Raw genomic sequence first — 57,671 nt, 5'->3', positions numbered from 1 at the left:
CTTATTTTTTGAATATTTCACAGCTCTATTATGAAAATAGCCAAAATACCCCCATCGCGAAAAGCGTTATGATCCCACCGTATTCAACCGAAAAGCTAGAAGGGAGTCATCGGCAAAATGGTAAACTTATTGCGGTGTATATCAATGATCAAGGTAGCCTCGTAAACCATACAATGAGCATCAATTAGGTACCGAGCCGAGTTAGGGTAAACATTTCCTGCTGAGCCAACTTTTGAAAAGCCGCCAAAGGCATTGGAATTTCAGCCAACCACGTAAAACATGTGGTCATGCCAATAAAAATTGCCTATATTCGAAAAATAATGATGAATATGTGAATTTCAGCCATCACGATTTCGACAAGAACACAACTAATGAGAAATATTCCACTTAATACTATTGATCACGTTGCGCGCGATGTTTTAGCACTCGGTACCGACTACCTACCCAATGTGCTATTGGATTCCCACAAGCATCGACGCGCACAGTTTCTATATGGTGCCACTGGGTTAATTGAGGTGAGCACTGAAGATGGTGAATGGGTGATCCCTCCCGATAGCGGCGTGTGGATCCCTCAAAATACCGCTCATGAAACGCGTATGCTAAATGTCAGCACCCGCAGTTTATATATCGAGCCTGCTGCCGCGCCCCGTAACAGTAATAAGTGTGAAGTCCTACGCGTCACACCGCTATTGCGTCAATTGCTCCTTGAAGCGGTTGATGTTCCGCTGGAATATGATCTCACTGGGCGCGATGGCGTGCTGATGCAGTTGATTCTCCATGAAGTGGCTCGGGCGGAACCCTTACCATTTTTCGCACCAATTCCTCGTGATGAAAGCCTCGCGACCTTATGCAAAGCGTTTTTAAAATCACCGCAAATAACCTCACTGCCCCAAGATTGGGCAGCAAAATTACATAAAAGTGAGCGCTCGTTTAGCCGATTTTTTGGGGCGCAAACAGGCTTGTCGTTCTCTGACTGGCGACAACAAGCCTGTTTACTCAATGCAATTAGCCGGATCTCAGCGGGTAAGTCGATCACGGAAGTGGCATTCGATCTGGGCTATAGCAATGTAGGATCCTTCTCGACTATGTTCAAAAAATGGTTAGGACAATCTCCCTCAAGCTTTATTCAACGTATTGAGCAATAGCGCTAATCCAGTGTGGCGATTAGCCACGCGGATCCTTGATAATCACCAGCTTGCGCATTTTCTCCCCGCAGGTGGCTACTAATTTCAAACTCTTTCATACTGTGAATTTCGGCTTTGATTTCTTTACCAGATTGCCCTGTTTCAAGATCGGTGATCACCAATTCGCTGTAGATCGTATCGTTATCCCCATTCGTCATAGGTAAACGCTTTTGTGGATCGTCATCTTGTGTGTAATCCAAACGTAAACGCACTTTTGTGGAGGATTGAAAGAGACAATGGTAAGTGACTTGGCCGCTAGCACGGTTGTCATATTGCAGGCTATTTAATTGCCCATGGCGTAAATTCAATACACTTTTTTCTCCACTGCTGGTACTGGTAGAACACTTTGCACCAATATTAATTTGTGATGCAGCTAGTCGTAGGGGAACTGAAGATTCATTGAGTGACCAACTATCATAAGGCGGTGCCACTTTTGGGTTCGTAAATGCCCGTACATAGCCTGCTAAGGGCATTTCACTAATCACTAGCTGCCCATCAATAATCTGCTCTTTAATATAAAACGTCATCGTGATAGGAAAATGGTTATCAAACCTTGGAACATCAAATACAGTCTCCTCACTCGCCATTGAACAAACTCCAGAGCTGCGGTTGGTCCATTCCATCATGTCAGCTTCTACTGTCATGACTAAGTTGGCATTTAGCCGATAAGCTTTGAGTCCTCCGAGAGAAAACCCCGTTTCAGGCACATACATAAATAGCCGATGAAAAGCATTTGAAGGCAAAATTTGTGTACTGGTACTTCCCCAACGTCGCCCAATACACTTAACCAAACCTTTAGGTTCAGCACGGTTGCTATCGATGACAAAGGGTTCACCAACTTGGTAGTAGTTTTGACCATCAGAGCCGACGTCAGGGTGATCCGCCAGTGTACTGTTGTTATTCACCCGTATGGTATAACCGCCATTGGGATCAATGATTTGTGCGGCATAATCCGCTTTCGCCATCATTGACAATATAAGCCCACCAACCAAACAACATGCCCATGCTATGAGCCTAATCTTCAACATATTGGTTTTCCCACTAGTTATAAGTGACTGAAATCATCATTGCAGATGTGAATCTCCCTGCAGGGAGCTGGTTTAATGGTCGTGTATTCACCAACTGTGCTTGTAGGTCAATCCGGTGTTCGGTCGTACTTATGGGCTGAGGGGTGAGCGCCTGTAATTGATTTAATTCTAAAGGAATCGCTTGCCCATCAGTGACATCAAGAAAATGGATCCCCAGCCCTTTCGCACTGGTTGACAAAATATGTCTACCGAGAAACTCCTCTGTTCCGTAGCCTTTCGGGTTGAGTAACACTGACAGCGTTTTTCTCCCTGAGCATCCACTGATATACACGGGAAAATCTTTGGTTAACAAAACCTCAGGAGCGCCATTGATTTCAACCACACCAAAATTAATTTGCAGCGGAGAGCTGCCATCTTCACTACGAACATGACAAGCCGGATCCACCATCGTCGCAGCGACATTCACTAAAACATCCCCATAAACTATTGGTGAAATGAGTAACAGCAAACCACACCAATAGTTTTTTACTTTATTGATTTGTTTCACTATTCATACTCCACGGAAAAAGTAACCCAACCAGAAAAATTCCCTGCATTGACGTAACCAAATGGGGGCTTACGCGCCACAACGCCAAATAATAGAGACTGCTCATCTTTCACCACTGATACATGCCCCACATCAATGGGTTCATCCCAAATAATCGGTTTACCTTCGCCGTCCACTAGACCGAGCACCACATCGCTATCACCTTGAGTAATAAGGTAACTATGCCCATCAATATCCACTAACTGCGTTCCATGCCACGTCATTTTGATTAACTTCCCCATGTCTGATTGCTGGCAATGGTCAATTTCAATGGAGAACGGTGTTATTTCGCTCACATCTCCTTGATTGAGAGACTGCATGCGTAACGCCTCAAGCTGAATCTCTTTTTTCACTGAACCCGCACTGACTTTGCAAGACAAATGAACCAATTCACCGCTAAACTCCACATCCAAAAACTGGGCATATCCTCGTCCAGAAAGGCTCCAAAAAAGCGGCGCAAGTAACCACCAAAATAGTGTTAGCTTATTCATAGCTCACCTCCAATCTCAGTAAATGAGCTGGATCGATGGTATTCGGTAGCTGCACTGTATTATTCCCATTCACCAAGTTAACAGAGGAATGAACCACTCTTTTCCCTGTCGCCGCATCCACCACTAACAACATTGCGGGTGTTTTTGCTCCACTGTCGCTTTCACTGAATGCTAAGCCAGCACCGCATTGAGTCAATACGGGCTTCTCCTTTACTGCTAAGCTGCATGGCGCATTAAATAACGTGGCATTAACCAAAAACCACCCCATGTGGGGGGATTCATAATGTGATTCAGTGGGTGGCACACTGCCTAAAAATTTATCGCCTAGCGCCCCCGTCGTCATTGCCATGGTGATAATTGCGCATCCTAGCCGGATCATTTTCATCCGATTTTCCCCCCTCAATGTCTTCGTAAAATTACTGTTCTCCAGAGACGGTGCAGGTGTCTCCTTTGCAACGAAATGCCAATGTTGGCTTACCACCATAGTCATTGATGTAGGTCAGATACGGTGTTGTGAGTGAATGCGTGGTGATATCAAAAGTGGATTTTGGTGCCACCATGACGACTTCGAATGAGCTCTCTTCCGACTGTTTTTTACTATTACCAATGCCAATCACCGTTAAATTAAAGGGGGTGGTGTTATTCAAACGGTAGCCTTTCGCCGTTTTCAGTAAAGTGATGTTATGAGCCCATTTCGTCTGGGACATTTCTAGAATTTTTTCAGGGCGATAGAACAATTTCACCCGTGACTGGAGCGCAATTTGCAGAGTATTTTCTTCGGTAGATTTTGGTGGGACTTCCCGCAGATTAAAATAGAAAACCGATTCTCTATCATCAGGTAGCTGGCTCAATAAAGGTGTTTTACTCAAGCGTACCAAACTGTGGCTATTGGCTTCCACACGTTGTAATGGTGGAGTCGCAAGAATAGCGCCTTGGGTGAGTTTCTTGCCTTGTAAATCTTCAATCCAACTTTGCGCTAAATACGCCTCCTCAGGGTTATCATTGGAAATACGCACATTAATCGATTTTTCATTTCCCGGGAAAACAATGCGCGTTCGATCCAGTGTCACTGCACCGTAGGAAGCCTGTGACATAATCATTAGCAAGCTTATCAATGCAGCATAAATTGATTTAAAATTAAACATAATCAACCTCATAAGATAGGTACGATGAAATATTCCGTTATTTTTCACATGGCAATAACAGCATTGACGACGTGGTGTTTAACGAGTCAGGCAAAGTTAACTGGCACTGTTTTTGGCTGTGCCAATAGACCCATAAAGGCTCTTGTCTTATGACGCCAGCCAGCCACGTCACGCCATCCTCCCCCACAATTCCTAGCTCTTGATTTGCCTCATTACGTACACTGGCACCAAAAGGTGGCTTTTTGCCATTTTGTAACGTAATCACTGAGAACAATTTTTCGCCTTTCATAACAGGGAAGCTGCGATAGCCAATAGCACCTTTCGTCAATGTGATATCGCTGGTTGCATTCAATGCTTCAATGTCATCGGGTAATTTGCTGGTGTTGATGGAAGCCGTAGATTTACGGTAACTATTCATATTTGGGAGCACCGCTAAGCCAAAACGGTTCGTTTTCGTCACCCCTTGATTCAGAGGAACACCACTTATGTCCGAGGTTTCGACCATAAGACGTGTATCTCCATGCGCAGAACGGTGTAACGCAATTCCTTTACCCGTTACCGTTATCCCACTCTTAATGGAGGCGCCAACACTACGATATTGATGCGGTACATAGCTGCCATTAACCGAGACGTTGGCATCTGAGAGGTCACGAGAATAAAAACCACTAAAACTCGTTTGGCTATCCATATCTTGACCATGGTTATATCCCATCGTCAGGCTATAGTTATCCCGCTCCCCATAACCGCTATACCCCACATTATGGTTATATTGGTTCTGTTTATTTGAGCGAGAATACAGCTCGGAGAACGTGAGGCTATGCCCACTGTATAGCGGGATGGTCAAATACAGGTTAATCGCATCATCTTCATAGCCATTACTTCGCTCGGTTCGCGTCGCAGAAAGTGCAATATTGCCGTTGTATTGAGAAAGAGATGGAAAACTGAGGCTGGTATTGGCATATAAACCATATTGAGTTTGAGGATCATCCTGCCAATAAGTGCTGTACTGATAATTTAATGACAGATTAAAATCATCAAAATATTTATTTAAATAAACTTGGTAGTTTTCCTTGGTTGCGCGAGGTGTCTGCCCCGTTCGATCCTCATCCATATACTGCATTAACGTGCGATATTCTTTGTCTGCAAAACGATAACCTGCAAAGGTAATATCTGTTCGTAAATCATCGAATGACTTTGCATAATTAAAACGATAAGAGCGCCCCTGTAAGTGCCCCTTGTCATCATCAGAATAATCAGCAAAGGATTGCGTAATATCTACAGCAACAGCCCCGAAAGAAAACAGATCTCGACCAATCCCTAATGCCGCGCTTTGATAATACGCATTAAGCTGAGTACCACCATAAAGCGACCACGCATTTGATACACCGTATGACAATTCACCACTAATGACGGGATCTCCCGTTAAATGTCGATTGTCATAACGTGTTTTCCCCACCGCAGCTTTATAATTTATCCGTCCAGGGCGCGTTAAATAAGGTAATGAAGCCGTACTAAGGCTAAATTTGTTCTCTTCCCCATTTTCTTCACGCACCGTCACATCTAACACACCACGGATCCCACTATCTAAGGTTTGAATACGAAATGGACCCGGTGGTACTGAAGTTTCTGAAATAATTCGGTCCTGACTACGCACAATAACAATGGCATTCGTTTTTGCGACTCCGATAATTTCAGGCGCATACCCCACCAGTTTTGGCGGCAACATGCGATCATCACTTTCAACAGCAATCCCCGTATACTGCCAAGAATCAAATACATCCGAATAAAAATTGTTCTCCCCTAAGGTGAGCAGTGCCGCGGAGTCCTTCAATGAACGAAATGCATATAACCGACTGAAATCAAAATTATGTTTCTCTTGCGAATAGACTCCACCATGCTGTTCTTGATAAGTCCCGCTAAAGTCTCCACGTAAACGCCAAGCACCAATATTGATCCCAGATGTCCCATTGCCAGATAAATAAATACGCTTATCCCCTTCGGTTTCTTTTGTTGCAGACACATTCGCGCTGTAATCCACAAACGCACCATTGATCCCTTCTTCCCAATACTTAGGCGGGATCCAATAAGGATCTCGATACTCCATCCACATCTGCGGGATCGTCATTTTCAGAGACATTGTGGGTAAATCGACTTTAGTTTGAACGCCTGAAAGTGCAGAAAAATTCAAACATTGGTCATCGCGAAACAGTGTGACTTTTTCCTCTGCTGATTTTTTGAGTCCCATTAATCCCAGCAACTGAGGTGCAAGACACACCTGTTGAGATAACGTTTTCTGTGTATTTTTCTCATCAAAAACAGCGATATCTCGAGGTTCCCCTAAGCGTTGACCATTCACAAAGACGGTCAAGATATAGTCACCTGGTGGAACATATCCAGCGACCGAGAATTGGCTCATATCAATGTTACTAATATCTTCAGCATCTAATACATCTGTATTAAATTCAGCAGCATGCGCATTTCTGATCCCCATACTTAACGCTAATAAAATCGCCAGTCTTAGTTTGCTATGTTTGAACATCATGCCCTATACCACCCCAAATGCGACGAGTGTGCCCCTCTCGAAAGGAATTTCGAGATTATGTTTATTTGCAATTTATTGATAATCGATGAAAAAGCGGATTAATCCTTGATAGTTACCCGCTTGGATCGGTTCTCCTGTCAGCTCCAAACGTAAAAAGTACTGTAAAAAGAGCGTTTTCTCTGATTTATCATGCAGTAACACATTGTCTGACAACGAATAATATTGACCCGGCACCAATGCATTTAAACGATTATCCAGTACCGAAACCCCAAGACCTCGTGAAGCTCCTTGCAAGACAAACCCATTAATGTGTTCCGCGGTTTGTCCCATAAAGCGAATAGACCACGTTTTAACATCAAGCGAAGAATAAAGACTTCCACAATCTCTTAACTCAAGAATGAAAGGTTGGTTATGCTGTTCACGTTGCAATTTAGTCCCGAGCATCGTGATAGCTAGCGGCGAGAAATCAATCGTTTGGAACCTATTTTGCATCACAACCGAACACGGTGTCGCAATCACAATACCTTTGAGAGTTGCGCTTCCATTAAGCTCAATTTTTTTCTTGCTTTCAGCCCCTGAAATGACTGGGTATACCAGAATACTGACCATTATCAATTGTGCTAATTAGCGAGTGACCCATCGATAAACAATCACAGTTTCCTCCCTCAACTCAGTCGTAATACCGCCAGCGAATGCCAGCGGTAGACTCAGATGTTTACTGGTAAGTAATGCGGAAGTTAGTTACGGCACTAAATTTACCTTCAGCGACATCTTTATTCGTATCAATGGCTTTAGCTAATGCTTTGAACGTTAAAGTGTTATCACCCTTCTTATTGATAATACGGGAAAAAATATCTTTGGCTTTACCAAACTCAAAACCATCAATACCAATCCCCACGTTATTTGCATTGCCAGCAGACGTTGAGAGCAAGGTATTACCCGCATCCGCGTAATTTTGCCCTGTAAAAACCAGCTCCATACTTTTCACTACCGCAGGTGTTCCTGCGGCATCTTTGGTGTAATCTGAAAAATCACATCCCGTTAATTCAATATTAAAATCCACCTCCGCATTGCGACCATTCTCTAAGCCTCGACGAGAAAGCTGTCCAAAATCAATGGTTTGCTTCAAAGAAGACTGAGCAATATTGCAGGGCGAAGTCACAACTGTACCGATAAAATTCACCGTACCGGTATTCTCCGCCATAACACCAAAAGAAGTCGCCGATGCTGCCAGCAGCGTCATGGTTGCTAACTGATTAAGTTTCATAGAATGACTTTCCTTTCGTTTAAAGATGAGAGAAATACAAAACACCATTAAATAATTAATGGAGATAACAACATGTTAAATATCATTATTGGGTATTAAAGCTCATGTAATGCCCTGAACTTCAATTTATCGTAATATGAATATTTTGATTTTTTATCTTGAAATAAAAAATTATCTTGTAGTTTTATTTCTGCTACTTCATCTGAATAATTGGCTATAACTTTAAAAAAAAGTCAGACCAATCTTTGCCTAATTTATTTAATATGGCATCAAGAGTTTCAATGCTCACACTCGTAATACCACGTTCATATCGGGATATTTGTTGTTGACTAATATGGAGCATCCTACCTAATTCCTCACCAGTCAGTGAACAATTAAGCCTAGCCTCCCTAATAAATGAACCAACCTCTTCACGTAGTCGATATTTGTTTTTCATAATATTAAAACCAAATTTAAATAGCTTTAATTTTATTTACTCAAAGGTAGCCATATCATTGAGTAAATAGTTAAATAAAAAATGGATATATCCAAAGTGCAGGAAATTAATTTATTAAAATATAGATACAAGAAATAAATCTGTAAATACGTTTATATCGATCGAAATTATATTATTTAATAGTTAATATCTATCAAATTAAGTTTATTGATCACCTTTAACCTAGGTAAAATTAAATACACTAATATTTATCAAATAGTTACATAATTACATATGTATTATATAATTATGTAACTATTTAAATACCCAATAATTAAACATACTAAAACCTGTAAAAAAACATCAATTACCTTTAATAAAAAGAAACTATTTTCATTTTTGAAAATGACACTGAAAAAACGCCAAAAAAAGAACTTTCGTTTTAATTAAAAATATCAAAATTAAAAATACAATATTTAATTAAAAATAAAAAACAACCTAAAATTACACATTATATGTGTTACATAAATTCAACCCATAAGATTTAAAATATAATTTAAAAAAGAGCACTAAAAGGAAATCGAAACCTATCAATCAATAATAAAAACCTATTTTATCCATATCATGCTAAAACTATACAAATGATGCATTTTTCATTTTTAAATATTAACTGAAATAAATTAATCCGCTAGGATAATGAAAAAAGGAGCCAATAATGCAAACTCAATTTTACAGCTACCAACCACAACAAGGTCATGGTCTTCCCCACGATCCTATTCCCTCATTGATCGCTCCTCGCCCTATAGGTTGGATTTCCACATGTGATAAGCAAGGTAGAACGAATCTTGCACCTTATAGTTTTTTCAATATCTTTAATTATTCTCCGCCTATTTTGGTCTTTTCCAGTGTTGGAAAAAAAGATTCTGTCACTAACGCAATCGAAACGGGAGAGTTTGTTTATAATCTTGCGACCCTCGAATTAGCTCAGCAGATCAACCTAAGCAGCGCCATGCTACCTCATGGAGAAAGTGAATTTGACCTCACGCAGCTTTCTACTTTGCCATCCACATTGGTGACTCCTCCACGTATTGCCCAAACACCCGTCTCTCTAGAATGTGTTGTCACCGAATATCAGCAATTAAAACGAGCAGATGGTAGCTTACTGGATACATGGATGGTCATGGGGGAAGTGGTCATGGTGCATATTGATAAAGCGACCTTGGAGCAAGGCCTGTATAACAGCGCACGCCAAAAACCGCTGATGCGTGCAGGAGGACCCGCTGATTATTATTGGATTGAAGAACAACAAAAGCTCGAAATGTATCGCCCTAAATAATCAATAGAGGCTAAGACCAGCACATATTACGCTGGTCTTAAAACCCATTATTTGGGTACGCAGGTATACACCCAAGCAGGTGGGAAATTTCGATATACCCGCTCTTTTGTAAATGAAAAATAACGAGAAAATAACCGCTCGCAACCTTGGGTATACTGAAATAGCACCAGCCTACCGTGATTCTTGAGCAAGCTTTGGCGTACCTTTTTCAAGATTCGCATACTGGTTTTTTTATGTAGAGACAAGAAAGGGAGCCCTGAAATAATCAGATCATAATCGCCACGTAAATATTCAGCTGAGCAAGGTTTAACTGTTACTCTAGGATCTTCAATTTGATTTAAAATAGCAATAAAATCACGATTAATTTCATAGAGCTCCAAACTCGATTTCTCAGGAATTTCATTTGCAATGTAACGCGTCATTACACCATTACCCGCACCGATCTCTGCAATTTTTATGCAATTTCTCCAATCTATATTGCTAACTATTGCATAGCATAACCAGCGAGATGATGGCATCACTGTTCCCATCGAGGCGGGTGATGCAATAAAATTTTTAATATAGAGTTGGTAATGATTTTTTTGAGAAAAAAACGATGCAATCATGCTTCCTCCTGAACTCGGAATACCTTTTCTATTTTCCTAAGTTGCCGTTCCACACTCGCTGCAAAATTTCGCATTTAGGCTGACGATACTGCGGCATTGTCGGCAGATTATTCCTTCCGCGTTTTGGCGGTCACCGTATTGATAACCCTCCCCCAGTTTCGCACCATACCCGTGCTTATCTTGGTAATTGTGTTTATCACGGTAATTGTGCTTATCACCGTTATTGTGCTTAGAATCTCTACCATGCCTTGAATTATTTTGATATTGGCCACCGTGTTTAGCGCCGCTGCGATGTTTACTGAGATTAAATAACCAGCTGAAAATTGACATAAAAGATATCCTTTACAGTTATTCTTCACACGAGTATAAACCTTAGAGCTAACTTCAAACACAACAGCAAAACTCAATAATTACAATAAAAAACCATTGATTACGTAAACTGAATTTCGCTGTTCTATACCAACAAAAATAGACTCAGCAGCCATGATTGAGCTTTACGATTTTAGCAATGATGTGCCATAGGAATTATCAATCACGCATAACCACTTGCCTTCAATCAGTTTAAAAACGTAGGTGGCTTCTCGCGCCGTATTAAATTCGGTGCCATCCTGCATTTGTGCACTTAAAAGAGTCTCAGCGAGCACTAAGGCGCAGTCTTCACCAAAAATGACTTTCACCGCACCTTGGGAAACTTGCAGAGTATGATTAAAAAATTCTGCAATAGCAGAAAAGGCTTTCTGGAGGTCCTCTTTTCCATGGACATGTAAGCCATCTTTCACCACTAATGCGCCATTTTCAGAATAGAAATTCATTAAATAACTGAAATTTTCTTCTGTGATTGCACGATCTGCGCTGGCAATTAAGGCTTCAAGATCTTGGGTATGTTTTTGAGTATTATCGAGAAGATTCATTGATAGTTCCTTGTGGAGAGTTAACCAGACAAGGACAAAAAACCCGCCTTATCTGGCGGGTTGAGGATGTCACAGACTCCCACCAGTTAAGTGATGGTCATCATAATCATTAAATGAGCGGCATGCTGCGACATAGTTTTTTCCTCAATAGAATTAGAAAATACATTATCAGTAATAAAATATATTTCAATGATGATGTAAAAACGGCTTAAGTATCTTAAGCCGTTAGGGTCAACATTTCATGAATCAGTGTTTTGAACTTTTATGGTGATTTAATGTTTCTTCTTTTAAATCAAGTTCATCACGTAAGCGATGATACACTCGTTCGTTGATGTTTTTTCCTTTACGCATTTGGTATAAGGCTTCACGCTTCGCCTTAAGAGCGGAATTAGACATCGAGCGTTCCATTTCGATCATACGGTGTAAGTCAAAGACATCCGATTCAGTTTCATCGGAGTTATCTAAACGACGACCATAGATTTCGAGCAACTGAGCCCCGACTTCGGTACGCATCGCAATCTCATCCACATCTTCGGAAGGGTGATTCATTAACTCACGAATATGTGCCATTGCCGCTTCGTTTAGCGCCAAGCGGGCACGAATTTCGTCGTTATCGTAGGGTAAATCTTGGACTAACCCTTTGGTTAAAATAGGTAAAGCAATACTCGCAATTAACAGGGAACATAAAATGACCCCCATCGCGAGAAAGATTGCCACATCACGGTTAGGGAATAACGAACCATCTGGCATCAACAGTGGTAAGGTCAAAATACCCGCTAATGTAATTGCACCGCGCACACCCGCTGTTGCCATCACCGCCATCATACGAATACGCACTTCATCCGCTTGTTTTCCACGACGTCGATGATGAAACACCGTCAATGTCATTGATATCCATACCCAAGCAAAACGCAATGCACCTAATGCAATGGTAATCACTGCCACATACACAAATAGCATCCACGGGTGGCTAGCACCTGCTGCTTCAGCGACCTGTGGCATATTCGTCCACATTCCCGGTAACTGCTCACCCAGTAGGATAAAGATCATGCCGTTAAGGCCCGTTTGCACTGTATCCCAAACTGCCTTACTTTGCATGCGTGTTGCGGCTTGCATACGCCCAGCAATTTTTTCATAGTGCATCGCAATACCTGCAACGACCGCGGCAAGTATCCCAGAAACATGCAAATGCTCAGCAAGTAAATAGGCTGTAAATGGCATTAATAAGCTAATCATGATTTGGATGGCAGGTTCTTCACCAGTACGCTTAACCAAGAATTGGTTTAACCAACCTATAGCCCATGCCACTAATAAACCAATCGCAATACCGCCAAATGCCACCAGTACAAATTGCCCTGCGGCAGAAGTCAGAGAAAACTCACCTGTCAGTGCCGCGACAACCGCAAAGCTAAAGCATACTAAGCCTGTTGCATCGTTGAGTAAGGACTCCCCTTCTAAAATGTGCGCCATACGCGAAGGTAATGGTGAATTCACTGTCATTGCGGATACAGATACAGGGTCAGTCGGCGAAAGAATCGCCGCCAGCGCAAATGCAACCGCCAGAGAAATCGTTGGAATCAACCAATGAATAAAGAAGCCCATTCCAATCACTGTGACAACAACCAGACCGATCGCCAGAGATATAATTGGTTTAATTTCTTGAAATAACGCCTCTTTTGGAATGCGCCAGCCATCAAGAAACAGTAATGGAGGAATAAATAAAAATAGAAACAGATGAGGTTCAAATTCCACTGTAAACCCATAAAACGATAAGGCAGCACCTAACGCGATTTGGATAATAGGTAATGGAATAATGTCTTTAAGTAATCGTGAAACGAACACGCTCACGACGACTGCAAGTAAAAAAACGAGTACAAGTGTCACTACCGACATTGAGTGCTCCATAATGGTTTATCTTAGTTATCTGATTTGCAGTAAATAGATAAATCAAATCAATGTAAAGTGACAATTTATGCTCTAGAAAAAAAATAAAATAAATCAAAAACTACGATAGCAATCATTGTGTTACAGAATATTACTTAATTTCCAACACATTACATTTATGATGAATATGTTAGTGTTTTATCAGGGTTTAATAATTATTCGTCCTATAAAATTCTCATACTCATCAAAAACAGATGAATCCTAGTATTTCGATGGAGTTTATCTATTTGATTTCTGGGCTATGTCTATCAATTAATTCTTGTAAAACTTGTTTGAGCATTTTGCTTTTACGAGCGCCTAATGGTGCTAAAACCTGCCTTTCATGCTCTTCTGCGGCAACCAATAATCCTTCCACTAACTCCACTCCACTCGAAGTCACACTGACTAATGTCACGCGTCGGTCACTCCCTGAATGATTATTATGGCGGATTACATGCCCTTGTTGCTCCAATCGCTGTAAAACCCGCGTAATAGTCGGTTGCTTGCTGACTGTTTTTTGCGATAACTCGGTGATCCCCATCGAACCATTATTCGCCAATGTCGAAAGCACTCGCCATTCCAACACGGATAACCCGTTAGCTTCCACAACCGCATGAAATTCAGAAGAAACCAACATCCATGCCTGCCCCAGCAGAGCGGGCAGGTAATTATCAACGAAGACTTTCGATTTAGGCATCAATTCCTCTTTTTTAGCTTCTGGTTTTATCACGTTAGAAGCTAGCAGAGTAGCAGAAGGAAACCGAACTCTTAACATAATTTAACTAAAATCTGCCACTAAGCAGTGAGCCAAAGCCATCAACTCGAGTATCTAATCCCAATTTTTTTAGCATCATATATGTCGTTGCCACGGATGATGACAAGACAGGCAAGCCCACTCTATTTTCTATCAATTGAATTGAAGGCAGTGAAGGCATCTGTACACAAGCCGATGCAACAATGACGTCCACATTGGTATTCAGTTTTTTGGTAATTTCAACAGGGGCTAATGGATTTTGTCTACCAACTTCAAGGTTATCAGGTATTTCTAGAGAGATACTGTCTACCACCTCAATACCTTCATGTTCGATGTAATCGATAACCAGCTGTGTTAATGGTTTCATGTATGGGGTCAGAATTGACACTTTTTTGGCACCCATTGCATGTAAACCATCAACTAAAGCCCCTGCACTTGTCACGACCGGCGCTGGATGCCCGTTATCTATCGTGCATTGATGAAGACGTTTTTGCGAAATGCGGTGATAGCCTTTACCCATGCTCATAATGGCAACTAAGCAGGCATACCCCAATACATCTACATCAGCATCGGACAACTCAATAGCACAGCGATCACTGTCAGAATCCATTTTAGCTAATTCGTCTTTGGTCACTTTTTGCATACGCATACGGCTAGAGTGAAATGTAAAGCGTTCGGCAAACATGGCTTCACGGGCACGTAAAATAGCCGGAATTTCAGTTTCCATGGTGGTATTAGACGAAGGCACAATCTGCCCAATACGAAATGTACGCGCTAAGCTCATAGTCCTTTCTCCAAAGAAGAGTCATCCGATTCAGCAAATTGATTAAGTTCATCAATATCTTGCCCACTATGATGGAAACGGGCAGCCGTTAAAGGACGTCGATTAACCTGTAAATCAAAGATATCAAAGCGATTATAATGCCCAGTAATATCATGCATCTGACGAGGTTGAATGCAGCGATTCAAATCAATTTCACCATAAACAATACCTTCTTTATCAATCAAAGGTTCCCCAATAACGCGCCCATCGGGACCGATAATGCCGGAAAATGCACTATTTGGGCGAGCCAGTAATTCACGAGACTCAGGATGGGATGTTGCCATGGCGTCAACGATTTCTTCAGAGACCGTTGAACAAGAAATGATAGTAAATACCTTACCTTCAAAGCAGTGCGCTGAAGCTCGTAAGCGAATGGCATCAGCCATGTCGTAATCTTTCGGTGCAACTGGCAGAGCAATATAGCTGGCAATGTGTACCAGCTCACCCTGAGCTAATAATGAGAAACGCGCCAATGTATTGGTATTTTCCCCACATGCCAGTGCGCCTAGAGGACCAATGCTCGTTTGGTGCACTTTTAGAGAAGATGCATCACCGTTCGCCCACGTCAGCTTTTCCGCCCATGTCGGCACTAATTTACGGTGCCGCCCTAAAATTTTGCCTTCATCAGAAATAGTCACCAGCGTGTTATACAGCGTCGCTATGCCGTTCGGATTACGCTCATTCACCCCAACAACAACGTTGATATGGTGACGAGCCGCCGCCTGCGCAATTTTTTTAATTTCGGGTCCCGGTACTTCAATCGCTGACTTACACAGTTTTTCAAACCATGGGCTGCCATCAATCGGATTCATCACCCAGCTCCAATACGGGTAGCCAGAAACAAACACTTCAGGGAATGCGACTAATTTAGCGCCATTATCAGCCGCCTCTTCAATAAGCCGACACACTTTGTCCACAGTGGCATCAGTATCAAGAAATACAGGGGCGGCCTGCACTGCCGCCGCCTTAAATTGAGGTAGATTCAACATGTAGTTATCCCCATTAAGTTATACTGCAACCACTGGATGACGTAACTCACCGATTTTTTCTACGTAAGCTTCAATCACATCGCCTGGCCACACCCACTCTTGAGGAGAACGTCCGGCTCCCACCCCTTCAGGCGTTCCTGTCGCGATAATATCCCCGGGTTCTAACGTAATGCCCTTGCTGATGTCTGCAATCAATGCATTCACGTTAAACAACATATGACGCGTATTGGAGTCTTGCTTAGTCACACCATTGACTTTCAGACTCAGATTCAATGAATGTGGATCAGGAATTTCATCCGCAGTGACGATACAAGGACCAAATGGCGCATAGGTGTCTTGTCCTTTCGAGTAAATCCATTGACCAGCTCGACGGCAATCACGAGCACTCATGTCGATCATCAAGCTATAACCGAACACATAATCCAGTGCATCTTCTTGCGCTACGCCTTTAGCTCGAGTTCCCATAATGACCGCCAATTCGACCTCCCAGTCTAACTGCTGAGTAATTTGGGCATTATGTTCAATGGCATCACCCGGTCCAATCACGGTTGTCGGCGGCTTAGAAAAAATCACAGGTTCTTTTGGTAATTCTTTAGATGTATCCAACGTACGGCTAGACTCTGCAACGTGCTCAACATAGTTCAAGCCAATACCAAAAATGTTTTTTCTTGGGCGCGGAATTGGCGCTAATATTTTCACATTTTGTACAGGCCACGCCGTTCCTGCAGGGAATTGCCCTTGATAACCATTTAATAACGCCGTTCCCACACGCACGCCTTGAGGACCTAAATCAATAAATTCCAGCATGTTATCAGGAAGATATTGACCATTTTCCTCTGCCAATCTCGCTAAATCCACAACTTGCTCATCCACAATCGCGCCTAAGCGAGCTGCTGCGGTAACATCTGAACGGTAAGTAATAAGACGCATAATTTTTCTCCTTGAGTCAGGTCTCAAGACCTCACTGAAATCTTCACGTAATAGTTAGAATCGATAATTAGATCAAATAGTTAACCAATCACTTTTTGGTGACCGTCATTTTCCACCAAAGCCTCTTCATAATAGAGACCAAGGGAGTGCATCACTGGCAAGTCGCTAAAACAGAACAGACAAGCATCTTCACTTTGGGATGTATTAATATGTTCGTGGAACATCCATGACGGTACACAGAAAATGTCGCGCTCTTGCCAATCAAAACGCTGCCCGTTAATAATCGAGTAACCTGACCCTTTCGCCACTTGGTAAATAAAGCTACCCGTATGACGATGAGCTTTACCAACAAAGCCAGGACGTAATAACTGCATGCTTGCCCCAATGGTTGGCATGACAGGACCGCCAGTTAATGGGTTGGTGTAATTCATTAAGACATCATCAAACGGTGATCCTTCCGTCACTTTTGCGGCTCGCTGTAACGCTTCGTAAGTGGGCCCCCACTGGTATTTAAACAATGGCGAATAAGGCTTATCCCATCCCACATGGTGCGGACGTAATGCCGTTGCCCCCCACATCCCAACGGGATAATCAACTGGGCGGGTTTGTGCTTGATGTAAATCTGGGTGAACTTTGTAAAAACCAGCCTCCATGGCATTGACGAGTGGAATATCTAATCCGTCCTGCCAAATACACGGCAGCCCACCTTCTTCAACACCATGCTCATGCCAAGTACCATTTGGCGTCAGCACAAAGTCATTGGCTTCTAAAATCATTTTTTGCCCTTCCACGATGGTGTAAGCTCCACGCCCTTCCATAATGAAACGCAAGGCAGATGATGAATGCGCATGAGCGGAAGCCGCTTCTCCGGGATGCATCACCTGTAAACCTGAATACAACCATCCCACCGCAGCAGCAACATCTTGGCGACCTGGGTTATTTAAATAAATCACGCGACGACCCGCCTTTTCTGGCGTCACTAAATCCACTGAACGTAAAACATGCTCGCGTAAATCTTGGTAACGCCATAGCACTGGCACTGACTGAGATTTTGGCTGCCATGGCTCAATTTTATTGGCAACAGTCCAGAGCGCACCTGTTTTTAATTCATCTAACTGCTTGTAATACGCCAACAATTCCGGTGTATCTGCTACATCTGCGCGTCCTGCGATATTCTCTCTGTATTGTTCATGGGACTGAGTAGTCATGGTTTTTCCCCCTTTCGCATTGACGCCATTAGCGGTTTTTCGATTGTTGGACTAATTGTTGGCGACCATATTCATAAGGTGCTGGCCAAGTTACGCTGTTCCATCCAAAGCGCGCACATTCATGTAATAACCACGCAGGATCAGAAAGCAGCGGGCGAGATAATGCACAGAGATCGGCTCGCCCTGATGCGATAATGCTATTAACTTGATCTGCATCGGTGATTGCCCCAACGGCAATCACCGGAACCGATCCTTCATTACGAATTCGATCCGCCATTGGCGTTTGATACATACGCCCATAAACAGGCTGCTGAAGAGGGGAAACCTCACCGGATGAGCAATCGATAATATCGGCTCCAGCTTGATGCAGAGCCTGTCCAATCAGCACTGCTTCATCAACTGTCGTTCCGCCTTCCACCCAATCTGTCGCAGATATTCGCACCGAGAGCGGTTTGTCTTCAGGCCACACTTTCCTCACCGCGCTAACCACTGCTAGCGGGAAACGTAGACGGTTTTCTAATGACCCACCAAATGTATCAGTGCGCTGGTTAGTCAGTGGAGAGATAAAGCTCGATAACAGATAACCATGCCCAGCTTGCAGTTCTAGCCAGTCAAAACCCGCTTGATCTGCACGTTTTGTTGCCGCCACAAATTGGTCAATAATGCTTGCCATCTGAGCTTCGGTCAGCGCAGATGGTGTCTGTGATAGAGACGGTAAATAAGGTAATGGGGAAGCTGAAACTAACGGCCAGTTGCCTTGTTTCAATGGATGGTTTTCTTGTTCCCAACCGCGCTGCGTAGAGCCTCGACGTCCAGCATGCCCCAATTGCATCCCAATTTTCGCATCTGTTTTCTGGTGTACAAATTGCGTCACATTTTTCCATGCCGCCACTTGCGCATCATTCCAAATACCTGGGCAGCCCGTCGTCACTCGCGCTTCTGGAGAAATGGCGGTCATTTCCGTCATAATTAAGCTGGCACCACCTAACGCACGGCTACCGATATGCACGAGGTGAAAGTCACCTACCAGCCCATCTGTTGCGCAATACAACAGTGTTGGAGAAGCAATAACACGGTTCTTCAACTCGACATTACGCAAACGAAATGGCGTCAACATCGGGGCAATTTTCTGACTAGCGAGATGGCTTGGTAAACCTGATTTCTCTGCAAACCAATTTTCATAGTGGGTTAACCAGTGATCATCACGCACACGCAAATTTTCATGGGAAATGCGCTGAGAACGGGTTAATAGAGAGTAAGCAAACTGTTCAGGGTCGAGATTTTCGTAACGTTGAACATTCTCAAACCACTCGGTCGAGTTACGTGCTGCATTTTGGATTTTCAGCACTTCAACACTACGTACTTTTTGATAGTGCTCTAATCCTTTGCGCAAATCACCTTGGGTGGCTTTCAAGCTTTCACATAATTCGATGGCATCTTCCAAAGCCAGCTTGGTGCCCGACCCAATAGAAAAATGCGCGGTGTGCGCTGCATCACCCATCAGAACCACGGGAACATCTTTACCGCTTGTTGGATGTGTCCAATGTACCCAGTTATCACAAATAACTCTCGGGAAGCGGATCCAAATCGCCGCACCGCGTAAGTGAGCAGCATTCGCAATCAACTTTTCACCATCTAACCATGGCGCAAACAGTTTTTCACAGTAAGCTATTCCATCTTCTTGAGACATTTGGTCGATGCCTGCTTTAAGCCATGTCTCTTCCGTCGTTTCAACAATAAATGTAGATAAGCCTTCTTGGAATTGATACGCATGAACTTGGAACCAACCGTGCTCATTTTCAGCAAATATGAAGGTAAATGCGTCGAAAATCTTTTTCGTGCCTAACCAAACAAAGCGGCAACGACGTTGATCGATATCCGGTTTAAAGACGTTTTCATAGCGAGTACGGACTGCGCTGTTGATCCCATCAGATGCAATCACCAGATCTGCATCATATTGGCGTGCGATTTCCTGATCATCGACAACTTGAGTTTCAAAAACCAATTCGACACCGACTTCAAGGCAACGATCTTGCAAAATATTCAGTAATTTCTTACGTCCTATACCGATGAAACCATGACCGCCGCTACGGTTACAGCTACCTTTGAAATGAATGTCGATATCATCCCAATGGCTAAATTCGGCGCTGATGGTCTCTGCGGATACAGGGTCAGCTTTGCGCAAATTACTTAATGTGGCATCAGAAAATACGACACCCCAGCCAAAGGTGTCATAAGGACGGTTACGTTCAACCACCACCACCCGATTTTGTGGATTTTGCAGTTTCATCAGCAACCCGAAATAAAGCCCTGCGGGACCGCCGCCGATACAAACGATATTCATGGAATTTCTCCTTTAATTACGTTGTGCCATTACACCGGTTGCTGCTGGGTTAAGGCGCTATACAGTGCTTCAGGGATAGGAATTGCCTGATGCGTGATAAGTGATGTCGTGACATAAGTTTGTGTCACTTCCATGCGCAACTCGCCATCAAGACTGATGCAACGTTGGTGTAAAGTCAGAGACTTACCGCCAATGCGATTAACGTGCAGCTCAAGCTGAACATCATCCCCCATCCGACTAATTGCTTTGAAATCTGCTTCTAAATGCACCGAGGGTAAACCAAAGCGTTGCTCAAGGATGTACCCTGCGAATCCTTCAGGAATCAACTCATCAAACCAACGTTCAATGAGATTGTTAAACATCACAAAATATTGCGGATAAAATACAATTCCTGCGGGATCGCACTCTGAAAAGTGGATCCGATGGTGTCGAGAAAAGGTCAGTAAACTCATGATGCGGTCCTTATTCCATCGCCAAACGCTGACGGCATTTTTTCAATTCATTACCGTGTTCATCTGCCAAAGCCGCTTCACGCAGTTCACGTAAATTAATGGGGGCTAACTGGCTACCATGACGCTCAACGATTTCCATCAATATTTGGAAATTGCGCAAACCACGGGCATGAGTATCGCTATATCCCTTCACCACTCTCTGGCATTGCGCAATCTCAGTGGCTAGCGCAGGGTTGCTTTTCGCCGCTTGCGTCACCGCATCTAACCATTTTTCAATACGGTTATTTTCAAGTTGATAACGCAATGTTGAGCGCCGCCCTCTTCGCCACGCGGCGAGTGCATATAACTGTAAAAAGCCCCAAAGCGAACTGGTAGTGATCGTGCGTCCCTTTTGCGTTAATTTGCGAACGGCTTTGTGAATCCAATGTGGTTTCATTAGCCAGTTTCCTAAACTTTTGGGAAGCGTTTCGCAAATCTCTTCAATTCTTGGATGCATAAATTCATTGATATCGAGCAATTGGTTATCTTTTGCTTGGACTTCACTACGGACTCGCGCAAAACGGCTATCACGAATTTTTAAGTCAGCCACACGGATGGTGTCCTCATAAGACATCCACAGTGCTAAATGGCGAACTAAAGCACGTTGTAAGCGCGGATCATCGCCGCCTTTTTGCGCAAATAACGCTTGAAGTTGATTGAGGTACGACTCTGCATAAGCAGGATCTTGGTAATCAATCAAGCGACGAACGCCTTCAATGGCAAGGTAATGAACATGGTCAGGGAATTGGCTCTCAACACGCGCAAGGAGAACGGCAACATGTTTATTTTTTGGTGTTTTTTCAATCAATTGCGAAGCTTCCGCTTGATACGTTTCTTCTGGTTGCGCCGCTTTTTCAGCACCCAACGTAAACGCACGCAAACTGGGTTTCACCCCAACACCACCACGAACAATGGTTTCTTCAAACTGTTCACGGCTAAATGGCAAAACCCCCGAACCAAACAACGCACCAAACAGAACGGCACTGATGACACTGCCACTCTCTTGCGCAGCTTGTGCCATATCAAAATGAATAAATTGACGGGCAGCTTGTCCTGCATGACGAATCAACGCTTGGCTATCTACGCGCCCATCCCCCATAGCCGACTTTTCTGCAATCGAATACACCCGATGAGTCGAGCTTATCAACGTAGTACGTTCCGAAGTCACAAAACCACGCTGTACGGCACGTCCTGCCTCCATTAGCTCGGAAGCTAAAACCACATCCACATCTCCCGGCATTGGCATTAGGGCTAATACTGGTGAAGGGGTGTCTGGGTTGTCAGCCCCAGGGAATAATTCAACATAATAAATTGTTGCCCCCGTCCGCTGAGCCACACCCGGTACTGACGTGGTTTGCGCAAAATACCCATTCTCTTCGCCAAGATTAACAATCCAATCGGCGAGAACGCCGCCGCCTTCCCCACCCATTGCAAGGATGGCTATTTTGATAGGCTGTAAGGTCATTAAAGGTTGTGTCATATGCCCCCCTAAAAACTCAGTTGTTCACGGCGGCGTGCATCACGACGCTGCAAAAAGCCAATAAACCAGCCGCGAACACGGTGGCGCAATTTGTCCCAACCATTTGGATTAGTGATAATTTGTGCTTTAAAGAAGGAAGGACACAGCACGGCGGCATGGGAGACTTCACCGCACAGCCCACAGCCTACGCAACTATCCATCACTGTCGCAACTGGGTCTGTCCGTAAAGGATCTGGGTTAGGTTTGATTGATAACGATGGACAACCCGATAAACGAATACAGGAGTGGTCTCCTGTGCAAGTGTCTGAATCAACACCAAAACGCTCACGGATAACTCGCTTGCCTGCTGAAACGTCTTCACGAACTTTTTTCTTTTCACGACGCTGTTTGTTCAACATACATTCGCTTTGGGCAATCAATACTTTAGGACCACTTTCTGTCGTCGTCAGAGCTTCACGTAATGTATTTGTCATGGCTTTTAGGTCATAGGTACGGGTGATGGTTTTCACCCAGTTCACCCCAACACCTTTAACGGCTTTTTCAATCTCATGGCCAGTGCTACGTGTTGGATTCAAAGCGGTTGACGATAAAATATCTTGTCCACCCGTTGCCGAGGTATAGCTGTTATCAACTACGATAGTGAGATTATCACTGCGGTTAAACACGCTATTGGCAATTCCACTCGTTAAGCCGTTATGCCAAAAACCACCATCTCCCATTACCGAAATAGCGCGCTTACTGGCTTTCGCGTTCAACGCCGCAGCACCCGCACCACCAAGCCCGTAACCCATGGTGGTATTGCCAAGATTAAATGGCGGTAAAATCGAGAATAAATGACAGCCAATATCGGCACTCACATGGTGCTCACCCAACTCACGCTCAACCAACTTCATTGCAGTAAAAATTGGGCGTTCTGGACAGCCGGTACAAAATCCTGGCGGGCGCGCATGTACAGTGTCATTTAGGGTAGGCTCTGCCGCATTAACGTAATCCGGCAAGTCATCATCCGCTTTCACTGCCGTGACATTAATGGCTGGGATGCGGATCTGCTTAGCAGCCGCTTTCACTTGAGGTTCGATTTTGCCGTAACGTTCGAAGAATGAACGCAGTCCTGCCAATACAGTTGCCGTATTGTATTCACCTGCCATCGGCAACATGTCTTTACCGTGAAGTGCTATCTCAATATTGCGTTGGCGTAAAATATTCGCCACATTTTGCTCAACGAAGTTCGGCTGCCCTTCTTCCAATACCAAAATCGCTTTTTTGTTGCGACAAAAACGTTCAAATTCATCATCAATTAAGGGGTATGCCACATTCATGACATACAGTGGAATTTTGCTATTACCGAAGACATCGGCTAAGCCAATTTGGTTTAATGCACGAATCAAGGTGTTGTAGCAACCGCCCTGTAAAGCAATTCCCACATCCTCTGAATCTTCCGCAAAAAATTCATTCAGTTCACGCTGTTGAATAAATTTGATAGCCGCGGGCCAACGCGCTTCTATTTTTTCTTTTTCATGTAAAAAACTTGCCGGCGGTAAAACGATACGGCTGACATCACGGGTTGGGTTCTCTAATGCGTCTTTTACCGTGAATTTCGGATGTTGGTTATCTGAACAGGTAAATTGTCCATGAACATGGCAAGAACGAATACGCATTTGCAGCATAACTGGCGTATTACTAGCTTCGGAGAGATCAAAACCATCTTTGACTGCCTGTACAATGGAAGGCAAGTTAGGACGTGGGTCAAGTAGCCACATTTGGGATTTCATCGCAAAGGCGTGGCTACGCTCTTGCATAATTGAAGAGCCTTCGCCGTAATCCTCACCCACAATGATCAACGCCCCACCCAATACACCACCAGAGGCTAAATTGGCTAATGCATCAGACGCCACGTTGGTTCCCACTGTCGCTTTAAATGTCACGGCACCGCGTAAAGGGTAGTTCACCGATGCCGCAAGCGTTGCGGCTGCGGTTGCTTCGCTGGCACTGTTTTCAAAACGGATACCATATTCCGATAAAATATCCTGTGCATCCGCCAGTACATCCATCAGGTGGGAAATCGGTGCACCTTGATAGCCTGCGACATAAGAAACTCCCGATTCCAGTAATGCTTTTGTTACCGCAAGGATCCCTTCACCGCTGAAAACTTCACCTTCACCCTGCCGTAATTTTTGAACTTCTTGGACAAACGAACGCTCAGCCATTTTAACCTCACCAGTCAACGTCGGCACGTTATTATCTTTTTTGTGTTTCCTTCTTGTATCTCATTTGTTAATAAACGGTCAATCCATGATTAATCATGCATATTAGATTCTTGCAGAGAGTGGATAAGAGGTGCATAGAGCGGACAAAATCATTGTAAAACAATGAAAAAATGCTGATAAATAGGCTCAAAGGTAAATATTTCAGTCTAGTAAACTATTGGCTAATTACTTTCACTAATCAATCATTAACTCCAATTAACCCTTACTCATAGAAAGGAATTAGAGTATTCATCTAATTAAAAGCAACATGGCAATATAGATAACTTTTTGATTAACTGGTAGGCAGCAAAATATAAATAACTATATGAATAATCATATATTTAAAACTAAGAATTAATAAAAATAACTTTATTTTTTAGTTTGTTACCGAAATCACAATCAGCACATTCTTTGCACTTTTTTGCAGTATTTGGATAGTTTTTGCACAAATTTGGCTAGGTAAGCAAATTCCTTTATGCTATGTTTGAAGCACAATTGGTTAAAAATTGTTTAATATAATGTTAACAAAATCGATTCCTGTAATGGGTCGAGAGTCGTCAAAAAATAACAATAAGATATCTAAATATCCCAATAAAGACCCTCAAAGGACCCACTAGCCAGTGACTTCTATCTGCTAGGAAGCCAATCAGGGTTACAGTGTTTACTTTGGAGGCACCTCCTTATGTTGAGCAACTCATGGCCTTACGCACCTGCACCTCAAATAGAGAATCAACTCTGTTCTTCTGAACGATTGTTGTTCAGTTCAGCCGATCCTGAAGAGATCAAATCCATGGTGGGGCGCGTCATGAAACCTCATCAATTTCAATTACTTAATCAACATCAGCGCCTTGATGCTCGCATGCATTACATCCCAATGGGCGACATTTCCCTTAGTCGGCTACGTTATGGTGCTGATGTGGCTATCACGCCAGGACAACTCGAAGATTTTTTTCTGGTGCAGATGCCGCTATCAGGCAGTGCCATCATTGAAAGTGGCGGAAAAACCGTAGAATCGACACCACTGATGGCCTCATTATTGAGTCCTGAAGAGTCTACGGTGATGCGTTGGAACAGTGATAATGACCAATTTATGCTACGCATCTCCCGTTCTTTATTAGAACGTACTTTGGTCGGGCAGCTTGGACACACTTTAGATAAACCATTAGTTTTTGAATTAGGGTTTGCTTGGCAATCATGTATTGCATGGCGTACGTTGATGAACTATCTGATTGAATGCGCAACACGTACGCCAGATTTGCTGCAACATAAGCTTATTACCACTCAAGTAGAACAATTGGTTTCTGTCACACTCTTATCCACACACCAGCATAATTATTTGGAAGATTCCGGTATGCGCCGTGCCACTATTCGTCCGCGCCATGTGCGCCGCGTTCAAGAGTATCTTGAAGCACACGCCCACGAACCCATTACGGTAGAACAACTGGCTCACATTGCCGGAGTCAGTTTACGCAGCCTATATGCCGGTTTTAAAGAGTTTTTGGACATTAGCCCGATGCAGTATTTACGTGATTTACGTATGGAACGCGTGCGAGCTGAATTGATGTCAGGGGAAGCCACCAGCGTCACGGGTGTCGCCTTACGTTGGGGATTTGCTCATATGGGACGTTTTAGCGCCGAATATAAACAACGCTATGGTGAAAGCCCAAGCCAAAGTATGAAAAAAGCGTAACGCGTAACTTAAAGCAGTCCTTGATTAAAATGACCGTATAGCGAAAAAGCCATGCGGTTATTTTTTTCATCGATAATGCTCTCAACCATCACTTGGAAATGAGTCGTCAATAGGGATATCAGCAGCCTTTCGGCTGCCAATATTAATAAGGCAGGATTAAAACGGAATGGACGCTTTGAGATAAATTTGGGAACCTTCAGGGCGATTTTTCACCGAGAAATCTTTCTCCCATTTTGCCGTAAATAACCAGCCTTGTGGGTTAGCATAGCGGATTGACGGACCTACTGCGAAAGCTTGAGCCTTACCTTGTGCGGAGTTTGGACCGCTGTCATTCGTGGTTTGCATAAACCCATATCCACCAATACCCGCAACCCAACCATTGCCAAAGCCCCAACCGACCGCATAATCGGCGTGGAATGCCTGACCTGAACGCGTGTCCGTATCATTATTGCGGAAGTTAAAGTCATACATCATTTTTAAATCCGCATTAACGCCCACTGGGGGAATATAGCTGATTGCCCAAACTGGCTGTAATACCCAGTAATTCTTCCCTAAGCTTGAGGGGTCAGTTTTACTGTATTTTCCGGTTGGGGCATAAGCATCCAAGCCCAGCACATAATGTAAATCTGCTGAAGGATGGAAGCCTAATGCGGGACCAAAAGTGATATCCCCCAATCCACGGCTAGTTTCCTTATTCCCCGCCGCTTTTGCAGTCACATCAAGCAGTGGAAGAATGGTATGGAATGCCAAATCACCACCGAACACTTTTTGATCGGTAACCCAGATAAAACGCGGTGCGAGCACATTCACATTGACACTAAAGCCAGGAATAGGAATTTTATCGCCTTTATCATCACGAACACTGTCATAATGCGCATTACCGCCATATACCAACACATGCACACCTTGCGGTGGCAATGCGCCAGACATAAAGTTTTCGAGCCCATCAGGGTAGATCCCAAGACCACCCCCCTCGGTTGCAACGGCACCGAACGACAATGCCCCCAAGCATGAACCGACGATTAGCTTATTGACCATTTCTTTATTCATCATTTACCTGCCGCTATAGTTGTTTTTATGGTGGTGATTTTTATATTTGCTGTGTTTATCTTGCCTACGATTTGGTAAAGCCCATTACCGCTTTTTCTTCGCTGCTAATTGCTCAGCAACTAAATACCCAGAGCCCCCGCCAAGACCAGGACCCGGATGTGTTGATGCCCCAATGTGGAACAGATTTTTGACTGCCGTTTGATGTGCCTTAGTTTTTCCTGAAGCGGCAAACGGTCGTAGCCAAAAGAATTGATCTGGAGAACAAGTTCCTGAATAAGGATCTCCCCCCACCAAATTGCAGTTGTAGTTTTCCAGATCTGCCGGAGAAATTGCTTTACGACCAATGATCAGGTTAGTCACTCCTGGCATCACCATTTCCAAACGCTGTTGAATACGATCGGCTACAGCTTCACGCACCGTTTCATTCCAGCAACCATCTTCAGGTACCGTGATTTCGCCCGCCGCGTCCCCTTTCAAATGGCGAGGTAATTCCTGCATTTGGATCCATAAGATCCAGCCACCATCAGGTGCTCGACTTGGATCTAACGCTGTTGGCTGACCAATACCAAAGGTGGGTCTATCTGGTAAATATCCGTTATTCGCCTGCGTGACAGACAAACACACTTGCTCCATACTTTCTGTAAAATGCACCAATGGCACATGGCGTAACTCTGGATTACACCACGGTGGCGGCGCACTGAGCGCAAAGTGAATTTGCATGCCCCCGCGACCATAACGGTATCCCTTAGCATGTTGCTTCACTTGAGGGGAAACCTCATCAAGTAGGCTGCCATACAGCTGAGTTGGTGTCACATTACACACCACACTTTCACTCGCGGGGATAAACTGCCCATCGACCCGAACACCTATCACACGGCTCGCTTTACCACTGCCTTTCGTGATGATTTTTTCCACATGAGCATGGGTACGCAGCTCACCGCCATGTTGCTCAATGACTTTGGTAAATGCTTCAACAATCCGATAACTTCCCCCTTTCACGACCGGCATTCCCCCCGCCACTACCGCCGCAAAAGTCAGCTTTCCTATCAGCGCTGAGCTGGCTTCATCAGGCCCTAGCCCTGTATGCAGCACCCACGGTGCCATCAGTGCTCGGCTAAAGTCATGCTGCAATTCCCGCTCAGACCAGCGCCGAAAACTCTCCACGCCAGACTTGGCAAAATCCAGTAGACCGTCAACGCCACGTTTACGCCATTCCGAAAACAGCAGTTTGAACATGCCGCCGCTGTAGGGGTTCTGCCCCAACAAACCAAAGGTCAGAGCGGCATCTTCACTGAACAATTTTTCTGCCATTTGGCGAAATGCAAAGCCATCACCGGGTGCGATTTCATCCAGCTGTTTGGCGGCAGCACCAATATCTCGTTTTAATGCCACCGATTTACCATCGGGTTGCACCAAACCAGTGGAATAATCGCACTGAGCAAATTCCAAGCCATGCTGTTGCAGTAAAGGAGCGAGTTCTTGATAACCGGGACTGCCCACAAACAGGGAATACCAGCAAGAAAGTAGGTCGTGAGTGTATCCGTCAAATAGCGCTTCAGTACGAATACAACCACCAAGGCGGTCGTTGCGTTCTAATACCAATACGGATTTTCCGCGCACCGCCAATAACGCCGCGCACATCAGTGAGTTCATCCCACTGCCGACCACAATCACTTGAGGATTTGATAAGGTCGCCATACCTCACCCCACCAGCGCAAGCACACGCAGTGGGCTACCTGAACCACCCTCAATTTTCAGTGGTGCCGCCACAATGACCACGCCAGTTGCGGGTAATTGATCGAGGTTTTTTAAGCATTGCAGACCATACTTATTATTGCCATGCATTAAGGTATGGCAGGGATAGGGCACTGGCCAGCTATAAGATTGCCCAGCATCGGTATTGATAGTTTCAACCCCAAATCCTTTCACATCACGTTGATGAATAAGCCATTCTACGGCTTCCTGAGAGGGACCAGGGGTATGAGCGCCATCTTCTCGCATATTCACATACGCTTCTGGGTTATCCGATTTTTTTGACCAATCTGTACGCAGTAAGACCCACGCTGCTTTTGGGATTTTGCCGTATTTTTCTTCCCACTTTTGTAGGAAATCCACGGTTAAGATCCAATCTGGGTTTTTCGCTACTTCTTTGCTGGCATCAACCACCACCGCAGGGGCAATAAAGTGGTGAAGTGGGATAGTATCAACAGTATTTTTCGGCTGATCTTTACCACTTATCCAATGGATAGGTGCATCAAAGTGGGTTCCGGTGTGTTCACCACAGCTAAAATTGTTCCAATACCACGCGGGACCATTTTCATCATAACGGGAGATTTGTTCCATTTTAAATGACCAGACTTGCCCAAATTCTGCGGGTAGCTGTAGTGCAGGAAATGAAGGCGATAAGGTTTGCGTCAGGTCGATAATCTGAATATTGCCTTTTTGTAACTCGCTGGCGAATGACATCAAAGTTTGCTGTTCCATACTATCTCCTGCGCCTATTGCGCTTCATGTAAGGCAGTAAATGTGCCACTGTGGAAAACTAACGGCTTACCGGTTTCGCTACCAATGCGACGCACATGCCCCACCATCAGTAAATGATCCCCAATATGATCTTGTTTGTGGTTTTCACACACCAACGTCACGATCGCCCCATGTAAGGCAGGGATCCCTTCAGGTGTCATATGTACCGCTACATCTTCAAACTTGTTTTCAACACGCGGATTGGCAAAACGCATAGCTAGCTCTTGGTGATCTTTTCCCAAGATGTTGATCGTGAAATGCTGACAATCACGAAACACCGCAAGATTAGGGGAATGATTCACTAGGCTCCACAACACTAAAGGAGGATCCAATGAGAGTGATGCAAATGAGTTGATCGTCAGACCAACATCACGTCCATCAGGCGTTCGCGTGGTGACAACTGCGACCCCTGTGGGGTAGCAGCCTAGTAAATTGCGTAAGGTTTTCGATTCAAACTCGGTATGACCCCATTCGCTCTCGCACATAAGTGTGTCCTCTGCAATCATCGACATACTGATCTCTCCTACGAAGCGCGAACTTCTTCTTGCATCAACGATTGAATATACGTATCGCAGGCATGGGCATCGTGCCACCACGGAGCAAGTACCGGTGGGTAGTTAAAAGCATTCGCGACAGTATGAGCAAGGGTTGGCAACTGCTGAGCAGCGCCTAATACATTCAGGACATGTGGCTCTGGTGGCGCTAACAAGGCGTTAGTCCATTCCACGACATGGCGACCATATTTCCAAAACTGTTCAAAAGTGTCATTCATCCACTCAGCGGTATATGGCTTATCACCACGCGCTAAAATAGCGTCATAGTAAACTTTGCTGGCTTTTGTGGCATTGTTAGAACCTTGCCCGGTCAGTGGGTCATTCGTGACTAATGCATCACCTAAACCAAAGACAATTTTCCCTGACGGCAGGGTGAGTACGGGTTTACGGACCGTTGGAGCAAAGCGCCCAGCCAGAATGCCATTTTCATCGGTCAACTCGATATGACGGCAGCGTTCAGCTTCCCAAGGTAAGTAGGTATCGATGATTTTTTTGCTATAAGCCAGATGCTCTTGCGGCGTGCGGGCTTCTCCCCATTGGTCCATCGGTCCACCAGGTACACCTTCAAATACCATAATGTGGCAATCACCGCTGTTAGTTAACGATGGGAACACAAAGTACTCCCCCACTCCTGGGATCAGGTTGAAGGAAACTTGTGAAAATTCAGGGGTTGGTAGCATTCCGTGAACATAAGTCAGTGCTAATGCACGTTGTGGTTTGTCATACGGCGAGCGGGATGCATCGCGTTCTAACAGCTTCACAATTTCGCCTTTTCCTCCTGCGAGGATCACTAAATCATGAGTTTCTGCTAAGCGTTCAAGTTCAGCGACACCCACATCTTCAATCAGTAAGTTACCGCCACGAGCAGCAAACAACTCCAGCCAATAGGGCATTTTGATACGCTGATCAACCGCTTGAGCGTAATTATCTAAGCGAGAACGCCAAGTAATAGCTTTCTCTCCCGCTTTTTCTGGGTGTGGCACAGTAAAGCCGATTCCTTCAACGGGTGGGCATTTGTCTTCCCAGAAATTAATGCCAAGATCGCGTTCAAATTGCAGCGAAATATCAAACATACATTGGCTAGACATAACTCTGCCATTTTTCACATCATCTGGGGTACGGTTGGTGGCAACCGTCACATCATAACCTTTGTCTAGCAGCCCTAATGCCAATGGCATACCCGCCTGACCACCACCTACGATTGCGATACGACGCATAGTGAATTCCTCGATAAAATTAAAATAAGGGTGTCTTATTCAGCAAGACGGGGAATGGCGGGTTTCGCCTGTTCAGGTCCCATGGCAGAGTATCCACCATCGACCGAGTAATCTGAGCCAGTCACAAAACTCGCCAGATCAGAAAGTAGGAATGCCACGACCTGAGCCACTTCTTCTGGGTCGCCAACACGTTGTAAAAGATGATAATCCGCAGCGACGCGGTCGGTTTTTTGACGATCGCCGCCAGTCAGTTCATCCATGACCCGTGACCATGTCCAACCAGGGGAAACAGAGTTGACGCGAATACCGTCGGGAGCATAGTCCATTGCTTGACTGCGCGTGACTTCAAGTATGGCAGCTTTGGATGCGGGATAGAGCCAACGACCTGTTTGCGCGACCGAAGAGGAAATACTGGTAAAATTAACAATTGCCCCTTTGTCTGCTTTCGCTAAATAAGGTTTGGCAAATTGCGCTGCCATCACCGCACTCACGACATTGATATTGAGTGCCGTGAGCCAATCTTGGCGAGAAGACGCTTGACCGTCATCCAAATAGGTTGCGGCCAGATTAACCAAAAAATCGAGTTGACCGTACTTTTGCGCAACACGGTCAATACCGTGTTTTAGTTGTTGGTCATCGGTGATATCGATAGGTAGAAAGTCAATATTGGGCTCCGATTGCGCCACACTTTCTCCATTGGTTTTATCAATATCAAAAATGGTCACTTTCACCCCATAAGAACATAAGATTTTCGCCACCGTTGCGCCGATTTTTGTTGCACCACCTGTCACAATGGCAATTTTGTTGTTCAGACCTTTCATCGCTGTGCCCTCTTTGCTCTCATTCGCTCACCATAGGTTCACAAAAGAATATGTTCACAAAATAATGCGTTCACAAAAAATTAACATGACGCATCATTACGCAAAAAAGGCAAAACGCTGTAGCCTATATGCGCAAAGATTATCCGCACAGCGCGGCTATTTGATTAATAACTTAATGATTATATTGAATAAATAGCCACATTTTGCAGTGACTATCCAGATAGTGAAAAGTGTGATTTATGGGCGTTCTAGAATTTGAGCACCCGGACCCTGATTCCCTAAAATATCTTCAGGGTTGCGCAATGGGCAGTCACGCAGTGATAAACAACCGCAACCTATACAATGGTCTAATTCATTACGTAATCGAGTTAACTGCTTGATTCGTCTGTCTAAAGAACTTTTCCACTCTGTGGACATGCTCTTCCATTCTTCTGCAGTCAACGTGCTATTGGCAGGAAATTTACCTAGCGCATCTTGGATCTCTTTTAACGGAATTCCTGTGCTTTGAGCCACTTTAATGATGGCAATATAGCGTAAAACGACAGGTGGAAAACGTCGTTGGTTTCCTTGGGTTCGAGCGCTTTGAATTAACCCTTTTGCTTCATAAAAATGCACGGTTGATACGGGTACACCCGCGCGCTTTGCCACTTCTCCCACGGTAAGTGCTCGTGAAAAATCCCCCTTTTCCGCCGCAATTTCCCGCGTTTTTATCGTCTTCATGGTTTTGCCCACCATTTTTGCCCACCCCCTATTGACCTCAACTTAACTTAAGGTTTTATAGTGCCAGCCTCTTTAATTGTCAATTTAAGATGCCAATGATAATGAATAAAAAAACGCTAACTTTGCTATGCACTGTACTTATCACCGCAGGTGGGGGAACAGTGATTTACTCGACATACGCCAATTCAAACGATAAACCACAAGCGGCTTATCAGTATTCTCCTATAAAAGTCGCTTTGGCGCCGGTGACGCTCGCTAATGCCCCCCGAACCTTCTACGGCGTGGGAGAATTAGAAGCCGGCAGCCAAGTATTGGTGGCTGCTGAGACCAGTGGACGCATTACTAAAATCGGTTTTGAATCCGGACAGCCAGTGAAAAAAGGGCAACTGCTAGTCCAACTCAATGATGCCGTAGAAAGAGCCGATTTGGCTCGCTATCAAGCGCAATATCGTAATGCAGCTCGTTTATATGAGAGAACGCGGACTTTATCTGCTCAACATTTGGTGGCTGAAGCTCAAGTAGATAGTACGCGTGCTGAGCGAGATATGGCGCAAGGGTTAATTCAACAAACCCAAGCCTTAATTGCACAAAAAGCCATTCATGCCCCCTTTGATGGCATCATCGGTATCCGGCAAGTTCATGAGGGTCAATACCTTAGCCCTGGGGAAACCATTGCTAGCCTGGTGGATACGCAAACTTTGAAGCTAAATTTCTCATTAGATGAACAAGCCTCCCCTGAATTGCATCAAGGGCAAGTGGTGGATCTTGCTGTTGATGCTTACCCAAACACACCGTTTCCCGCGAAGATAACCGCCATTGATCCGCTGATAGGTAAATCCCGTACGATTGCATTGCAAGCCACATTGGATAACAGCAATGGCAAACTCAAAGCCGGTATGTACGCTAATGTCACGGTAGTTCGCCAAGCCAATAATGCGGTACTGACTGTCCCTGAAACTGCGGTCACTTATACCGCTTATGGGGATACGGTGTTTATCGCTGAAGGTTCAGCTGATGCCATGACCGTTAAACGTGTTTCTGTAAAAACAGGACAGCGTTTTGATGGCAATATCGAAATTGAGCACGGGCTCATGGAAGGTGACCAAGTCGTGAGGTCGGGGCAATTACGCCTGAATAATGGCTCAGCGATTATTCCTGTGGCACAAGATACATTATCTGAAACGCCTCAAGGCTCATAAGGACAGCATCATGAAATTCACGGATTTGTTTGTTCGCCGCCCTGTTTTAGCCTTAGTGGTGAGTGCCTTGATTGTACTTATTGGGCTCTTCGCACTGAGCAAGTTACCCATTCGCCAATACCCACAGCTAGAAAGTTCGACGATCACCATTACAACTCAGTACCCCGGTGCATCGGCAAAACTCATGCAGGGATTTGTTACCCAGCCCATTGCACAAGCCGTCTCTTCCGTAGAGGGGGTCGATTACTTATCATCATCATCCGTTCAAGGCAGTAGCCTCGTTACCGTACGTATGGAGCTTAATCGCGATTCCACTCAAGCGCTCACCCAAGTGATGGCAAAGGTGAATCAAGTTCGTTATAAGTTACCCAAAGAAGCTTATGACCCCGTTATTGAACTCTCTTCTGGGGAATCTACCGCTGTAGCTTATATTGGTTTTTCCAGTACCGAACTCGCTATCCCTGCTCTGACAGATTATCTTTCCCGCGTGGTGGAACCCATGTATTCGGCGATTGATGGGGTGGCAAAAGTGCAAGTATTTGGCGGGCAGCAGCTCGCAATGCGCCTATGGCTAGACGCGGATAAACTCGCCGGTCGAGGTATTTCTGCGGCTGAAGTTGCGCAAGCCGTACGCCAAAATAACTACCAAGCGGCGCCCGGAAAGGTCAAAGGAGAATTTGTTATCTCCAACGTGTATGTGAACACCGATTTGACCAATGTGGATGAATTTCGAGACTTAGTGATCCGCAATGATGGCAACGGGCTTGTGCGCTTAAAAGATGTGGGCACCATTGAGCTTGGGGCCGCCTCCACGGAAACCAGCGGATTAATGAATGGCGAGCCCGCTATTTATTTAGGTTTATTTGCCACCCCAACGGGTAACCCGCTAGTCATTGTGGATGGCATGAATAAACTCATGCCTGATATCACGAAAACACTGCCGCCAGATGTGAAGGTGGAAATGGCCTTCGAGACGTCACGGTTTATTAAGGCCTCTATCAACCAAGTGGTCAGTACCTTAGTTGAAGCCCTGCTAATCGTTATTGCGGTGATTTACCTGTGTCTTGGGTCTATTCGCAGTGTCATTATCCCTATCCTAGCAATTCCGCTGTCCATGCTGGGTGCCGCAGCATTAATGATGGCGTTCGGTTTTAGTATTAACCTGCTTACCCTGCTAGCGATGGTGTTGGCGATTGGGTTGGTGGTGGACGATGCCATTGTGGTCGTGGAAAACGTCCATCGGCATATTGAAGAGGGGAAATCCCCCGTTCTCGCGGCCTTAATTGGTGCCCGTGAGGTGGCAGGTCCTGTTATCGCCATGACCATTACACTCGCAGCGGTCTATGCGCCTATTGGTTTGATGTCAGGGTTAACTGGTGCGCTATTTAAAGAATTCGCACTCACCTTAGCCGGTGCCGTGATTGTTTCAGGTATCGTGGCATTAACGCTTTCTCCTGTAATGAGCTCATTTATGCTGAATTCAAAACAGAATGAAGGACGTATGGCGAGAATGGCAGAAACCTTCTTCGAAACGCTTGCCCATTATTACACTGCCATTTTGAATTTCTCGTTGAAAAATCGTTGGATGACAGGAATCTTAGCGTTAGGTGTCGTGGTCAGCTTGCCAATGCTGTATCACGCCGCGCCGCGAGAGCTCGCCCCTGTTGAAGACCAATCGAGTGTATTAACCGCGATTAAGTCCCCACAGCATGCCAACCTTGAATATGTGGAGCGATTCTCACGTAAGTTACATGATGTCTTTACGGCGCTTCCCGAAACGGAAAGTACGTGGATTATCAACGGTACTGATGGCCCGTCCGCCAGCTTTGGGGGAACTAACCTCACTAGCTGGGAACAGCGTGAGCGCCCTGCTTCAGCCATTCAATCTGATTTACAAGGACGAGTTGGTGATGTGGAGGGTAACAGTATCTTTGTTTTTCAATTACCTGCACTACCCGGCTCAACAGGCGGATTGCCAATCCAAATGGTGTTAAAAAGCCCGCAGGATTATCCGGTACTGTATCGTACGATGGAAGAAATTAAACAATGCGCTCGTGAAAGCGGCCTGTTTATGGTGGTAGATAGCGATCTCGACTACAACAATCCTGTCGTTGAGGTGCGTATTAACCGCTCAAAAGCCAATAGCCTTGGCATTCGCATGCAGGATATTGGTGAATCTCTCACACTGCTCGTCGGCGAGAACTATATCAACCGCTTTGGCATGGATGGTCGCTCCTATGACGTGATCCCGCAGAGCTTACGTAGCCAAAGACTCACACCTGAAGCTTTGTCTCACCATTATGTGAAATCCGAGGATGGCAGCATGATCCCGCTGTCAACCGTCGTGGATATTTCTACGCAAGTTGAACCAAATAAGCTGACCCAATTCAACCAACAGAATGCCGCTATTTTTCAAGCTATCCCCGCTCCCGGAGTAACATTGGGGCAGGCGGTAGCGTATTTAGATGAGATGGCCAGCGAACTACCTGCCGGTTTTAGCCATGATTGGCAATCTGATTCACGTCAATATAAACAAGAAGGAAACACCCTCGCCTTTGCCTTTATGGCGGCGCTGATTATTATCTATTTAGTGCTCGCCGCGCAGTATGAAAGCCTTGTCGATCCTTTGATTATCTTAATTACTGTTCCACTTTCAATCTGTGGCGCCTTGATCCCACTCGCCCTCGGCTATGCCACCCTCAATATTTATACCCAAATTGGGTTAGTCACCTTAATTGGGTTGATCAGTAAACATGGGATCTTAATGGTGGAGTTTGCCAACGAGCTCCAAGCCAATGAAGGCTTAGATAAGCGACACGCCATTTTAAAAGCTGCACAAATTCGTTTACGCCCTATTTTAATGACAACGGCAGCGATGGTTATTGGTTTAGTACCTCTGCTGTTTGCCACAGGAGCAGGTGCAAATAGTCGATTTGGTCTGGGTTTAGTGATTGTCACAGGCATGCTGGTTGGCACGCTATTTACCCTGTTTGTGCTACCGACCATCTATTCCGTACTCGCTCGAAATCACAATGCGACGACATTAACCCCAAGACGTTATGAGCTTGCTGAAGCTAACCGCCTAATTAAACATTCTGAGGAGACGGCGCCATGAATTACTCATCGTTAAACCATCTTTCACTGGTGCCTACACGCAAGGAAAAACGGGCAGCTCATGACAATAAATCAACTGATTTTTCTGCCAACCCGATGAGTAATAGCATCGCGATGATGATGATTTATCATCCTTATCCATTAAGTACCTCACATTCGGACGTCACAGATCCACAGCGTAAATAACCTCTAGATTTAAATAATAAAAAAGAGCCGCATGCATTCGCTTTGCGGCTCTTCTTCAACAGACTATCAGTCGATTTTTATTTACTGACCTTCATAGAAAGCCATCACCAACTTACCTTCTTTAATGATGATAGGCGTCCCCGGTAACGCATCGATGACCTCATTTTGAGAGGCATCTACTACGACCGCAACATTACGGTTATTTTGGCTCGCCAGTAAGCTTGGCAACTGTTCTAAACGATAAAAGCGGTTTTCAGCATCCGGATAATTCAGCCCATAACCTAACTCACCAGTTTGATATAACATCGTAATATCATCGCGTTTCAGTACCCAAGCTAATGCGGTACCCAATCCCACATTATTGGTTAATAACACCGCACGATTTTGCAGTTGATCTTGGTATTTTGCCAACACGCCTTGCGGCGTATTATTGCTCTCGATGTATTTAGGGATCACATGCCCAATACTGAGGCTTAACACTAAAGTACATGCCGCCGCCCACGACCAATACTTACGGTTGAATGACACGATCCCCATTGCTGCCCAGAAAAGGAATGCACCTGCGGCAATCCACATTTTATAGCTTTCATCCCCTTGATATAAATTCATTTTAGGGAAGTAAGGTGATGCAATAAATGCCCCTGCCGCCACGACACCCAGTGTTATGTTTATCAGCGCATTCAGGCGAATGGTAGCCACTTTATTCTGGGTTAAAACCTGCTGCAAATAGGATGCCATCAAAATCGCGATAGGTGCGATGCACGGCAAAATATACGTGAGTAACTTCCCTTTGGTGATACTAAAAAATAGGAAAGGCAGCACCGCCCACAACAAGAAATAAAGGTTCATACCTTTAGCTCGAATAGCATAGGCAATCGACGAAACTAAGTAGCCTAACCACGGAAGAACCGCCGCCACTAAAATGGGTACATAGAACCAAAATGGGGATTTATTTTGTGCGTTATCTGCCATAAAGCGCTGAATATGCTCAACCCAGAAAAAATAACTCCAAAAATCGGGTTCAAGGCTAGCAATCGTTAATGCCCACGGCAGACAAACTAAAATAGCAACAAAAATAGAGACCAGCGCATACAAACAGATTTCTTTTAATTTTTTAAAATAAATCGCGCTGACTGAGCAGACTAACACTGGCAAGACCAAAACTAAAAAGCCTTTGGTCATTACCCCTAACCCACATGAAACACCTATCAGAATATATGCATACAATTTGTGGGTGCGTTGTGTCGTGGTTATCCCCCATTGGAAAAAGAAGATAATCATCGTAATAAAAGCGGTAACAATTGGGTCCAAAATATTATAAGTCCCAATCGTTAAAATCATAAACATCGAGAGGTAGATAAGTACCGCATTAAAGGCAAGGTCTTTATTCTTCCATGCCATCTTAGCGCTCAAATAAACAAATAGTCCGCTAATTAAGGTGCTAAAAACGACACCTAAGCGAACAGAAACATTGTTTTCGCCAAATAGCATCTGGAAGAAAGAACCCACCCAATAGCCGAAAATAGGTTTTTCAAAATAACGGATGCCTAACAGTTCAGGTACGCTCCAATGGCTACTCAGTATCAGTTCTCGACTGATTTCGGCATAACGTAATTCATCAGGTTGCCATAACATGCGCCCATTCAGTGGCAGAAAATAGGTTATGAGTACAAAACCGAATAATAGGCACCACTTTAAGTAGGCTTTTTTATTATTTGCCATCATCATTTAATCTCAACCATTCTTGTCATAAATATTTAATAATTATTATTTGTGCTACTGCATCAAACGCTTTTTATTAATCAAAACAGAGTACTATTATCTTCGAATTGACTAAACCCAGTATAAACCAATAAACATTTTCGTATTCCATTTAACATATTAGCTAAACAATCAATAAATGAATCGTGCATTTAAATGTTAAGATAAAAATGAGCTGCTTGTTCAGACTCGATTAAAAAACAATAGTTCAGCAATTACCATTTATTTTTAACAGAATGATAAATAAATTAAAAAAGGCTTTTTTTACAAATAGTTTTTTATGCTACAAAGGCAGTAACAGCGTGATAATTAATAACGTCAGTAACAGCAAAGACAGTTATTGCATTATATATTTAACAATAACCGCCTTTATTTATGGGGAGTGTTTTAATTGCTTACTTAGCCGCATCCAGCGCTTGAGTTAAGTCCGCAAGGATATCATCAATATGCTCGATTCCTATTGATAAGCGGATCATATCTCGTGATACACCTGCGCGCGCTAGCTCGGCATCATTTAATTGGCGATGCGTTGTGGAGGCAGGATGACACGCTAACGATTTAGCATCACCAATATTGACTAAGCGAACAATCAGGTTCAGAGCATCAATGAAACGTGCCCCAGCTTCCTGTCCCCCCTTGATCCCGAAAGACATAATACTGGCAGGCTTACCTTGCATGTATTTTTGCGCAAGTGCATGTTCCGGATTACTTGGTAACCCCGCATATTTTACCCATGCTACTTGCGGATGATTTTCTAAATATTGTGCGACTTTCAGCGCATTTTCAGTGTGGCGCTCCATTCTTAAGGCTAAGGTTTCCAGACCTTGAAGAATTAAAAAGGCATTAAAGGGTGATAATGCTGCACCCGTTCCACGCAACGGAGCTACACGGCAACGGGCAATAAAGGCAGCAGCCCCAAAATGTTCGGTATAACTCACGCCGTGATAAGCAATATCCGGCTCAACTAATAGAGAGAAGCGCTCAGCATGATCAGCCCACGGAAATTTTCCAGAATCAATCACCATGCCGCCAATTGAAGTACCGTGACCGCCGATATATTTTGTCAGCGAGTGAACCACAATGTCAGCACCATATTCGAACGGACGACATAAATATGGCGTTGCAACCGTGTTATCAACAATAAGTGGAACACCGTGGCGATGAGCAACATCGGCTAGTGCGGCGAGATCTACAATGAAACCAGCAGGGTTTGAGATAGATTCGCAGAAAACAGCCTTGGTTTTATCATCAATTAAAGCTTCCAGCGCCGCTAAATCATCATGTTCTGCAAAACGAGTTTCAATACCTAGGCGAGGTAAAGTATGTGCGAGTAAGTTATACGTTCCGCCGTACAATTTTGCGACAGAAACAATGTTATCGCCAACTTGGGCGACAGTTTGGATGGCATAAGTGATAGCAGCCATTCCCGAGGCAACTGCCAGTCCTGCAATGCCACCTTCAAGAGCAGCAACGCGCTTTTCTAGCACATCGTTGGTCGGGTTCATAATGCGGGTATAGATATTACCTGCAACTTTTAAGTCGAACAGATCCGCGCCGTGTTGTGTATCGTCAAATGCATAAGAGGTGGTTTGATAAATAGGCACCGCGACAGACTTGGTTGTAGGGTCTGGAGAATAGCCTGCGTGGATTGATAATGTTTCTAATTTCATTGCGTTATCCTTGTTATACCCGCACTGCCAATTGAATGGGTTCTTGTTTTTATTTCACGGTAATCCTTTCCAATATCCCCCAAGTAGATCCCTCACACAACCATCTAGACTTGAAATAATTTCATCTATAGTTATTCACAAAATAAATAAGCCCACTTTAGAAACAAAAAAACCCATATTGCCAAAGCAATATGGACCTGACCATTTCCAAACCCATCAAGTTTGGAAATGGTCCTTTAGGGTTGTAAAATTAACTAGGAAAATTAATTTATTGATTTTCGCCTGATAACACAAAGAGGGAAAAACCACGCTTTTATCCCTCTTTGTTGGCAACCTTCCCCATATTGCCAAAGCAATATGGGTCTCGGTACAACTGAATTTAATTACGCGAACGCGCCATAAATCACAGAGGTAATTGATGCTAAACCGCATAGCAGCGTAAAGATTTGCGCTGGCTTAGAGGTACTGAACGGTTTCATTGCAGGAATGATACGCATCGCCACAACTGGTAGGATGAACAGGATTGCCGCAATCATTGGAGCACCCATGGTTTCAATCATACCTAAGATACTTGGGTTGATAATCGCGACGATCCACGTGGTGATCACGATGAACAGTAAAGAGATTAATTCAATTTTCTTCACAGAAACTGAAGAGCGTGATTTGACTAACCCAACCAGACCTTCGTGCGCACCTAAGAAGTGACCAAAATAGCTAGAAACGATAGCGGCGAATGCCACGATAGGACCTAAGTAAGACAAAATTGGAGATGGGTTAATGTTGGCAATGTGAGATAACACGCTGATGTTTTCTTTCTTCGCAATTTCTAATTCAGCTGGGCTCAATGACAGCACAACAGAGAATACGAAAAACATCACGAAGCCTGTCAGCATAAATGCTGCCCCGCCCGTGATCATGTCTGTTTTAATCACCGCTTTGTCACCAAACTGTTGGCGCTGATCTTTCGCAAACTGGCTGATAATTGGGCTGTGGTTAAAAGAAAACACGATGATAGGAATCGCCATCCATACCACGATAGGCATTGCGCTCCAGTCTGGCGCTACTTCTAGCATCGATGTGTTCCACTCAGGGATCAGGTACAGTGATAATGCTAATAAAATGAAGACTAATGGGTAAACCATCATGGAGGTTAATTTCAGCATTAAATCACGACCAAAAATAACACCGGCGGTCATTGCTGCAATTAACACACCTGACAACAACCAACGTGGTAATGGGTCCATACCAATTTGGTTAATTAAAAATGAGTCGACTGTGTTTGTAATACCGACACCGTAAATTAATACGATAGGATAAATGGCAAAGAAATAAGCAAACGTGATGATGTTGGCACCCGTTTTACCAAAATGTTCTTCCACTGTATCCGTAATATCCGCGTCAGGTTTCTTTGCCGATAATACAAAGCGTGCTAACCCTTTATGTGCCAACCAAATCATTGGCGTAGCAATTAATGCAAGAACAACTAGAGGCCAAAACCCCCCCGCTCCCGCTTTAATTGGCAGAAAAAGGACACCCGCACCAACCGCGGTACCGAAAAGGGATAATACCCAAGTGAAGTCTTTGTAAGTCCATTTACTGGCAGGTTTGTCTATTGTGTTTACTGCTGTTTTTATTGTGCTCATAGCGCCACTTAATTTTGATAAAAGGGATAAAAAAAGATGGGCGAATTCTGCATTAAATGCGTAGGAGCAACTAGCTTATTTTGATTAATCTTTCTGGCTTTTTGGTGTAGATCTCATAACTGAGTTTTAAAAAATGACAATTTGTTAATAATCGCAAATAAATTTTATCGTTTGATTGAAAACACCCAAACAATACCCACCAAAATATCGTGTTTTTTTCTTTTCAACATACGTTTTATCGAAATAAATATCGATAATAATATGGCCAGAATAATTTCTAGCCATATTATTTGATAATGCCCCTATTTTATTACAAATAAACCGGCACTAGGATCTCAGTGGCAATCACAACAACAATAAGCCCAACTAACACAGGAACTGACGTTCTTTTCACCACTTCAAATGGTGAGATTTTTGCCATCCCCGATACCGCAACCACCACACCAGAAACAGGAGACAATGTACGACCTAAGTTAGACGCCTGTAACATTGGAATCACTAAGTAAGCTGGGTTAACCCCCATTTGTTTCGCTAAGTGCGGGATCAATTCAACGAATGCGTAGAATGGCGCATTCCCTGAACCTGTTGTCATCGCCGCTAACATCGTGATAACCACCAGCGCAATCATCATGACAATGGCGCCAGAGCCAAAAGATTGAGCTAAATCGATCAATCCTTTAATAAAGCCGATAGTGCTTAAGCCTTGCGCGAAGACACCCGCGGCAACCAACAGCATCACAACGGTAGCAAATGCATCCGCCATCCCTCTATAGCAAACTTCTAAGCCGCCATAGACATGTTTTGCACTAAAACTGCGAATGAATTCAATGACTGCCGCCATAATAATACAGCCAACAATAATCGTGACGATATGCAGCTCTGGAGCCCATTTACCATCAAACACCAAAACACCAATGATTGGGGTGAATGGTAAGATGGCGTAGAAACCTGGAGCATGAGTTTTAATTTCGTTCACATCCAACATTTCTGTTTTAACATGTTCTTTTCTATCAAGAAAACGCTGCCAGAAAAAGTGAGCTACCGACATCGCAATAATCGCTGCGATGGAGATAGGTAGTGTGGTTTTGAAGGCAAAATCAATCAGTGGCATTTCAGCGGCTTTTGCCGCGAGGATAACGTCCCCTGAAGTTGGAGCCAAAATAATTGCTGCAGGTGACGCACAAATAGCCGCCGCTGCACCGCGGCTGATCCCGACATTCACCATGACTGGGAATAGGGTCGCCATTAATAACACCCCTAAGCCCGTTGCAGAAGATACCGCCAGTGACATCAAACACGCCACAATATAAGCGGCAACCATCAGTAAGTAAGGCGAGTTGATCATTTTTAATGGCTTAGAGGCAATTTTAACCACTACGTCATTTGCGCCAATGTGCGTCATATAAGAAGCAAACCCACATAGCACCATGATCATCATACCGAGGTCACCACCTCGGCTCATTAATAAGAATTTAATGTATTCCAGAATATCAGTAACACGCCATCCCGTTGCTTTCACTGATTCTGGTAAAATGCTTTTACCCATCAAAGCGGTAATAATCAGGAGTAAAATACCCCCTGTCATTAATACCCCTGTTGCTGAGTAGCCCTTTATTATATAGCGCCCGACTCCAACGGCGACTATTACGCCTATTAAGAGCTCAATCATGTGTTTCTCCTGCCTGTCTCATTTTGTAATTATTGGTGGTACTCTGCCTAAAAAAAAAGCGAAATACACTGATAATGATCATATTGGGCAATATTTTTAATCTAGAAATAGATAAAAAAACAAGTTAAAAAAATAATATTTTTTTATTCTAAGAAAGAAATGAAACTCAGAAGCCTTTATTATTTAAACTAAAGTCAAATAATAGAAATCCAAGTTATATTACAGGGGGTTATTATCAAGAGAATAACAATCTAAACAGAATGGGATTAACTGCAAAAATTAACGCGAAAATAGCTCAAAAATCATGTCACCAAAAAAACCACGATATTGTAGATAACGAATTTGCTTACTTTTCTCTTTGAAATCCGTTGGAATGTCATCCCCAAATTTTTTACAACGAACGTCTGCGGCTTTTTCGAACCAATCCACATCAAGCTCAGAAAGATGGTGTTCGACCAACGATTCAGTAAATCCTTTTTGGCGCATTTCTTGTTTAATACGCAAAGGTCCGTACCCTTTGCGCGCATACCCTTGCAATAACAATGACACAACACGGTTATCATCCAGAAAATGCTGTTCGCTGAGTTTGTCTACCACCCCTTCAATCAATTGCTCATCAATAATACCGTCATTTTTTTCATACATACGGCGTTTCATGCGAGCAAATAATTCCGCTTTACCATAATCGCGTCGAGAAAGTAGAAATAGGGCGTATTGGTACAGTTCAGGTTGGGTCATTATCACACTTAGCTCATAAAAAAGGGCACTAAATTCAGTGCCCAATCCGCATTAATGAACTTGGGCACCACTAAGAAGTTTGTAGATTGTATCAGGAGTATAGCTGCCGTCCTGATAATATAGGGTCCAATCCGTGATATCTTCGCGAGTCAGAGGGTAAACACCCCCTTCTTCCATGGTTTTTACGTAAAACGGCTGGTTAATTAAACGACCTTCAAATTGGTCGCCTTTCCATGTCAGTGGCTCAAACCACATATGCTCGTGACCTTCATCACCCTCTTCATCTTGGTAACTAATGCCACATTTGACTAAGAAGCGCCATTCTGACTCTTCCTCTTCTTCCGATTTTCCGAGCAGCTTCGCAAACAAACCTTTTTTCGGTACAACCGGCTTTGGACCATAATTATCTAGCATGTGCGTGAAATATTCCCAACGTAGTCTCGCCTTGCTAGACATATCCGCGGTCTCTTCATCAGTGCGCATAAACATCATCGCGCGCTGATCTTCATACCCTTCAAAGAAACTTTCCAAGGTTGGATTTTCTTGGGTTACGCGGAATAACATCACCGAAGGGTGTTGATGAGATTCGTCACGATCGTGCCAATCCCCCATAAAACGCTCAGAGTTGGCATCTCCGAATTCAAAATTCATCTCTTCCAGTGGTTTTAAATTATCAATCGGTGTGGATTCCCCCACATGTCGCAGCCCCTCTTCAAAAGGTACCGCCACGAGATATTCATAACCCGTTTGCGTTTGCCCAATAAAGATTGGCTCATTAAAGTCGATTTTTCCGTTGGTAATACTGTTATTGACAAAGCTCCAGAATAACTCAGGGATCCCGTAATAGGACGCAATAGGGTGCGGAATAATGATTTCAGCTTCTGATAAACCACAACGTGCTAAACCATGTGTATGGAACCAATATTTGGTTGGTGCTGAATCTTCTGAGTTTTCATCATGATCATAAATTGCGTGTACCACATATAAAGAATCAATACTCGGCATCAAATCATCAACTAATTGAAAATTAAGCCATTCGCGAGTAAAAACTTTACCTGCAGCGGAGATATCCAAGCCCAATAATAAATCCGGTACTAAAATTTGGATAATTTTCAGTTGTTGGAGGTAGTTCACTAAGGGCTTTTCTTGGAATAAGCATTCAACCACCACCGCCTGTGGTGCAGAACTCGCTTGCGCATACAGCTCTTGGCTAATAGGGTCTGTCGCAAAATAAGGGTTAATGGTGTATTCCGGATCACTTTCGACTAAAGAGATATAAAAGCGTAAATCCTCTTCTCCACGTTTACAGGTAAAGAAAAAGCCGCCGCCATCTTCATCAGGAAGATAATCAATTTCACCGTCAGTAAAATAAGTTTGTTCTTCAAGACGCTGTTCAATTTGTAGGGAGGTTAACTCTGACGCAGGAATAGCCACCATCATCGAGGCTTCTTTTTCTCCATTGCCAGCAGCAATATCAAGGTATTGTTGTTTATTGTTCACTATTTTTTCCCTGTTATTTATTATCTCACCGGAGGATATCAGCTTATATTATGTAAGAATATTGTGATTATTCTTAACCCAATCAGATAGGTATTTAATTTCTTATATTTGAACTAAACACACCAATCATCATTATTTGATGCCACGTAATTCCACTTTTCATCCTGTATTCACTGAGGCACAATGAGAATCAACATAGCCAACATCGTTGGTCCCTTTCTTATATAGGTTTTGAAACTAGAGGTTTTAAGCATGGCTGATTTATCTGAGAAACAAAAAGAATATATTGATGACCTCGCAATGAAGCGCGTTTTTGATATGAACAATGATGATGTTTTAATTAATGCGCTGGAACAAAAAATTCACAGCATGGAAGCGCATTTAAAAGAATACTTCCACGAACGTGTTCAATTCCATCAGAAAAACAGCAAATAATACCTTTCTTTCATGGTGCTGAAGTACACTCAATTTCGGCACCATCACTAGCGCCTCAGTCACATTTACCCACTATTTCAATCACACCTAGCGTATTGATAATCTCCATTTTTGGCAGCAAAATATCATAAAAAAAGCACCATGAGCCATATGATCAATTGCCATATATGCTAAACTTTTGTCGATAACTTTAAATCAATTAACTTAAGATAATTTTTTATTTTCTTCATTCTATTCTACTAATCATTGAGTCCATTATGACACGCATTCAATACAGCGTAGCGCTGCTTTTTTCATCTTGTCTGGCAATTCCTGCCAGTTTTGCCGATAGTGACACACCACTATTTTCATTAAGTATGAGTGAATCCGGTGTCCCTAAAAATAATAGCGAAGGTGGTATTACTCGTTCGTCAACAACTGAGTCCCGCATTTTACCATTTTGGGGAGATGAGGCACGCGCTCGTGGTTATGATTTGCCACAACCTTTTGGTGCTAGCTATGGGTATATGAATCTGCGCCAAGATGTCGTCGTGGACAAAATTGGTTTCAAATCTGATTCAATAATAAAGTTTGGAAAGCTTGTCGAGTTTGATATCAATAAAGATTTAGATATCAAAACAGGGCACACCCGCAGTAAAAGCGAATCCCAAATGTTGAAATTAGACGCCTGGGTATTGCCATTTATGAATGTCTACGGTGTTTACGGGAAAACCAAAGGTACTTCCAAGACTAATTTAACCAATATTGATGCAAACGTAAAAATACTGGGTAAATACCAAAAAATGCATATTGGTAGCAACCTGCCTTTTGAGCTCAAATATGACGGGAAGTCTTATGGTGGTGGTGTCACTTTTGCTGGGGCTTATAACCAATTTTTCTCAACATTAGATCTTAACTACACCAGAACCAATTTAGATATTATTGACGGTGATATAAAAGCATTAGTCATTACTCCTCGCATTGGTTATGAATTTGTTTTTGAGCCGCTCATTTCTGGTCAAGGTAATACTAAAGTGCAAATCTGGACGGGTGCCATGTACCAAGATATTACCCAACGCTTTAAGGGTAATATTAGTAATTTGGACTTACCACCAGAGCTACAAGGTATGATGGCTTTAGCGCCTGCCGATACTAAATTCGATGTTGAACAGCACCTCGCGCATAAATGGAACAATACCGTCGGGGCTCGCGTTGAGTTAACCCGTAACTTTAACGTTCTGACCGAAGTGGGCTTTAACAACCGTAATAGCTTCTTTATTTCAGGCGAGTTCCGTTTTTAATGTTGCCACAGAAACACGGGTATAGGCTGACACTGCTCAGCCTTCTTGTTGCGTTCTCCTCACAAGCTCAAATACTGCCTGAACGGGAACAAATTGATGGCTGGCTCAGTGAGCTTGGGGGAGAAAATAGCTTTGATGAGTCTAAAACCATCGATTGGGGCGTTTTACCCGGTCCCTTTTATACTCCTGAAATGGGATTAGGCGTCGGCACAGCCTTGGTTGGACTTTATCGTCTCGATAAACAAGATACTGAAACTCAGCCCTCCTCTATCGGTTTAAGTGGTTTTGCCTCATCCACCGGCGCATTTGGTTTGAACTTCACCAACTATAACTTTGTGGATCACGACCAGTGGCGACTATTTTTGTCTGGTACCATCAACAATGTTCCAACTTATTACTGGGGCAAAGGTTACGCGGCGGGTAAAAATGACGGTAATAAAGAAAAATATCACTCTCAAGAGTTTAAAATCACCCCAAGAGCTTTATATAAGCTAACTGATGCTACCTATGTCGGGTTGGGTTGGAATTTTTCGTCAATCAATGCCAGTGATCCGGACGAAGGCGCGAAAACCTATTTTTCACAATCTGTAGGGGGACGCTCGGTGATTAGTTCAGGGGTCAGCGCTTATTACAGCTACGATACCCGTGATTTTTTACCCAATGCGCACCATGGGCAAACACTCGAAGTCATCTATACCTATTTTTCACCGAACCTTGGCAGTGATACCCGTTTTCAAGCCACTCAATTACAGTATGCCTATTACCATGAGCTCACAGAGAAAACTGTCGTCGCTATGGATAACTATGCCCGTTTTACGACTGGTGATGTTCCATGGAACCAGCTTTCTTTATTAGGTAACAGTAATCGTATGCGGGGCTACTATGAAGGTCGCTATCGGGACAATAATATTTTTACCAGCCAAGTAGAGTTACGCCATAAATTGGACTGGCGGCATGGGATTGTGGGTTGGTTAGGTACGGGAACGATGAGCGATTCCCCTTCTGAATTAGGTTCAGGTCACTGGTTACCAAGCGCAGGTGTAGGTTATCGTTTTGAATTTAAACCACGAATGAATGTTCGGCTGGATTTTGGTGTCGGTCGTAACAGTACTGGGGTCTATTTCCAAGTCGGTGAGTCTTTCTAATGATTAAGCTGCTAATCACTTCATCTATATTATTGATGCTCGTCGCGTGTCAAACTCGCGAAGAGCTGAACTTGCCTGCCGCTCGTATTAATCTAGAGACAGTTTCCCATGAGGAAGCCGAGCAAGCTTGGCCAGTACTACAAAACTTAGACGCGCCTCAAGGACTGCGAGCCTGTTGCGCATTTGGTTATGATCTGCAAGCTGAAGTGGCTGGCATTCCTGTTCCTTTCTATACCATTGATAATGTGGTTGAAGCCGATAATCTGGGTCAACATCATTATAATGATAGCTATTTTTCTGCCGCCGCTGATTTATTAGGGATCAGTAAAGAAAAAGTGGGATTGATTTATACCACTGAAGGTGGATTTATTGATATTGCCCATGTCAGAGATACCGCCGATTATACGCTCTATCTCTTTAGCCAAATTTACCCAAAGCTGGGGGAGGAATGGACGCTAACGCTGAATCATGAGCTCGCGAGCCGGCAGATTCATTTCTCAGCCTTTACACCACCCGCCTCACCCACTGAACGCTACACGTTAAGTACTTACTTAGCCGCAAAGCTTGCTTTCCAGTTAGCGGCTTGGCATGAGATTGCACAATGGTATGGGTATCAGTCAGTCCCCGGATTTTCCGAAGGCATCTCTGCGTTTTCACCTGAAGACTTATATTCAAACCTAGTAGGAGCAAGGCTGGCAAGCTCACTGATTTTACAAGGTCGTGCTGAATCGCTTGCGATATTCTCACAATCCTTAGAATCTCTCATTCCTATCGCCTTGAAGCAACTCGGCGCTCAAGAGCGATCTCAAACTCGCCATGCATTCGATAAAGTCGATGGACTTTGGTGGAATAGTGCAAAGCGCGTTCCAGATAAGTTTTTAGTGCTCACTCGTAATTATGATGTCACGGACAGCCGATATCCCTTTTTACCCACTCAAGCGATACCAAGCTTAGGGTTAAAACTCAGCTTACCATCAGAATATGCAGGATTTGTATTATCAGATCTCGCGCAATTTCGCTTAGCGCCAACGACGAACATGGCTCAACTCCCTGTTCCTGAAACTTATTGGACTGTAAGTGATTTTGAGGCGCTTGCCGAGAAAGCCAAAATAGAAGATCAAAAACAACAAACGTTATTATTGAGTGAATAAAAAACAGGTAAAGCATTCTTCTTGATAGGGAGACCAATAGCCAAAAAAGGGGGCTTTTTTTGACTATTTTAGACTCTTAACTTTCATTTTGATATTGTCTTTTTAATACTCAACACTGCTCATAAAATGCGAAACAGGGCTTTTTGGTTAAAATTTAAACCACTGAATGATTAATTTTTAACCATAATAACCCTACTATACACCTGCCAATTGCTTGAATTATAATCAAATTTGACTTAAATTAGATAGTTCCTTTTTGAAATAAAAAACAAAAATTGATAAATACAGCATTGAAAATATAAATAAAGTAAATATATGAACCCTAAAATCATTGAGTTGCAATAAATCAACACTTAATGACAAATCAATACAGAAATTTTGCTAATGCGAGTCGGATAAAGGTAGCTCGTGAAAAATTATTCTGCTACCATTCGCTCGATTTTTGTTCAGAGAAACATAGGAGAAGCAAATGCCCTCTCGAACGATGAGGACAAACGCCGTCTTCGCTTTCTTATTTTTACTTTTATTTTCGGGCCTCAGTTTTGGCTCTACCAGTACCAGTACGATGCTTAAAAAAGACTTCACTCTGAAGTCGGCACAAAACTCAAATCAAGCAGAAACACCTCTGCCTGATATGCGTAAATACCCGTCTGGTACTCCACGTAAGAAAGCGTTTTTGAAAACGATTGTCCCTGTGATTGAAAAAGTCAATCAACAGATTATGGAAGAGCGTAACTGGCTACTTTCCGTGCGCGCAAACACCAAATGGAGCGCCCAAGAGCTACGTCGCCTAACCCAGATCTGCGATAGTTATGGCATCAGTTGCAGCAACCCAAAACGTATTAATTGGGATAAGCTGTTAAGCCGTGTAGACATCATGCCAACGCATTTAGTTGCGACACAAGCGGCAACAGAGTCCGGTTGGGGTACTTCTCAACTTGCTCTAAAAAACGGAAATTTATTTGGTATGCGCTGTGGTAGCGGCTGCCAAGTTAACAAAGGAAAGATCAAAGGCTACTCAACGTATGCTTCTGTTGAAGCAACAGTGACAGCCTATATGAAGAACATGAATACCCATAACGCGTATGAGTCTTTACGTCACTCGCGTGCAAAACAGCGTCAATCACAAGATGAATTAGACTCCATCAAACTGATTAACGATATGAAAGGGTACTCAGAGTTAGGTTCATCATATAACCGCTATTTGAAAGAGATGTACGCGAGCAACGAAGAACTGATTACACAAGCTCAACAAAGAGCAGCGACTCGCAGTTAATTTTTAGTATCTACACACCGGGTACACGATATAAAAATCCACTTTTTCGAAAGTGGATTTTTTTTGCATTTATTCCCATCCGCTCGAAATATGACAACCCACCCCTCCGCGGCTATACTTCTTAGACTTTGAGTCTTACATAACTCATTTTTCCCTATCCCCGATTTACTCTAAATAATTTGGATTTTAGGTAGGCGGCAAGAGAAGATATCCCTAGGAGCATACATAAGTATGTGACTAGGGTAGCTGAGCGTAGCCAACACCCCTAAAATTCGAAGTATGACGAGTAAATTGAAATATGATGAAATTCCGATTGCATAGGGAAAAAGAATAAATATTATGGTCACCCATAACAAATAACACTTGAGTCTAATATGAATTTCTTCTCATTTGAGTTTCTTGGCTCTTTCTTAGTTTTCTTTCTTATTTATTGGGGCTGCCAACCCAGCTCAAAATTACAGAATGGGTTGCTCATTACAGCAAGTTATTTCTTCGTCTATTCTTTTAGTCCTGATTTTGCTTATATTCTGTTCGGCTACACTCTATTTATTTATCTCCTCACCAACTGGGCAACGGTATGGTTATCTAACCGATGGATTTATACGTTATTAGCCGCTGGGATCATTGGGTGCTTCACCGCATTTAAGTACTATTCCTTCTTCCAAGAAACTATCCAGCAAACATTGGATAAATTTGGATTCAGTGTGGGGCTTCCTATATTGGAACTCCTTGCACCTTTAGGGCTCTCGTTCTATGCCTTCCATTCCGTCAGTTATACTGTCTCGGTCTGTCGCAAGGAAATTGAAAAAGCGGACTTTTTTGACGTCGTATTATATTTGGCTTTTTTCCCAAGTATTGTGGCAGGTCCAATTAACCGCGCGAAAAACTTTTTACCGCAAATCCAAGCAGAAAGCCGTGTAATTCTCGATTCACGACGCGCCCTATTGCTCATTAGCTTGGCACTGGTAAAACTGTTTCTCTTCAGCTCTTACCTTGCTGAAAACTATGTTAATCCCGTGTTTGATGCACCTGCTGGCTACAGTGCAGGCGAAATTTTAATTGCCACCTATGCTTATGCGTGGAATATCTATTTTAACTTCTCCGGTTATACCAACTTAGTCACGGGGATTGCGCTACTTTTAGGATTTAGAGTTCCTGTAAACTTTAATGCGCCGTATTTAGCCACTAACTTACAAGACTTTTGGAAACGCTGGCATATCAGCTTATCCACTTTCATCATGGACTATATCTACATTCCATTAGGTGGCAGTAGAAAAGGTTTTGTCCGCAAGAATATCAACGTTCTCACCGCGATGCTGATATCAGGTCTATGGCATGGCGCCGCGATGACGTTTGTGATTTGGGGCGCAATTCATGGTCTCGGTACGGTGATTTTCAATATCAAAACCGAGCTGATGAAAAAAATGGGTAGAACCCACTTAATTCCGAATGCGCATATTTCTAAATTACTTGCACGTATTCTGACTTTCCATTTTGTCTGCTTTGCTTGGATTTTCTTCCGTAGCTCTTCGTTTGATGATGCACTGGTGATGCTCAATCAATTTATTGAACCTGGGTTTATTGCATCGATTAGCGCTAACCTCGGCTTGTTGATTGCATTCTGGCTCTTGTTCCTTGCTTATCCTTATTTTGTTCAAGGCTATCAATACATCGCCAAGAAATATCAGGATATCGCTTGGTACTACTACCCTATTCCATTAGCCATTGTATTAACGATTATGTTTATGCTTTCACCTTCGGGAATGCCAGGATTTATCTATGCTAACTTCTGAGTTTAAAAAGAACCTGAAAAAAACCGGGCAAGTGCTGTTAATCGTCATCATTACCGGATTATTACTGATTTGGTTAAACCAAAGCTCCTTAGAACGATTCTGGCAACAAAAATATCACCAAGATACGCCATGGGCGAAAATAAGCGGAAACCCTGTGTGGGATTACGGAAGCGCGTTACATGATGGCGTCCAAGAAGCGGGCTCAACGTTTGTCTATCATGCTTCGGGGCAAAAAGCGGCGGAGGATAAACTCGCCGCTCAACGGGCTAACAATCAAGAAAAACGCGTATTTCCACAAGATTTCCGTGTCGGGCTACACTTTATCAATGGGTATATTTACCCTGCTGAAAGTTTGTCGGTCACTTTCCCTGAGTTATTAAAGCGCCCGCAAGCCCGCTCAAAAATGCAGGGGCGTACCTTTGCGGGTGTGACGATTGCAGAACCGGAAGGACCAGTTGTTCAAAAACAGGTCGCGAATATCGCCGCAGGGGATCAGGTTCTGTTTGCAGGGGACTCCATGATGCAAGGCGTCGCTCCCCATGTTAAAAACATGCTGTTGAAAAAGTATAATATTGAGAGTATTAACTTAAGTAAGCAGAGCACTGGGCTTGCATACCCTAAGTTTTTTAACTGGCCAGATACCATTGCCAAAGCACTGAATGATAACCCTAATATCAAAGTATTAGTGGTGTTTTTAGGTCCAAATGATCCGTGGGATATGCCACCACAATCCGGCTATAAGTATGTGAAATTTAAGAGTGAAGAATGGGAACAAACCTATCGCTCGCGTATCAGTGAAATTCTTACCACCGCGCGCCAACATCATGTGGATGTGATTTGGGTGGGTCCACCGAATATGCGCAAGAATACCCTTTCTGACGGTATGAAATTCCTACGTGGTCTCTACCAAACCGAAGTGGCAAAGTATGGCGAGATGTACATCTCTGCCAATGACGTCTTTAAATATAAAAATGACGACTATTCCGACTATATTGGTGATGGTAGCAATGCTATAAAATTGCGCAGTGGTGATGGGATCCATTTCAGTGGTAAAGGGCAACAAATGATTGCCGAAAGCGTATTTTCACTGATCCATTTCGAAGAGGAAGACAAGGAGCCTCATGAAGCTGAACAACCAGAATCAGGTCAAGAGCAAGCTACTCACAGCTAGTGTTATAACACTGCTGTCATTCAGCTTAGTCTCTTGTCAGACACCGGATACTAAACGCGGTAAAACATCGCAACCCAACTGGTCTGCACCGACAGAGCAAGGGCAGTTGGTCAATAACAGTGAACCCAATTTAAGTCAGTTCGCCACTAAGTTGCGTCAAGGCAACCAACAAGTCCATATCCTCCAGATAGGGGACTCTCATACGGCTGCCGATTTTTTTACTGGTGAGCTGAGAAACTTATTCCAAAAACGTTATGGCGATGCAGGACCAGGGTTTGTACCGCCAATTTCGGTACCAGGTCAACGCACTGCTACGATTAATCGCATGAGCGATAAATCCGACTGGTCTCTCTCCAGTAGCCGCAAAGATGAGCGTATTGATTACCCATTAGGTGGATTGATCGCCGAGCCACAAAGCGGGAAAAGCAGTGTATTACTGAAACCGTTACAACCCGTCCAAAATGGTTACCGCTTACAAGCGTTATACCAAAGTTCAACGGGTAGCCAGATGCAAGTTTCACCATCATCTTCTCCAACGGTTGCACTCCCAGCAACGGGAAATAGCTGGCAATTCTCTGCCCCTGTGGATACTCAATTGCCGTCAACCGTCTCTGTGGGGTCAACAAGTCGTCTAAAAGTGGGTGGCTGGTTAGTCCGTTCAAATAAACCTGGTGTCATGTTATCTGCAATCGGTTTGAACGGGGCAACGATCAATATGTTGGATAAATGGCAGCCTCAATGGAGCGCGACGTTAGCTCAGATGTCACCGGATATGGTTATTTTAGCTTTTGGGACCAACGAAGCCTTTAATGACACATTGAACCTCGCGGCATATGAGCAAAATCTGCGAGATAAAATTCAGCAAATTCGTCAGCAATCCCCTAATGCTGTCATTATGTTAGTGGGACCAAGCGATTCCATTAAATTCAGTAACGCTGCTGGGTGTCATGCTCAAATGCCCGTCAATTTGATGGATGTGATCCGTATTCAAAAGAATATTGCCGCTCAAGAGCACACCTTATTTTGGGATTGGCAAGCGAATATGGGAGGGCCCTGCTCTATCCGTGCTTGGGCATCTCAAGGCTTAGCTCGCCCAGACAATGTTCACTTCTCTGCGGATGGTTATAAGAAAAGCGCTCAAGCCCTGTATAGCCAATTTAATCAAATGCTGAAATAAGTGTATCGCGATGAGGGGCATTTTTCCCTCATCGCGAGTCTCGTTAATTTCCCTATCCGCTTTTAATGAAAAATCGTATTTCTAAATATATTTATCATCATTTTTGATATTCTATAATACTGACTTTAAAATATAAAAAATAACGCCAATAATTAACACGCCTTTCTCTCAAAAAAAATCTTTAATAACATACCATTAGCTTTCTTCAATACAAAAAGCAAATCACCGTTTGTAAAAATAAAAATTTACGACCATCAGTTAAATATACAAAAAAAATTCCAATTAAGATGTCTCTATCAATAAAAACGTTTATTTTAAATACTCCCGAAATAGATCCCCCTATTTAAAATAAGTTACTATGACCCTTACTCTTTAGGCTTGACTTATGTCGATTGTTTTTTGCGAAGAAACATTAATTAATTACATCAAAGCAGCACCCAGTGAAATAAAAAATCATTTTTACCTCCCTAATGCGATTTTATTAAAAGTAAAGCAAGGTGGTATCTGTTTGCGGATTGAGAATGGGGAGTGGTGTAACCTATTGACCAACAACATCTGTTTTTTGCCTAAAGGTAAGGTCATTGAATTCATCAAAAAAGCCGCCTCTGAAAAGATAGCGCTCGATATTATGCCTGTATCCGCTGAAATGCTAAATTATTTTTATAAACAAAATAGCGCATTATTTATAGAAAAGAAAAAAACACATTATCACAGCCAAGTTTGTACTACTGATATTTCGAATACCCCAATATTAGGGGAAGTTTTTTATTCAGCAATCCAAGAGATTCGCCATTTAGAAATGAATACAGATACAAAAATAAAGAATGTAGACAATAAAATGGCGATTCATTTGAATTTTGTTTTGTCCTTTTTCTTACTTGAAAATACGTTTTATCCTACCTTACAAACTTCCATGAATGTTTTAACTAAAGACAAAGTTTATGATTATATTTATCACAACTCAGGAAAACAAAATTGTACTTTAGAGCTCATCGCTAAACAGCTACACATGAGCACATCAACATTAAAACGTCGTTTAGCAAGTGAAGACACTAATTTCTCAACCATCAGCCTAACATCGCGGATGAATAAAGCGATGATGCTGTCAAAAGTCGACAATATGCCAATGCCTCGTATTGCACAAGAAGTAGGTTATGACGATATTCCGCATTTTATTCAAGCCTTTAAGAATTTCTATCAACAAAGTCAACCTCTCAATGTAACGATAAGTTGATTTTGCCCTTAATACACCCTCCATTGTTTTACGTGTATAAAGTTGTCCATCATTTTAGCTTGTTGGTGGACAATTTTTTTCCTACATACACACTATTATCAATAATGCCTAATCATTAAATTAGGCATTATCCTGAGGGTAAACTGGTAATTAAAAATAATTGTCTTGCTCTTCAGGCATACTCACCATATCTAATGGGATAGCATCCATTACATGGTCCTTTGACGGAGGCTGATTGACTCCGGAGGGGGTTTTC

51 protein-coding genes (1 of these 51 running past the window's edge) are annotated in these 57,671 nt (G+C 43.4%); 16 read left to right on the top strand and 35 right to left on the bottom strand.

The genetic code is table 11. From position 1 onward, the window contains the following. Both PR795_RS15685 and PR795_RS15680 read left to right on the top strand, forming a co-directional pair. On the top strand, positions 1–188 hold the 3' end of the coding sequence (locus PR795_RS15685) for a fimbrial biogenesis chaperone (protein ID WP_272516936.1). The gene continues 514 nt to the left of window position 1, outside the view; 188 of the gene's 702 nt are visible here — the last part of the coding sequence; the start codon falls outside the window, past its left edge; the stop codon is at positions 186–188. 183 nt (positions 189–371) lie between these two features. Then, positions 372–1,145, top strand: a complete 774-nt coding sequence (locus PR795_RS15680) for an AraC family transcriptional regulator (RefSeq protein WP_036979017.1) — start codon at positions 372–374, stop codon at positions 1,143–1,145. Between the two features lie 2 nt (positions 1,146–1,147). Here PR795_RS15680 and PR795_RS15675 read toward each other — a convergent pair whose 3' ends face one another. The 9 genes from PR795_RS15675 to PR795_RS15635 all read right to left on the bottom strand — a co-directional run bounded on the left by PR795_RS15675 (position 1,148) and on the right by PR795_RS15635 (position 8,679). Then, entirely contained in the window at positions 1,148–2,212 is a 1,065-nt protein-coding gene (locus PR795_RS15675; RefSeq protein WP_036973087.1) for a hypothetical protein, read from the bottom strand. A gap of 13 nt (positions 2,213–2,225) precedes the next feature. Then, positions 2,226–2,759, bottom strand: a complete 534-nt coding sequence (locus PR795_RS15670) for a fimbrial protein (RefSeq protein ID WP_272516935.1) — start codon at positions 2,757–2,759, stop codon at positions 2,226–2,228. After that, positions 2,759–3,289: a fimbrial protein gene (locus tag PR795_RS15665; RefSeq protein ID WP_006663321.1), complete on the bottom strand. Its 531-nt coding sequence runs from the start codon at positions 3,287–3,289 to the stop codon at positions 2,759–2,761. Before PR795_RS15665 ends, PR795_RS15670 begins: the two co-directional genes overlap by 1 nt. Further along, positions 3,282–3,674, bottom strand: a complete 393-nt coding sequence (locus PR795_RS15660) for a hypothetical protein (RefSeq protein WP_036968530.1) — start codon at positions 3,672–3,674, stop codon at positions 3,282–3,284. The genes PR795_RS15665 and PR795_RS15660 overlap by 8 nt, the downstream gene beginning before the upstream one ends. 31 nt (positions 3,675–3,705) lie before the next feature. Beyond that, positions 3,706–4,434, bottom strand: a complete 729-nt coding sequence (locus PR795_RS15655; RefSeq protein ID WP_006663322.1) for a fimbrial biogenesis chaperone — start codon at positions 4,432–4,434, stop codon at positions 3,706–3,708. Between the two features lie 37 nt (positions 4,435–4,471). Next, on the bottom strand, positions 4,472–6,976 hold the full coding sequence (locus PR795_RS15650) for a fimbria/pilus outer membrane usher protein (protein WP_181480548.1): 2,505 nt from the start codon (positions 6,974–6,976) through the stop codon (positions 4,472–4,474). A 72-nt stretch (positions 6,977–7,048) separates the two neighbouring features. Next, positions 7,049–7,585 (bottom strand): fimbrial protein, encoded by a 537-nt coding sequence (locus PR795_RS15645; RefSeq protein ID WP_006658273.1) that lies wholly within the window; start codon positions 7,583–7,585, stop codon positions 7,049–7,051. Positions 7,586–7,691: 106 nt separating this feature from the next. Then, complete coding sequence (locus PR795_RS15640) at positions 7,692–8,243, bottom strand: fimbrial protein (protein ID WP_006658272.1); 552 nt, start codon at positions 8,241–8,243, stop codon at positions 7,692–7,694. Positions 8,244–8,457: 214 nt separating this feature from the next. Then, positions 8,458–8,679, bottom strand: a complete 222-nt coding sequence (locus tag PR795_RS15635; RefSeq protein WP_036973089.1) for a helix-turn-helix domain-containing protein — start codon at positions 8,677–8,679, stop codon at positions 8,458–8,460. A 694-nt stretch (positions 8,680–9,373) separates the two neighbouring features. On the opposite strand from PR795_RS15635, the gene PR795_RS15630 reads away from it, so the two are divergent. Further along, the gene (locus tag PR795_RS15630; RefSeq protein WP_036959812.1) at positions 9,374–9,994 is read left to right on the top strand and encodes a flavin reductase family protein; all 621 of its coding nucleotides are present in this window, start codon (positions 9,374–9,376) and stop codon (positions 9,992–9,994) included. A gap of 47 nt (positions 9,995–10,041) precedes the next feature. On the opposite strand, the gene PR795_RS15625 is transcribed toward PR795_RS15630, so the two are convergent. The 13 genes from PR795_RS15625 to PR795_RS15565 all read right to left on the bottom strand — a co-directional run bounded on the left by PR795_RS15625 (position 10,042) and on the right by PR795_RS15565 (position 24,659). Next, positions 10,042–10,599, bottom strand: coding sequence for a class I SAM-dependent methyltransferase (locus PR795_RS15625; RefSeq protein ID WP_006658269.1), 558 nt, complete (start codon positions 10,597–10,599; stop codon positions 10,042–10,044). 36 nt (positions 10,600–10,635) lie between these two features. Next, entirely contained in the window at positions 10,636–10,929 is a 294-nt protein-coding gene (locus PR795_RS15620; protein ID WP_036959814.1) for a zinc ribbon domain-containing protein, read from the bottom strand. Between the two features lie 164 nt (positions 10,930–11,093). Next, entirely contained in the window at positions 11,094–11,510 is a 417-nt protein-coding gene (locus PR795_RS15615) for a YybH family protein (RefSeq protein ID WP_036959816.1), read from the bottom strand. Positions 11,511–11,756: 246 nt separating this feature from the next. Beyond that, positions 11,757–13,403, bottom strand: a complete 1,647-nt coding sequence (locus PR795_RS15610) for a Na+/H+ antiporter (protein ID WP_006663330.1) — start codon at positions 13,401–13,403, stop codon at positions 11,757–11,759. A gap of 274 nt (positions 13,404–13,677) precedes the next feature. Then, positions 13,678–14,130, bottom strand: a complete 453-nt coding sequence (locus PR795_RS15605) for a MarR family winged helix-turn-helix transcriptional regulator (protein ID WP_006663331.1) — start codon at positions 14,128–14,130, stop codon at positions 13,678–13,680. Positions 14,131–14,215: 85 nt separating this feature from the next. Next, positions 14,216–14,971 carry a maleate cis-trans isomerase family protein gene (locus PR795_RS15600; RefSeq protein ID WP_036959819.1) on the bottom strand — a complete coding sequence of 252 codons (756 nt, stop codon included), beginning with the start codon at positions 14,969–14,971 and terminating at the stop codon, positions 14,216–14,218. Then, on the bottom strand, positions 14,968–15,999 hold the full coding sequence (locus tag PR795_RS15595; protein ID WP_006658263.1) for a carbon-nitrogen hydrolase family protein: 1,032 nt from the start codon (positions 15,997–15,999) through the stop codon (positions 14,968–14,970). The genes PR795_RS15600 and PR795_RS15595 overlap by 4 nt, the downstream gene beginning before the upstream one ends. Positions 16,000–16,017: 18 nt before the next feature. Beyond that, positions 16,018–16,929: a fumarylacetoacetate hydrolase family protein gene (locus tag PR795_RS15590; protein ID WP_181480546.1), complete on the bottom strand. Its 912-nt coding sequence runs from the start codon at positions 16,927–16,929 to the stop codon at positions 16,018–16,020. 80 nt (positions 16,930–17,009) lie between these two features. Beyond that, a complete protein-coding gene (locus PR795_RS15585) occupies positions 17,010–18,137 on the bottom strand; it encodes a cupin domain-containing protein (protein WP_006658261.1) in 1,128 nt (375 codons plus the stop codon). Positions 18,138–18,165: 28 nt separating this feature from the next. Beyond that, positions 18,166–20,481: a bifunctional salicylyl-CoA 5-hydroxylase/oxidoreductase gene (locus tag PR795_RS15580; RefSeq protein ID WP_006658260.1), complete on the bottom strand. Its 2,316-nt coding sequence runs from the start codon at positions 20,479–20,481 to the stop codon at positions 18,166–18,168. 29 nt (positions 20,482–20,510) lie between these two features. After that, on the bottom strand, positions 20,511–20,933 hold the full coding sequence (locus PR795_RS15575) for an acyl-CoA thioesterase (protein ID WP_181480544.1): 423 nt from the start codon (positions 20,931–20,933) through the stop codon (positions 20,511–20,513). 10 nt (positions 20,934–20,943) lie between these two features. Beyond that, positions 20,944–22,452: an indolepyruvate oxidoreductase subunit beta family protein gene (locus tag PR795_RS15570; protein WP_272516934.1), complete on the bottom strand. Its 1,509-nt coding sequence runs from the start codon at positions 22,450–22,452 to the stop codon at positions 20,944–20,946. Positions 22,453–22,460: 8 nt separating this feature from the next. Continuing rightward, the gene (locus PR795_RS15565; protein ID WP_006663338.1) at positions 22,461–24,659 is read right to left on the bottom strand and encodes a thiamine pyrophosphate-dependent enzyme; all 2,199 of its coding nucleotides are present in this window, start codon (positions 24,657–24,659) and stop codon (positions 22,461–22,463) included. A 721-nt stretch (positions 24,660–25,380) separates the two neighbouring features. Here PR795_RS15565 and PR795_RS15560 point away from each other — a divergent pair. Then, positions 25,381–26,388: an AraC family transcriptional regulator gene (locus PR795_RS15560; protein WP_006663339.1), complete on the top strand. Its 1,008-nt coding sequence runs from the start codon at positions 25,381–25,383 to the stop codon at positions 26,386–26,388. Positions 26,389–26,544: 156 nt separating this feature from the next. Here PR795_RS15560 and PR795_RS15555 read toward each other — a convergent pair whose 3' ends face one another. The 7 genes from PR795_RS15555 to soxR form a co-directional block, all read right to left on the bottom strand. Further along, positions 26,545–27,441 (bottom strand): SphA family protein, encoded by an 897-nt coding sequence (locus PR795_RS15555; protein ID WP_006658254.1) that lies wholly within the window; start codon positions 27,439–27,441, stop codon positions 26,545–26,547. A gap of 81 nt (positions 27,442–27,522) precedes the next feature. Further along, positions 27,523–29,136, bottom strand: a complete 1,614-nt coding sequence (locus PR795_RS15550) for a phytoene desaturase family protein (protein ID WP_181480542.1) — start codon at positions 29,134–29,136, stop codon at positions 27,523–27,525. A gap of 3 nt (positions 29,137–29,139) precedes the next feature. Then, complete coding sequence (locus tag PR795_RS15545) at positions 29,140–29,922, bottom strand: cyclase family protein (protein ID WP_006663342.1); 783 nt, start codon at positions 29,920–29,922, stop codon at positions 29,140–29,142. Between the two features lie 14 nt (positions 29,923–29,936). Further along, the gene (locus PR795_RS15540) at positions 29,937–30,473 is read right to left on the bottom strand and encodes a flavin reductase family protein (RefSeq protein WP_006663343.1); all 537 of its coding nucleotides are present in this window, start codon (positions 30,471–30,473) and stop codon (positions 29,937–29,939) included. Between the two features lie 11 nt (positions 30,474–30,484). Next, a complete protein-coding gene (locus tag PR795_RS15535; protein ID WP_006658250.1) occupies positions 30,485–31,732 on the bottom strand; it encodes a styrene monooxygenase/indole monooxygenase family protein in 1,248 nt (415 codons plus the stop codon). Between the two features lie 35 nt (positions 31,733–31,767). After that, positions 31,768–32,553: an SDR family oxidoreductase gene (locus tag PR795_RS15530; RefSeq protein ID WP_154601051.1), complete on the bottom strand. Its 786-nt coding sequence runs from the start codon at positions 32,551–32,553 to the stop codon at positions 31,768–31,770. 237 nt (positions 32,554–32,790) lie between these two features. Beyond that, positions 32,791–33,288, bottom strand: a complete 498-nt coding sequence (gene soxR / locus PR795_RS15525) for a redox-sensitive transcriptional activator SoxR (protein ID WP_006658247.1) — start codon at positions 33,286–33,288, stop codon at positions 32,791–32,793. Positions 33,289–33,374: 86 nt separating this feature from the next. Between soxR and PR795_RS15520 the strand changes: the two genes are divergently transcribed. The 3 genes from PR795_RS15520 to PR795_RS15510 are packed head-to-tail and all read left to right on the top strand — an operon-like array spanning position 33,375 to position 37,772. Continuing rightward, positions 33,375–34,472 (top strand): efflux RND transporter periplasmic adaptor subunit, encoded by a 1,098-nt coding sequence (locus PR795_RS15520; protein ID WP_181480541.1) that lies wholly within the window; start codon positions 33,375–33,377, stop codon positions 34,470–34,472. 10 nt (positions 34,473–34,482) lie between these two features. Next, positions 34,483–37,587 carry a MexW/MexI family multidrug efflux RND transporter permease subunit gene (locus PR795_RS15515; RefSeq protein WP_272516933.1) on the top strand — a complete coding sequence of 1,035 codons (3,105 nt, stop codon included), beginning with the start codon at positions 34,483–34,485 and terminating at the stop codon, positions 37,585–37,587. Next, a complete protein-coding gene (locus PR795_RS15510) occupies positions 37,584–37,772 on the top strand; it encodes a hypothetical protein (protein WP_006658244.1) in 189 nt (62 codons plus the stop codon). The genes PR795_RS15515 and PR795_RS15510 overlap by 4 nt, the downstream gene beginning before the upstream one ends. A gap of 81 nt (positions 37,773–37,853) precedes the next feature. On the opposite strand, the gene arnT is transcribed toward PR795_RS15510, so the two are convergent. The 6 genes from arnT to PR795_RS15480 form a co-directional block, all read right to left on the bottom strand. Next, entirely contained in the window at positions 37,854–39,500 is a 1,647-nt protein-coding gene (gene arnT, locus PR795_RS15505; RefSeq protein WP_272516932.1) for a lipid IV(A) 4-amino-4-deoxy-L-arabinosyltransferase, read from the bottom strand. Between the two features lie 428 nt (positions 39,501–39,928). Then, complete coding sequence (locus PR795_RS15500) at positions 39,929–41,203, bottom strand: bifunctional O-acetylhomoserine aminocarboxypropyltransferase/cysteine synthase (protein WP_036974066.1); 1,275 nt, start codon at positions 41,201–41,203, stop codon at positions 39,929–39,931. 383 nt (positions 41,204–41,586) lie between these two features. Next, positions 41,587–42,846, bottom strand: coding sequence for an aromatic amino acid transport family protein (locus tag PR795_RS15495; RefSeq protein ID WP_006658241.1), 1,260 nt, complete (start codon positions 42,844–42,846; stop codon positions 41,587–41,589). A 310-nt stretch (positions 42,847–43,156) separates the two neighbouring features. Then, positions 43,157–44,515, bottom strand: coding sequence for an anaerobic C4-dicarboxylate transporter DcuC (dcuC, locus tag PR795_RS15490; RefSeq protein WP_006658239.1), 1,359 nt, complete (start codon positions 44,513–44,515; stop codon positions 43,157–43,159). Positions 44,516–44,794: 279 nt separating this feature from the next. After that, positions 44,795–45,253: a regulatory protein RecX gene (locus PR795_RS15485; RefSeq protein WP_006658238.1), complete on the bottom strand. Its 459-nt coding sequence runs from the start codon at positions 45,251–45,253 to the stop codon at positions 44,795–44,797. Positions 45,254–45,304: 51 nt separating this feature from the next. Continuing rightward, positions 45,305–46,753, bottom strand: coding sequence for a DUF4026 domain-containing protein (locus tag PR795_RS15480; protein WP_181480538.1), 1,449 nt, complete (start codon positions 46,751–46,753; stop codon positions 45,305–45,307). Between the two features lie 252 nt (positions 46,754–47,005). Between PR795_RS15480 and PR795_RS15475 the strand changes: the two genes are divergently transcribed. From PR795_RS15475 to PR795_RS15435, 9 genes are all read left to right on the top strand, one after another. Further along, complete coding sequence (locus PR795_RS15475; protein ID WP_006663351.1) at positions 47,006–47,188, top strand: hypothetical protein; 183 nt, start codon at positions 47,006–47,008, stop codon at positions 47,186–47,188. Between the two features lie 257 nt (positions 47,189–47,445). After that, positions 47,446–48,468: a hypothetical protein gene (locus tag PR795_RS15470; RefSeq protein WP_006663352.1), complete on the top strand. Its 1,023-nt coding sequence runs from the start codon at positions 47,446–47,448 to the stop codon at positions 48,466–48,468. Next, positions 48,468–49,613: a BamA/TamA family outer membrane protein gene (locus PR795_RS15465; RefSeq protein ID WP_036968477.1), complete on the top strand. Its 1,146-nt coding sequence runs from the start codon at positions 48,468–48,470 to the stop codon at positions 49,611–49,613. The genes PR795_RS15470 and PR795_RS15465 overlap by 1 nt, the downstream gene beginning before the upstream one ends. Further along, positions 49,613–50,764: a DUF4056 domain-containing protein gene (locus PR795_RS15460; protein WP_181480536.1), complete on the top strand. Its 1,152-nt coding sequence runs from the start codon at positions 49,613–49,615 to the stop codon at positions 50,762–50,764. Before PR795_RS15465 ends, PR795_RS15460 begins: the two co-directional genes overlap by 1 nt. A gap of 469 nt (positions 50,765–51,233) precedes the next feature. After that, on the top strand, positions 51,234–52,040 hold the full coding sequence (locus PR795_RS15455; RefSeq protein WP_006663355.1) for a protein bax: 807 nt from the start codon (positions 51,234–51,236) through the stop codon (positions 52,038–52,040). Between the two features lie 374 nt (positions 52,041–52,414). Next, the gene (locus PR795_RS15450) at positions 52,415–53,833 is read left to right on the top strand and encodes an MBOAT family O-acyltransferase (RefSeq protein ID WP_006658230.1); all 1,419 of its coding nucleotides are present in this window, start codon (positions 52,415–52,417) and stop codon (positions 53,831–53,833) included. Then, positions 53,820–55,004: an SGNH/GDSL hydrolase family protein gene (locus PR795_RS15445; protein ID WP_036974072.1), complete on the top strand. Its 1,185-nt coding sequence runs from the start codon at positions 53,820–53,822 to the stop codon at positions 55,002–55,004. The genes PR795_RS15450 and PR795_RS15445 overlap by 14 nt, the downstream gene beginning before the upstream one ends. Continuing rightward, on the top strand, positions 54,955–56,181 hold the full coding sequence (locus PR795_RS15440; RefSeq protein ID WP_272516931.1) for an SGNH/GDSL hydrolase family protein: 1,227 nt from the start codon (positions 54,955–54,957) through the stop codon (positions 56,179–56,181). Before PR795_RS15445 ends, PR795_RS15440 begins: the two co-directional genes overlap by 50 nt. A gap of 385 nt (positions 56,182–56,566) precedes the next feature. Continuing rightward, a complete protein-coding gene (locus PR795_RS15435) occupies positions 56,567–57,415 on the top strand; it encodes a helix-turn-helix domain-containing protein (protein ID WP_181480535.1) in 849 nt (282 codons plus the stop codon). Positions 57,416–57,671: the final 256 nt, after the last annotated feature.

Origin of the sequence: Providencia sp. PROV209 (assembly GCF_028479485.1) — a bacterium.
GTDB classification, from domain to species: domain Bacteria; phylum Pseudomonadota; class Gammaproteobacteria; order Enterobacterales; family Enterobacteriaceae; genus Providencia; species Providencia alcalifaciens.
Note: the sequence above shows the minus strand (reverse complement) of the source record. Positions and strands in the feature narration are given on the sequence as shown.

Excerpts from the sequence above, each read along its gene's own strand:
- PR795_RS15680 (WP_036979017.1), top strand. The coding sequence starts at position 372 with ATGAGAAATATTCCACTTAATACTATTGATCACGTTGCGCGCGATGTT.
- PR795_RS15675 (WP_036973087.1), bottom strand. The coding sequence starts at position 2,212 with ATGTTGAAGATTAGGCTCATAGCATGGGCATGTTGTTTGGTTGGTGGG.
- PR795_RS15665 (WP_006663321.1), bottom strand. The coding sequence starts at position 3,289 with ATGAATAAGCTAACACTATTTTGGTGGTTACTTGCGCCGCTTTTTTGG.
- PR795_RS15660 (WP_036968530.1), bottom strand. The coding sequence starts at position 3,674 with ATGAAAATGATCCGGCTAGGATGCGCAATTATCACCATGGCAATGACG.
- PR795_RS15655 (WP_006663322.1), bottom strand. The coding sequence starts at position 4,434 with ATGTTTAATTTTAAATCAATTTATGCTGCATTGATAAGCTTGCTAATG.
- PR795_RS15650 (WP_181480548.1), bottom strand. The coding sequence starts at position 6,976 with ATGATGTTCAAACATAGCAAACTAAGACTGGCGATTTTATTAGCGTTA.
- PR795_RS15645 (WP_006658273.1), bottom strand. The coding sequence starts at position 7,585 with ATGGTCAGTATTCTGGTATACCCAGTCATTTCAGGGGCTGAAAGCAAG.
- PR795_RS15640 (WP_006658272.1), bottom strand. The coding sequence starts at position 8,243 with ATGAAACTTAATCAGTTAGCAACCATGACGCTGCTGGCAGCATCGGCG.
- PR795_RS15635 (WP_036973089.1), bottom strand. The coding sequence starts at position 8,679 with ATGAAAAACAAATATCGACTACGTGAAGAGGTTGGTTCATTTATTAGG.
- PR795_RS15630 (WP_036959812.1), top strand. The coding sequence starts at position 9,374 with ATGCAAACTCAATTTTACAGCTACCAACCACAACAAGGTCATGGTCTT.
- PR795_RS15625 (WP_006658269.1), bottom strand. The coding sequence starts at position 10,599 with ATGATTGCATCGTTTTTTTCTCAAAAAAATCATTACCAACTCTATATT.
- PR795_RS15620 (WP_036959814.1), bottom strand. The coding sequence starts at position 10,929 with ATGTCAATTTTCAGCTGGTTATTTAATCTCAGTAAACATCGCAGCGGC.
- PR795_RS15615 (WP_036959816.1), bottom strand. The coding sequence starts at position 11,510 with ATGAATCTTCTCGATAATACTCAAAAACATACCCAAGATCTTGAAGCC.
- PR795_RS15610 (WP_006663330.1), bottom strand. The coding sequence starts at position 13,403 with ATGTCGGTAGTGACACTTGTACTCGTTTTTTTACTTGCAGTCGTCGTG.
- PR795_RS15605 (WP_006663331.1), bottom strand. The coding sequence starts at position 14,130 with ATGCCTAAATCGAAAGTCTTCGTTGATAATTACCTGCCCGCTCTGCTG.
- PR795_RS15600 (WP_036959819.1), bottom strand. The coding sequence starts at position 14,971 with ATGAGCTTAGCGCGTACATTTCGTATTGGGCAGATTGTGCCTTCGTCT.
- PR795_RS15595 (WP_006658263.1), bottom strand. The coding sequence starts at position 15,999 with ATGTTGAATCTACCTCAATTTAAGGCGGCGGCAGTGCAGGCCGCCCCT.
- PR795_RS15590 (WP_181480546.1), bottom strand. The coding sequence starts at position 16,929 with ATGCGTCTTATTACTTACCGTTCAGATGTTACCGCAGCAGCTCGCTTA.
- PR795_RS15585 (WP_006658261.1), bottom strand. The coding sequence starts at position 18,137 with ATGACTACTCAGTCCCATGAACAATACAGAGAGAATATCGCAGGACGC.
- PR795_RS15580 (WP_006658260.1), bottom strand. The coding sequence starts at position 20,481 with ATGAATATCGTTTGTATCGGCGGCGGTCCCGCAGGGCTTTATTTCGGG.
- PR795_RS15575 (WP_181480544.1), bottom strand. The coding sequence starts at position 20,933 with ATGAGTTTACTGACCTTTTCTCGACACCATCGGATCCACTTTTCAGAG.
- PR795_RS15570 (WP_272516934.1), bottom strand. The coding sequence starts at position 22,452 with ATGACACAACCTTTAATGACCTTACAGCCTATCAAAATAGCCATCCTT.
- PR795_RS15565 (WP_006663338.1), bottom strand. The coding sequence starts at position 24,659 with ATGGCTGAGCGTTCGTTTGTCCAAGAAGTTCAAAAATTACGGCAGGGT.
- PR795_RS15560 (WP_006663339.1), top strand. The coding sequence starts at position 25,381 with ATGTTGAGCAACTCATGGCCTTACGCACCTGCACCTCAAATAGAGAAT.
- PR795_RS15555 (WP_006658254.1), bottom strand. The coding sequence starts at position 27,441 with ATGATGAATAAAGAAATGGTCAATAAGCTAATCGTCGGTTCATGCTTG.
- PR795_RS15550 (WP_181480542.1), bottom strand. The coding sequence starts at position 29,136 with ATGGCGACCTTATCAAATCCTCAAGTGATTGTGGTCGGCAGTGGGATG.
- PR795_RS15545 (WP_006663342.1), bottom strand. The coding sequence starts at position 29,922 with ATGGAACAGCAAACTTTGATGTCATTCGCCAGCGAGTTACAAAAAGGC.
- PR795_RS15540 (WP_006663343.1), bottom strand. The coding sequence starts at position 30,473 with ATGTCGATGATTGCAGAGGACACACTTATGTGCGAGAGCGAATGGGGT.
- PR795_RS15535 (WP_006658250.1), bottom strand. The coding sequence starts at position 31,732 with ATGCGTCGTATCGCAATCGTAGGTGGTGGTCAGGCGGGTATGCCATTG.
- PR795_RS15530 (WP_154601051.1), bottom strand. The coding sequence starts at position 32,553 with ATGAAAGGTCTGAACAACAAAATTGCCATTGTGACAGGTGGTGCAACA.
- soxR (WP_006658247.1), bottom strand. The coding sequence starts at position 33,288 with ATGGTGGGCAAAACCATGAAGACGATAAAAACGCGGGAAATTGCGGCG.
- PR795_RS15520 (WP_181480541.1), top strand. The coding sequence starts at position 33,375 with ATGAATAAAAAAACGCTAACTTTGCTATGCACTGTACTTATCACCGCA.
- PR795_RS15515 (WP_272516933.1), top strand. The coding sequence starts at position 34,483 with ATGAAATTCACGGATTTGTTTGTTCGCCGCCCTGTTTTAGCCTTAGTG.
- PR795_RS15510 (WP_006658244.1), top strand. The coding sequence starts at position 37,584 with ATGAATTACTCATCGTTAAACCATCTTTCACTGGTGCCTACACGCAAG.
- arnT (WP_272516932.1), bottom strand. The coding sequence starts at position 39,500 with ATGATGATGGCAAATAATAAAAAAGCCTACTTAAAGTGGTGCCTATTA.
- PR795_RS15500 (WP_036974066.1), bottom strand. The coding sequence starts at position 41,203 with ATGAAATTAGAAACATTATCAATCCACGCAGGCTATTCTCCAGACCCT.
- PR795_RS15495 (WP_006658241.1), bottom strand. The coding sequence starts at position 42,846 with ATGAGCACAATAAAAACAGCAGTAAACACAATAGACAAACCTGCCAGT.
- dcuC (WP_006658239.1), bottom strand. The coding sequence starts at position 44,515 with ATGATTGAGCTCTTAATAGGCGTAATAGTCGCCGTTGGAGTCGGGCGC.
- PR795_RS15485 (WP_006658238.1), bottom strand. The coding sequence starts at position 45,253 with ATGACCCAACCTGAACTGTACCAATACGCCCTATTTCTACTTTCTCGA.
- PR795_RS15475 (WP_006663351.1), top strand. The coding sequence starts at position 47,006 with ATGGCTGATTTATCTGAGAAACAAAAAGAATATATTGATGACCTCGCA.
- PR795_RS15470 (WP_006663352.1), top strand. The coding sequence starts at position 47,446 with ATGACACGCATTCAATACAGCGTAGCGCTGCTTTTTTCATCTTGTCTG.
- PR795_RS15465 (WP_036968477.1), top strand. The coding sequence starts at position 48,468 with ATGTTGCCACAGAAACACGGGTATAGGCTGACACTGCTCAGCCTTCTT.
- PR795_RS15460 (WP_181480536.1), top strand. The coding sequence starts at position 49,613 with ATGATTAAGCTGCTAATCACTTCATCTATATTATTGATGCTCGTCGCG.
- PR795_RS15455 (WP_006663355.1), top strand. The coding sequence starts at position 51,234 with ATGCCCTCTCGAACGATGAGGACAAACGCCGTCTTCGCTTTCTTATTT.
- PR795_RS15450 (WP_006658230.1), top strand. The coding sequence starts at position 52,415 with ATGAATTTCTTCTCATTTGAGTTTCTTGGCTCTTTCTTAGTTTTCTTT.
- PR795_RS15445 (WP_036974072.1), top strand. The coding sequence starts at position 53,820 with ATGCTAACTTCTGAGTTTAAAAAGAACCTGAAAAAAACCGGGCAAGTG.
- PR795_RS15440 (WP_272516931.1), top strand. The coding sequence starts at position 54,955 with ATGAAGCTGAACAACCAGAATCAGGTCAAGAGCAAGCTACTCACAGCT.
- PR795_RS15435 (WP_181480535.1), top strand. The coding sequence starts at position 56,567 with ATGTCGATTGTTTTTTGCGAAGAAACATTAATTAATTACATCAAAGCA.